The organism is Treponema bryantii (assembly GCF_036492245.1).
Taxonomy (GTDB): domain Bacteria; phylum Spirochaetota; class Spirochaetia; order Treponematales; family Treponemataceae; genus Treponema_D; species Treponema_D bryantii_C.
Window position 1 is genome coordinate 512295 of the sequence record NZ_AP025286.1, and the last position, 57671, is coordinate 569965.

Below are 57671 nucleotides of genomic sequence, written 5' to 3' on the forward strand. Positions count from 1 at the left end.
ATGTGTGCTCGTGATTTCATACGTTTATCCCCCTAATTATATTTAAATTGTTTTTTTAGTTTTCAAGAATGTTTTTTTCAAAGAAGTCTTTAAGATTTTTAGCTGAAGAAATTATACAAGTATTAAACTGGTTGCTATAATCTTTATAAGACTTTGCAGCTTTATCCTGACCATCCAGACTGAAAATTGCTATGATTTCTGGTGATACTGGCAAAAGCGCTGTACTTTGAACTTTATACCGGGCAGATTTTACTTTTACGGCTTGTTCAATCAAACGGGAATTCATTCCAGGCTTTTTGGAATGAAGCTGTGATGAAATTCCTTGTTTTTCATTTTTAGGAATTTTGTCGTTTAACAGGTGTGGCTTTGGATTTTTTACCATAGCAAATCTCCTTTAAAAATAAATTATTAGATTTTTTCAAATCTATTTAAAGTTTATAATAGATTTTGTAAGTTTTTCAAGAAACGAATCTTTGATTTTTAAAAAAAACAGACTTTAAAAAAGGGATTTTTAGAGGTGGCGGAAAACTCTGCAGGTGGTATAAGAGCTGCGCTCCAAGATTAGATTTCTGATATCGAAGCGCAGTACGGGAAATCTCATGCCCATCTACTTTTTTTCTTGCCCCTGACAAATAATAGACTTATACTTTAAAAGTATCATATTTTTATGGTAATAAAAAAGTTAGGAGACACCTCTATGACACCTTTATTTATTCTTTGCATGATTCTTATTGTTTTAGTTCTTTTGTTCTTTTTTGTTTCTTATAAGAAAGTTCCTAAGAACAGGATTGGAATTAGGGTTGGACCTTTTGGTTCAAGAACTGTAACAGGTAAAGCAATTTTTGTAGTTCCTTTTTTACAAAGAATTGATTATATGACACTTGAAAATATTCAGGTGGATTTTGTTTCTAAGGATTCGATTCCAACACAGGATGCAATCAATATTAAAGTTGATGCTGTTGCAAACATTGCAGTTTCGCAAGATCCTGAAACAATGAAAAAGGCTGCGGCTAAGTTTATCGGTTATACAACAGCAGATATTGCTACGGTTGTTACTCCTGTTCTTGAAGGAAATATCCGTGAAATTATTTCTCAGATAAAATTAAAAGATTTGATTCAGGGTGATAAGAAGGTTCTTTCTGAAAAGGTTGTTGAAAATGTTAAGCCAAATCTTTTTGATTTAGGACTTGAGCTTACAACCTTTAATATTCAGAACTTTAAGGATGATAATGGTGTAATCAATAATCTTGGTATTGAAAACACTGTTGCAATTTCAAAGGATGCAGCAAAAGCAAAGGCTGCAGCTGAAGCAGAAGTAAAAATTGCACAGGCACAGGCTGATAAAGAAGCTAATGAAGCTCGTGTTGCAGCAGAACTTGAGATTGCTCAGAAGCAGACAGACCTTGCCATTAAAAAGGCTTCTTTGCAGTTACAGGCTGATACAGAGGCAGCAAAGGCAGAAGCAGCTAAAGGAATTGAAACAGAAAATCAGCGTAAGGTTCTCGAAATTAAAGCAGCTGATGCTAATATTGCAAAGCAGGAAAAACAGATTGAAATTCAGGAGAAGGCTGTTTCAATTAAGGAAAAGGCTCTTGATGCTGAAGTAAAGAAAACTGCCGAGGCAGAAAAATTTGCAGCTCAGCAGAAGGCTGATGCAGAACTTTATTCACGTCAGAAAAAGGCCGAGGCCGAGGCTTTTGAAATTCAGCGTCAGGCAGAAGCAGAAGCCTTTACTCGACAGAAAAAAGCAGAAGCTGAGAAAATTGCTATGGAAAATGAGGCTGCCGGTAAAAAGGCTCTTGCAGAGGCAATTCAGGCACAGGGTGAAGCAGAAGCTGCTGCAGTAAAGGCAAAGCTTGTTGCAGAAGCAGACGGTATGCGTGAAAAGGCAGAAGCTCTTAAGGAATATGGTGATGCCGCTAAACAGCAGATGCAGCTGGATGCTCTTAAAGTTTATTTTGAACAGCTTCCAAAAATCGCTGAGGCTGCTGGTATGGCATATCAGAATGTTGATAAGATTTACATGTACGGCGGTGATTCATCAAAGTTGACTAAAGATATAATGACAAATGTAACACAGGTTTCTGAAAGTCTGGGTGAAACACTTGGAATTGATCTCAAATCTGTACTTGGAAAATTTGTAGAAGGAAAGCTGGAGAAATCAAAGAAAACGTCAAAAGACGGTGAATAAGAAAAAAAACGGACTGTTTCGGGGTTTTTAAGGGGCGGAGCCCCTTAGGAGAGGGGGTGGCGGAAAACGCCGGAGGCGGTTGGAGACAGGGGGAGACATCCCCCTTCATAAATCTTGAATTTGCAGAAATTCAAGATTCGGTCATTGACTTTTTTTTTGAATTTGTATATTCTTTCTAAACTATTGTAATTTTGTGTGGGAAAACTGTTTTATATAAGGAAGGATAAAGAAAATGTCTAGAATGTGTGATGTTTGCGGAAAAGGCGTTATGTCTGGTAATAAAGTAAGTAAATCTATGAACCATACTCGCAGAACATGGAGACCAAATCTCCACAGCATTAAGGCTGTTCTTCCTAACGGAACTGTAAGAACAATTAAGGTTTGCTCAAGCTGCCTTAGCAGTGGTTTCGTTCAGAAGAAGGTTCGTGTACCAAAGACAGAAGCTGCTCAGAACTAAGTTTAGTTTTAGTCGCATGAAAGCCCCGTTGGATGTCAGCGGGGTTTATTTTTTTTAAATATGGTTTTGATACAACCGATGCTGTCGCGGCGGTTACTCAGCCACTGTTGATATTGAAAGGCCGTCGTAGGCTGGGAGGATAGAGAGGGCGGTGGCGAGGCCCGGGAACTCGGCACGGTGTTCTTCTATGTATGCGGCGGTCTGGATATGAGACGAGTTGTGTGTAAGATGTGTAAACCAGATGTGGTCGCCGCCGATTTTTTCTGAGACTTCGAGAGCCTGCAGAAAACTGAAATGGGTGGAATGTTCTTTTATTCTAAGGCCATCGATTACAAGATGTACCAGACGGCCACCGTTTTCTAACCCGCATTCTTTGTGAATTAGTTCTATTGATTCATCACTTATATAATTACAGTCTGTGAGATAGGCTATTGAACGTGGCCCTTCCGGTGTGTTTTCTGTGAGCAGCCAGCCTGCGGTTTCAAGAGGGCCGTGCATCATTGGGACTGGTGTTATTTTTATTGTATCGAAAGTAAATGGCTTGGCGATTGGATTAAGGCTGATTTTTGCATGGCCGCCGCCAAAAGCTTTTTCGCTGAATAAATAATTGAAACGGTGCTTAATATCGCTGGCGGTGCCTTCATTTGTGTAAAACGGGATAGGCGGCCTGTCGTATTTTTTATTCTGAGGATTATCCGGTTTATTGGACATTATGCAGGAAAAGTTTCTAAGATCGTCTATTCCATGCAGGTGGTCGGCGTGGCTGTGTGTTAATAAAACTGCATCTATCTGGCGGATGTTTTCGCGCAGGGCCTGAGTACGGAAATCTGGTCCTACATCTATAAGAATATATTTATGTGAATTATCTTTTGAATCTATTTGAATATATGCTGAACTGCGGGTTCTTTTGTCTTTTGAATCTGAGGATTTACATACTGCACAATCGCAGGCTATTACGGGAACTCCGTGGCTAGTTCCTGTTCCTAAAAACGTTAATTTCATAAAATTGATTATATCAAATTGCGGTACTAATTTACAGTTTCTTTGTTTTAGATTAAAATAGGTTTGTGGATTTTAGAACTAACAATATTATAGAAGAATATTTAACACAGCAGCTTGATATTTTTACTGTTGATGATTTTTTCAGGTATTTGAAATCCAAAGGTACTAAAATCACAAAAGCCGATGCCAGAGATATTCTGCAGGTTTCGGAATATGCCTTTTCTCTTGTAAATAATGAATATGTAACTAAAGCTGGAGTTTTTACTGGACGCTGGTTCAGCTTTAAGCCAAGTCGTGAGGAAGTTGAAAAAGGTTATATTCTGATTGGTCATCGCTGTATTCCTTTTGTAAATCCTGAACTTCCACCTGATGCTATAAGTATCATGTCTTGCGGAAAGAATATTGAAAGTGAAGCTCATACTTTTTCTATGAATCTTGCAATGGATACTTTTGCTCTTTATGGAGAAGGGTATATTCTTCCTTATATCTTTAATGATAAAAACAACACTTCTATTCCGCTGAGTTCTGTTCAATACTCTATGCCTCAGGAAATTTGTTTAACCTGCTGGCCGTTAAAAGAGATAAACGGCGGCCAGGATTTTAAGTATGGTGACAGAATCCTTTGCCGTGCTATTAACTGGTGTGATGGCGTTGTTGAAATGAATGTTCAGTCCAGCTGTCTTTCTGAATATGTGATTTCTGATGAGGCTGTTCAGCGGGAAGAATGGTATACTCATTTTGAAAATGGGCTTCTTGAAAGTTTTGATAAGCACGGACCGGCTTCTTCTATTGAAGAACAGCTTTCATATCTGTTCCTGGAAAATCAGGAGGAGCTTTGTATCCGCTGCTGCGGTTCAACTGAAGAGTTTTTAGCTCATACTACTAAAATTGGTTTTGAGCCTTATGGTGTTGAAACGAGAATCTGGCGAAAAGGTGAATCTGTTCCTTATATTGGTAAGTGGAATGGGCTTGGAATTGACCGAGGTACTTTACTTTCGGATATGGCTCTTACGCTTACTCCGCGTGTAATTGATGCTATTCTGGAAGACAGGATTTACGACAGCAGAAATAAAAAGTCTAAAAGTGACCAGGATGAATCGGAAAGTTTTGATGATGTGCTTCAAAAGATTTTCCCTAATATGGCTATGATTTCTTCTGCTGAGCGACGAATTGTATTATTGAATATAGAAAAGCGTAATGATATACTTGAAAAGATGTATAATCAGTTTTCTGATTATCCGATTGCACAGCTGCGAAAACGAATTCTTGCGCTTTTTACAAATGTAAGTAAACTGTTCTGTGAGATTGGTGGTTCAGGTGTTGCTGCAGATAATTTTCCTCAGCAGGAACTGGTTATTCTTTCTCAGCTTTACAGTCATGTAGTCAGGCTTCTGGAAGAAGTTGAAAATGTTTATATGAGACCGCATTTTCCAACTGATGATGTTTCTCTTTCTCTGGATGGAATGGAAGAAACTTTTGAAGAAATAAGCGGTATTCTTTTTTCAGCTTTGGAGAGCAACAGGTTTAAGGGCTTTGAAATAGTAAAAACGGAATAAAAAATTAGGGAGAAATATATGGATACTGAAGTTGAAGTTGATTTGGCACAGTTGATTCACAGAGGCGGTGTTTTCAAGAATGTAGAAGGAAGCACTCCTCAGGAGATTTATGCCAAGGTTTGTAAGATGATTGATCTTCCAGCTGGAATGACTTCTGAGACTGTTTACAATGCTCTTTGTGCTCGTGAAGAGGTTTTGAGTACTGCTGTAGGAAATGGAATTGCTCTTCCTCATGCTCGTTCACCAATTATGCGAAATGAGGCAGAACAGCGTATTTGTGTTGTTTATCTTAAAAATCCTATTGATATGAAAGCACCTGATGAGCGTGAAGTATTTGTAATGTTCATCCTGCTTGCTCACAATTCGCAGATTCATCTTAAGGTTCTTTCTTCTTTGGCTGCTCTTTTCAGAGATTCTAAATTTAAGAAGGCTCTTGAACTTCGTTCTGATGAAGCTGTGCTTTCTTCTATAATCAAAGAATTGGATCAATAAAACTAGCCTTTATTTAATTAAAGGCTGATTTTTATATCGTTAAGTAAAACGTTTAATATTTTGAAAAAATATATTAGGAGTATCAAATTATGAACAAAAAAGGTGTTGAGGCAGTTGCACTTTCAATCCGCAGCTTGTCTATGGACGCAATTCAGAAGGCAAATTCAGGTCACCCTGGACTTCCACTTGGAGCAGCAGAAGCAGCTGCTGTTTTGTACGGTGAAGTAATGAAGCACAATCCTGCAAATTCAAAATGGGCAGACAGAGACCGTTTTGTACTTTCTGCAGGTCACGGTTCTATGCTTCTTTACAGTATCCTTCATCTTGCCGGATACAAAGTAAGCCTGGACGATATTAAGAACTTCCGCCAGGTTGGTTCTAAGTGTCCTGGTCACCCGGAATATGGTGATACAGATGGTGTTGAATGTACTGGGGGTCCACTCGGACAGGGCGTTTCAATGGCTGTTGGTATGGCTATTGCAGAACAGATGCTCGCTGCAAAATTCAACACAAAGGGTCACAAGATTGTTGACCACTACACATACTCTCTCGTAGGAGAAGGATGTCTTCAGGAAGGTGTTGCTTCTGAAGCTTGTTCTCTCGCTGGTAATCTTAAACTTGGTAAACTTATCGTATTCTACGATCAGAATAAGATTTCTATTGATGGTAATACAGATATTACTTTCACAGATAATATTGCAGCCCGCTACAAGGCTTATGGCTGGCAGGTTCTTAAAGGAAGCATGTATGATGTTGAAGGCATCGTAGAGCTCGTAAAAGAAGCTAAGAAATGCAAGGATCAGCCAACTTTGATTATGCTCAAGTCTGTAATCGGTAAAGGTGCTCCAAAGCAGGGAACTGCTGATGTACACGGTGCTCCACTTGGTGCAGAAGGTATTGTTGCTGCAAAGAAGAAGCTTGGACTTCCTGTTGATCAGGACTTCTATGTAGTTCCTGAAGCTTACAAATATTTCGAAAGCAAGAAGGCTGCATTTGCTAAGGCAGAAGCAGACTGGAATGCTGATTTCGCTGCATGGGCAAAAGAAAATCCTGAACTCAAGAAGCTTTGGGATGCTTACCATTCAGATGCTGTAACTGATGACACTGTAAAAGATGTTGCTTACAAAGTAGGCGATGCTTGTGCTACACGTGATGCTTCTGGAAAGGCTTTGAACGTAATTGCTGCACGTTATGCTAACCTTGTTGGTGGTTCTGCTGACCTTATGGGACCAAACAAGACTGCATTCAAGGCAACTGATAACGGAACATTCAGCCCAGAAAACCGCGCTGGACGTACAATTGAGTACGGTATCCGTGAGTTTGCAATGTCTGCTGTTTGTGCAGGTATTTCTCTCCACGGTGGTCTCCGCCCATTCTGTGCTACATTCCTTGTATTCGCAGATTACCTCCGTCCATCTCTCCGTGTTGTTTCTTTGATGAAGCAGCCAGTTATCTACGTATTCACACACGATTCTATCTACGTAGGTGAAGATGGTCCAACTCACCAGCCAATTGAAACTATGACTTCTCTCCGTGCTATTCCTGGTGTTCAGGCTATCCGTCCAGGTGACCCTGAAGAATCTATGGAAGCTTGGAAGATTGCTTATGCTTCTAAGGATCATCCAGTTTGTATGGCATTCACACGCCAGGCACTCGCTGTTTACGAAAAGGATGACAAGTCTTGGAAGAAGAACATGGCAGCAAACGGTGCATACATCGTAAAAGAAGGTGCTGCAAAGCCTGATATCACAATTCTTGCAAGCGGTTCAGAAGTTAATATGGCTCTTCAGGCTGCTGAAATGGTACCTGAGAAGAAGATTCGTATTGTTTCTGTTCCAGATCTTAAGAAGTTTGAAAATCTTCCTAAAGCTAAGCAGGATGCAATCATTGGTGAAACAAAGCGTGTTGTATGTACAGAAGCCGGCATTTCTATGGAATGGCTCCAGTTCACTTCAAAAGAGAACTGCTTCTGTATCGACACATTCGGTACATCAGGTCCTGCAAACAAGGTAGCAGAATACCTCGGCTTTACAGCTAAGAATCTTGCTAAGTTGCTTAAGAAATAACGTAATGCTGAACTTGTTTCAGTATCTATAAAAAAACGCCTGTGGTTTTTAATGACTGCGGGCGTTTTTTTATTAGATAAGTTTAAGAAAACTCTTAGGAAATATAAGGATTGTTTTCATTTATTTTTATTTGTTTTGGATTATAATTAGCGTATGAAGTTTTTCTTAAAGAAAAACATTTTCTTTTATTTTCTGATTTTTGGATTTTCTCTTTTATATGCACAGGGGATTCCCTCTGGTGATTCTGGCAGATTTCCTCCTCCGCCACAGTTTCCAAAAGATCCGGACAATATAATCAAGTATAGAGGAAACAGAACATATTCAGAAAGTCTTCCTTTGAAAATCATTCAGACTAAATGTTCGAAAAAAGAAGGGAATCTGGTTTTCATTGAGATAATTTTTAATCAGAGTATAAATCCCCGTTCTATAAAACCTGATTCAATTCTTATTAATAATACACCGCTTCCACCTTTTGTCAGATTTTTATTTAATAAAAAGGGAACTTCAGTAAAAATGCTGGTTCCTTTAACTATCAATTCATTCAAAATGCGAATTTGCAATATACGTTCTTTCAATAATACATTTATTGAGCCGGTAGAACTTTTAATTGAAGTAGAGAGGTAAAGATGAAAATACTTATTGTAGAAGATGATGCTGGTATTTCGGATTTCATAATTCCAGAACTTGAACATGAGGGGTATACAACCTGTCTTGCAGTTACTGGACGTGAGGCTTTGTCTAAATTTGAAGAAGAAAAACCGGATTTAATTCTGCTGGACATTATGCTTCCTGAATTAAATGGACTTGAAGTGCTGCGACGGATTCGTGCGGTTTCTACTGTACCTGTAATTCTTGAAACTGCCCGCGGAGAAACTATTGATAAAATTAACGGTTTGAATCTTGGAGCTGATGATTATATTCCAAAGCCTTTTGAGATTGAAGAACTTCTTGCCCGTATAAATGCGTTGTTCCGTCGTGTAAATTATTCAAAGCCACAGGAAGTACTGTCATCAATCAAAAATCTTACTTTGAATGTTGACCGAATGAGTTTTTCAATTGATTCAAATGAAGTTCAGCTTTCTAAAACTGAATTTTTATTTCTTAAATTGCTTATTGAAAACCAGGGAAAAGTTTTTTCGCGACAGCAGATTATTGATGAAATCTGGGGTGTTGGACACTTTATTGATGAGAACACGGTTGATGTTTATGTTGGATATCTGCGTTCGAAGATTTCTCAATATACAAAGGATGAATATATAAGAACTGTGCGTGGTGCCGGTTATATGATGGGTTAAGAAAAATGAAGAAATCTTTTGCAGTACAGCTTTCTCTCCGCTTTATGTTTATTCTTACCTTTGCTGTTATTCTGCTTTCACTTTCTTTTTTGTATATTCTCCGCTCGTTTGTTCAGGCATCTCAGACTGCAGAAATGAAAAAAGCCTGCCTGGACTTGTATGAAAATGAATTCAATATGGACGCATTTCCGTATTATCTTTCCTTTATTGCATATGACATTGAATCAGAAGAAATTATAGCAACTAATGATCCTTTTTTGCCTTTGCTTAAAGATACTGAAGGAAAAGCTGTACATCATTTTGAAAAAGATTTTTTTTATGATGGAGACCTTGATGTTCTTTATTATGGAGAAACATACAGACTTGCAGGAAGAGATATTGTAATTGCGGTTTCTGAAAATATTGAAAATGATTCGTTTTCAAAGATTTTTCCGCAGCTTCCGTCTTCCCTTCTGCTGATGTCTCTGCCTGTTTTATTGCTTTCGTTTCTTTTTTCCCTTTTTCTGACTAAGCATACTATAAAACCTGTTGTAAAAATTACCCGTACTGCCCGTTCAATGACGATTGATAATCTTGACGGGCAGCTTCCTCTTACCGGGCAGGGGGATGAAATAGATGAGCTTTCTGTTGCTTTTAATGATTTATTCTTGAGGATAAAAGCTGATTTTGACAGAGAGCGTCAGTTTTCAAGTGATGTTTCCCACGAACTAAATACTCCTCTTACTGTTATTTCCGGGCAGGCAAATCTTCTGCTTCGCTGGGGAAAAGAAAATCCTGAACAGCTGGAAAAATCTTTGAATGCAATCAAAGATGAAGCAAAATCAATGCATGTAATTATTGAAAATCTGCTGCAGATTTCGCGGATTGAAAGCAGACGGATTAAGCCGCAGCTTTGTGAAGTTGATATTTGTGAATTGTTCCAGCGTGTAAAAGGAGAATTTGCTTCTGTATATCCTGAGGCAAGTTTTGAGATATTCTCTGATTCGGAAGGGGATGTGCTTTTTGAAACAGATCCGGAAATGCTGCATCAGATTCTTACAGTATTTGTTTCGAACAGTATGAAATTTGCGGGGGATAAATGTAATGTCCGCCTCGGCTTTGAAAGGACCGCAGACGGACAGATTATCATCACGGAAAGTGATGATGGTCCTGGAATTTCAGAAGAAGCACTTCCTCATGTTTTTGAACGCTTTTATCGTGCCGATGAGGCTCATACAAGAAGTGCCGGTGGTTCTGGTTTAGGCCTTGCAATTGCGAAAACGCTCGCAGAAGCTCTGGGGGCCGGTATTTCGGCTGGAACCGCAGAGCCTCATGGAGCGCTTTTCACATTGACCCTGAAACAGGTTCAGGGTGATAGTGATTAATTATACTTTCCTGCCTGTGCATTCCACATTTCGGCGTATTTGCCGTTTTTAGAAAGGAGCTCTGTGTGTGTGCCCTCTTCTATAATGCGGCCGCGTTCAAGCATGATGATGCGGTCTGCGTCGCGGGTTGTAGAAAGACGATGCGAAATATAGAACACGGTTTTTCCTTTTGCCGCGGTTTCCATTGCCTTATTCAGTTCGTACTCGGCGATAGGGTCGAGGGCACTGGATGGCTCGTCCATAATTAAGATGTCGGCGTTCTTGTAGAAGGCGCGGGAAATAGCCACCTTCTGACTTTCACCACCAGAAAAATCAACACCCTTTTTATCAAATTCTGTTGTTACCTGAGTAAAGAGACGGTCTGGCAGATGATTGAGTTTGTGTTCAAAACCTGCAGATGTTAAGGCTTGAGTAATAACAGGAGATTTTTCTTCAATCTCTTCTTTTGTCATATTATCCATAACAACGTTTTCTGCAAGGTTTGCACCGAACATCTGATAATCCTGGAAAACAACACCAATTCGTTTGTGATATTCGCGCGGACAAAGAGTTGCGACATTTTTGTCGTGATAAGTGATTGTACCGCTTGTCGGATCATAAAGACGCATCAGCAGTTTGATGAGTGTTGTTTTTCCAGCTCCGTTATAACCTACGATGGCAATATGCTCGCCTGGTTTTACGGTGAGGGAAATATCATCAAGAACAGTACGGCCTGTTTCTGAGTACTTGAAGGTAACATGGCTCAAAGAAAGTTCTCCGGCTCCTTCCGGAACAGCGTTACCAACATCATCCTTAAGGCGAGGTTCGTAAGCCAGGAATGAACGAATTTTATCTATGAACATACTGTTTTCGTGTGCTTTAGGACCGAGATCCGCAAATTTTCCCATACTACCACGCAAACTTCCGGTGCGGTTGAAAAGGATTACAGCATCACTGTAATTTACAGTATGAAGAACAGCTGCCTTATAAACAAGGTAGGTAATGTAGAGACCATCAATCAAAAAGTCTCCAACTCCATAATCCTTTAAGAACTGGAACCAGATTCGTTTGCCGGCAACCTTTTTGTGCTCTTTAATTATTTCATCATCTGCTTCGGCAAATTCCTGTTCGAGCTGTTTTCCTGCATTCGGATGAAGACGGAGTTCTTTTGCAAAATCCTTAAGATAGAAAACACGGCTTACATAATCGCGTTTACGAATATGAGGATTTACGGCAACACGGTTTTCGTAGTTTACCTTATTCAAACTCTTTGAAACAAAGAAGCGCAGAATAAATGAAGCAAAAACAAAAACTACACCAATAGGATCGAGTACAAGGAAGAAGATTCCTGTTGTAAATAGTGTTGTAAGTGCCTGAACTGTCATATTCAAAAGATCAAGGAAGCGATCTATTGCATTTTCTGATTCCGAAACGCTTAGAACAAAGTCGTTGTAGTAGGCCGGATCATCGTAACAGTAGAGGTCAATCTCAGAAGCCTTCTTGAACATCTGCTCTTTAAGGGCGCGGTAGAGGCGCGGCCTGCACTTAAACTTCCAGCTGTAGCAGTAAAAGCCGTCCGGAATAATCTGAATCATATTGATGAGAAGGATAATTCCAATGTACAAAAGTGCCTTTGTAAACGGCTCATGGAATTCTGCACAGCGCAGAACGTAACGGATGCCAAGCACATGTTCAAGGAAAATCATTCCCTGATAGCGGAAAGCGTCGTAAAGGTGATAAATCATAAAGCCCGGACAGGTCTTAAAACAGAGCTTCCATAGGAAGACCTGGTTTTTCCAGACAGAACTTCGGGACTTATTTTTTTGAACGTTTTCTGACTCTTTAAACTCTGGTCCGTATATATGTGGTCTTAATTTCTTACTCATGCCCAGATACCCTCCGTTTGTTTAGTTTTGTCGGCAAGATAGTTTTCGGCCTGTTTCTGATACATATCTGCATAAAGGCCCTGCTTGTCCATAAGTTCGCGGTGAGTTCCTTCTTCAAGAACCTGACCGTTTTCCAGAAGGAATACATGGTCTGCATTCTGAACCGAAGAAAGCCGGTGAGAAATAAACAGAAGCATGTTTTCCTTGCAGGCTTTTAAGATATTGTCGAAAAGCTTATATTCTGCAATCGGGTCAAGCGCGCTTGAAGGTTCATCAAAAACCTTAATAGGACAGCGTCTTGCAAAGGCACGTGAAACAACGATTTTCTGGAATTCACCACCAGAAAGAACTGCACCTTCATCATCAAACTCACGGGTGAGGGTAGTATTGATTCCCTTAGGAAGACTCATAACTTTTTCATAAACACCTGAAAGCTGAAGTGACTCGTTTACGATTTTTCCACGTTCTTCTGCGGCAATGTCTTCACCGAGTGTTACATTGTCTGCAACACTCATAGAGAACATTCTGTTGTCCTGGAAGGCTGTCGCAAAAAGAGCGCGGTATTTTTGAAGATTGAATTCCTTTATGTTACGGCCGTTCAAAAGGATTTCGCCTTCTGTTGGATCATAAAAACGGAGAAGTAATTTTATGATTGTAGATTTACCGGCTCCGTTATGGCCTACAAGTGCATAGGTTTTTGTTCCTTCAAACTTCATGTTGAGATTTTTAAGAACCGGAATATCCTTATATCCAAAACCAACATTTCTGAATTCAATTGATTCTATTTTAGTTCCAGGATCTGCTCCATCATAATCTTCCGGGATCTTTTCTTCGTATTCCAGAAATGATTTGAGGTAATCAACAAAAAGTCCGTTTTTAAGACTGGCTGTTACTGAATCTGTAAAGCCAATCAGAATCCAGGTTGTTGAAACCATCATGCTTGTAATTACGGCGAGCTGTGCAAGAGACATTGTTTCCTTTACCAGAGTTTTGTAGGCTCCATAAATCAAAAGACCTTCAAAAATAAAAGAGAAGGTAAACATAACCCAGAACCAGTGAAAGCATACAGATTTGTTGATGTATTTTTTACAAACATCTGCAACTCCTGTAATGGCTTCTGTATACTGACGCTTAAGAAGATTGAAGATTTTTGTAAGGCGGATTTCCTTTGCATAATCTTTAAGATACATAACACGGTTGATGTAATCTATGCGGCGGTTATGAGGAGCCATGTCTGTCTGTCTCTTATATTCAAGGTGGTTTATCAGGCGGCGGAAGTAGAAGTTACCGATTATTGGAAAGAGGATAAAAGCAACTGAAAGCTTATCTACCTGGAACATAAAAATAAAGGCAAAAATACTGGCAAAGAAACCGAACAGAACTCCGAACAGCTGATCTACAGTGTCGTAAAGCCGGGTGTCTGCGTTTTTCATTGCAAGCGTATATTTGTCATAGAACTCTGAGTTCTCAAAACATTCAAGTTCAACATTACGTGATTTCTTAAACAGTTTCTGATAAAGCTGCTTATTCAATGAAGTGTTTGCTAATGGTGCAACATATCCCTGGATAAAACTGTTGTAGAGAGCCATCGTTGCAAAAACAGCAACTGTGATTCCAATGAAAATCATAATTGATTTAAAGGTCTCACCAGACTGGAGTGCATTGATAACGTATCTCATAAAGAATGCACTGTAAAACAGCCAGCCGAAATAAGACAGAAGTCTTGCAATCGCCATGTGAATTACAGGCCCGGGACACATTTGCCAGACGAGGCGCAGTGCATAAAAATTATTCCGCACTGCGTTGATTCTTGATTTAGACTTTTTTTCTTTCATAGTTTTCTCCCAAAAAGAATGTTGTAATTGTACAGTATGTTTATGGTGTTTTCTATAAAGACGTTCTTGAATTGTATGAATTCGTTCACGAAATGTAATTGAAAATACGTAAAAGAACCGTTGAAATATCCTCGTTTCTGATTTATATTATTTATTATGCCCCTGAAACATAGGGAGCGGCACTGCGTAGCAGGGCAAAAATAGTCCACTGGACTATTTTTAGCGAGTCTCCGAGCAGCTGTGCTGCGAAGGTTCAGGGTGACTGTGGGGATAATATGCCAGAGAACAGAAAAATCAAAATTAAAGACGAAACCGACAAGACTCTTTATGAGGTAAAACTTGATGCCTCAACTGAAAACAAAAAAATGAATCCAGTTCTAAAAGGCTTCCTGCTTCTTCTCGCTATTCCTGCCGGCTTCGCTATTGGATATCTGTTATTTAAGTATCTCTAAATCTTCTTTTGAATTAGTCCACACAAAAGTTTATAAAGCATTCCCAAAAGAATTGTTCCAGCAAATACGGCTGCAAAGTAGATTGCAAGATTATAGTGGCCGGTTTTGTAAACTGGAACTCCTCCATACTTATAGAGCAGGAATCTGAAGGCTGTTAAAGGAATCAGATTCATCATATAAGTTTCAAGCGAATACTTTCCAAAGAATCGGCTTATTGGATTTGATACCTTGTATTTAAGCATGATTGTATAAAGCATAACAGGGAACACCATGCTGTAAGGGATTACAAAGAAATAAGTGATTATTTTGTTTCCGATATCGGGACCATTTCCACTGTATTCAGACCACCAGCCGAACTTCATCTGGCCGAAACCGGAAAGAACAAATGTTGCAAAAGTAATTACGAGTACAAGTGCTAATTTGCCCCAGTAGAACTTTTTGAACCATGCGCGGATATTTTCTTCATAGCGGGCAAAAAGCATACCTATTAAAAGAGCAGGGCAGGAATTGATCCACCATTCGCCGGAAATCCACCAGACCTGCTGCTGTGCCCACCATTTTTTATACAATGGACTTGATGGTGAAAGCCACCAGTTTTTAGGACCTGCCCACCAGGCGAAATGTCCGCTGATACAGAATATCATTCCCAAAAGCAGAATTACTGCTGCCATAAGAATATAACAAACTTTACGGTTTTTAATATGCTTAAAGAACAGATAGAAGACTGTATAAAGTATTGCTGCAATGATAGGGTACCATGCGTATGGATTCATCATTGAAACACCAATGATATTTGTAATCCACTGTACTGGAGCAAAACGTTCACCGCTGGCTGCACGAAGAATTCCGTAGATCAAAATGCTGACGTAATATGGTATTACGAGTGCTTTTAAGACTCGTTTCTTCATAAAGCCGTTCAGATAATCAGGTTTTGTTTCAAGACTTTTGATAAGACCATAACCTGAACAGAAAAAGAAGATTGCAACAAAGAGGAACCCGGCATTTACGAATATGCTGAGTTCTCCAGCTTTTCCATAGCCTCCAGCCTGCTGGAATCCATTTTCCTGTGAAATGTGATGGAGAATTACTCCAATGGCAGCAAAGCCGCGCAAGGATTTCATGGAATCCAGAGAAGATGAATCTTCATGAAATTGTTCTTTTTTGAAACCGGCGAATTTTCCGCCCCAGATAAACAGCGCAACTATCAGCGCGTATACAGTGTAAGTCAGGTACATTTTTAGCCTCACAATTTTTAATATATGTAAAAATTATAAGGCATAAAATGCTGTTACGAAAGTTTTATTTTTCGAAAATGATTACATTCCAGGAAAGAGGTTTTACTTTGAGAGATGCAATACCATTTTCAGTTTTTACGCTGCATGATTCTGGAGCCTTCCAGTCGTTACCAAAGCTGCTCTTGGCTTCAAAGTCTTTGCTGAACATTTCGTAACTTGTACAGCTCTTAAAGCCTTCGAATCCACGGACATCAAGGTCAAGCGGATATTCTTCGGTTTCGTTGCGGTTGATAACAAAGACTGCGAGGCGGCCCTGTTTTTCATCCCATGCACAGGCGCTGTCTATATAGTTTACATTGTTCTTGCCTGTGTACTGAGATGTGTCATCAATTGCGTAGCCTGGCATATCAAAGGTTTCTGAATCAACTATGGTCTGAAGGGAAGTTCCTCGTGCGTAATCAATCAACTGGCGGAAAGCATGGTGTGTTGCTGCCTTCCAAACATGGTCATGATTTGCTGTTGCAAGAGCATTAAGACCGCCGGTCATACAGCCGATTTTTACACGGTCTGCGTGGCGAAGGAGTGCAAGCTGAATTGAAGTCATGCTGAGGAGTTTCATCATATCTCCGCCAGGGAATTCGCGTTCCGGCATATTGTCCGGGTCGTGACGAATATATTTTCGTTCCGGATCAAACTTGTAATGAACGCGTGCCATGTTGTATGGACCATAACCCGGATTCAGTTCGCTGAAAGGACGAGGGAATGCGCCGTATTCATCAAAAGAAATATTTACTTTGCGTGGTGAACGGTGCTTTGCCTGAATGTAGTCAAGCATTGCTGCTTCTGTATTGATGAAGTCTTCGTAATAGAGAGAGCCGCCGAGCAGTGAAAGTGTGTCGCCCGGCTTTGCAATGTGATAGTGATGAAGGGCAAGATAGTCTACTGTGTCGTAGCACTGGTCCATTACTTTTGCTTCCCATTCAGGATAGTGGTCCATAAATGAAGCAGAAGAGCCGCATACTACAGTTTCGATGGTTTCATCAATCCACTTCATAGCCTTTGAGGTTTCGTGGCAGAGAGTTCCGTAACCGGTAGGATTCTTTTCCCATGAGCCGAGCTGCCAGTGTCCGTCCATTTCGTTTCCAAGACACCAGGTTTTGACACCGTAAGGTTTTTCGTGTCCGTATTTACGGCGGAGGTCTGACCAGTAAGTTCCGCCTTCGTGATTTGTATATTCAATGCAGTCCATTGCATCCTGCAATGTTCCGGTTCCAAGGTTTACGGTGTAAATTGGAGCTGTTCCAACTTTTTCTGCCCACTGAAGATATTCGTCATGACCGACATCATTTGGAATATACTGATGCCATGCCGGGTCAAGATGCGCCTTGCGGCCTTCCATTGGACCAATTGAGTCTTTCCACTGCCATGCAGAAACAAAGTTACCGCCCGGCATGCGTACAGCAGGAAGTCCTGTTTCCTTAAGGGCATTTATAAAGTCTGTACGGAAGCCCTGTGAGTCTGCAGTTGGATGTTTTGGATTATACATTGTACCATTTACCATGTTTCCGATTGGTTCCAGGAATGCAGAAAAAAGGCGGGGAGAAATCTCACCGATAGTGAATTTTGGATGAATTGTGATTCTAGCTTTTTTTGACATTTTATAATCTCCTGATTTAATAGTAAAACGTTTAACGGAAAATAATATAACATTACTCTATTTTAATTGAAAAATATGAGGAGGAATAAGCGGGGGATTTTAAGGGGGTGTCCCCCTTAGGAGAGAGGGTAGGCCGCAACGAAGTGCGGCCGAGGGGGAGGCTTCCCCCTTCATATTTATTTTACAGAATTATTTCCTGTGCTTATTTTCTTAATCCATTTTTCGCTGCGAAGGCGGATGACGCACCAGAAGGTTTTTACGATATCATCGGCTTTGAGGGCGACGTAAATCCAGAAGGCTGGCCAGTGGAAGACAAAGCCGGCGAGGCAGCCAAGAGGAATTGAAAGGACCCACAAAAAGACGTTGTCGGCGAGCATGAGCATTTTTGTGTCGCCACCACCGCGCAGAACTCCTTTTGTCATGATGCTGTTTGTGGCGCGGAAGATTATGATTAAGCTGATTGCTGCCATGAGCTGGCCTGCAATGTTTACTGTTTCTTCACTGACATTGTAGGTGGAAATTATCGGCTTGCTTACTGCCATGATAAAGATTGCTGAAAGGGCTCCGAGTGCAAAACCGAGGCCGAGGAACATCCAGCCCTGCTGCATTGTTTTCTTTTTGTCGCCGAGACCGAGTGTCTGGCCTGTAACGATGGCACCGGCCTGAGATACTCCCTGAATTACAACTGTGCTGAGCTGCTGGGTAACGCTTGTTATTGCGTTGGCTGCTACAAAGGCGGCTCCAAGGTGACCGATAACCATTGCAACGGAGTTATTTCCAATTGCAAGAATTGCGTCGCTTACAAGAACCGGAATACTGATTCTGATATATTCACCGAGAAGAGAGCCTGTTTTCATAAAGAGATCGCGCAGGCGGAACTGGATGTTTTTATCTTTAAAGAAAAGATAGCCCAGGATCATTGCGGCTTCAAAAAGGCGGGCTATCAGTGTTCCAAGTGCAGCACCGGCTACTTCCATACGGGGTGCGCCGAACTTTCCGAAAATAAATGCATAATTGGCGCCAAGGTTTACAAAAAACGCACCTATGGAAACGTATAGTGGCAGGCGTACTTGTCCTACGCTTCGAAGTACGATCGTAGAAACCAGGGAAGTTCCAAGGAAGAAATAGGTGATTACAGACCAGCGGAAATAGATATCTCCAAGGCGGATAATCTCTTCGTCGCTGGTGTACATCTTCATAAGAAGGCTTGGCATTGCTAAGGTTGCAATTGCAAAAAGGGCTGCGAGACCAACGGTAATACGGAGCATAAGGCAGACTGTCTGTTTTAGTGCGCGGCCTGCTTCTTCTTCGTGCCCATCGGCTGCTTTTTTCATTCCCCAGTAGCGGGAAACGAGAACCGAAGCTCCCATTCCAAGTCCCATACAGAAGATATGATAGATGCTGATAAATGAGTTTGCTAAAGAGGTGGCCGAAAGCGCATTTTCTCCAAGGCTTCCGACCATGATTGTATCGAGCATATTTACGCCGATACTGATAAGACTCTGTAGTGCAATAGGTAAAGCGAGTGCAAAAACACTTTTGTAGAATTTTGGTTCGTTTTGGAAGAGTTTCATAGAGGCTTCATCATAAAACGTTTTACATTATTCTACAAGACGGTGTTTTTCCCAGCGGCGGCTCTTCCATCTCCAGAGCATTACGAGACCTCGGGTTGTTTCATCTGTACCAATTCCAAGCCAGAAGCCTACGAGTCCAAGGCCGCATTTAATTCCAAGAATATAGCTTAAGAGAACCTGAACTGTCCAGTTCGAGAAGATTCCGTATAATACCGGGAATCGTACGTCTCCAGAACCTTTGAGTCCGCCGATATAAATCAGATTCAGCGAGCGGCCAAATTCAATATAAGCTGAGTAAAGAAGAAGTGTGCTTACAAGTGCGTGAACTTCCGGAATTTTGGTAAAAATACCGATTACAGGATTCTTTATCAGATTGACTATTACAATCATTATCATTGAACAGGCTGTGGCTACAAGCTGATAGCGGAAAACCTTTTTGTATACAACATCATTCTGATGAGCACCAACAAAGTATCCTGACTTAATCTGGGTAGCCTGTCCAATCGCAATTGCTGCAACGAATACAAAGCGCAGAATTGTCATTGTGTAAACCTGGGCAGACATGGCATAAGTTCCAAGTGTAGAAATCATTGCCATAACTGTAATCTGGCTTACGTTGTAAGAAAGGCTTTCTCCTGCTGTTGGAACACCTACTTTCAAAACAAGTTTAAATGCTTCGCGTGGAACTTTTGTAATTCCGTGTATGTGGAAAATTACATCGCGGCGACGGCGGATAAAGAAGAAGAAAAGGATGCAGGAAACAAGCATTGCAAGACCTGAAGCACCTGCAACACCAGGAACACCGAGAACAGGAAGTCCGAACCAGCCGTAAAGTGAAAGTGCATTACCAAGGACATTTGTAAGGTTTGCAGCTATAGAAACAATCATTGCTTCTGTTGTGTAGCCGTAGCTGCGGAGAATTGCTCCCTGAAGAAGACTGAATGCATTAAAGAAACAGCAGCAGCCGCCATAAATTACAAAGTACTGCCATGCATAATGGCGTACTGATTCTTCAAGCTGATAGCGTCCAAGGAGCCATCCTGTCCCAAAAATAACAAGGGCTGTAAGCAGGAGTGAGATAAAGAAAACCATGATTGCACCAGCCTGGGCAATGTGATTTAATTCATCATTTGATTTTTCTGCACCAAGGTACTGTGCAAGAACAATTGAACAACCTGTTCCAATTACTGAAAAAATAATTGTAAGGAAGAATACATACTGAGAAACAAGACCTACAGCGGCAACTGCTTCATTGCTGTAAGAACTGAGCATCATTGTATCAACAGAAGAAACTAAAATTCTGAAAAACTGCTCCATTGCGATAGGCAGTGTTAGTTTGAGCATCGGCAAGGCGCCGCGATTCTTATTCTGTGCCATAATTGCATTGTATATTGTTGAAAAATTCGTAAATTGTCAAATTCTATAAAAAATTAGTATGATTTCGCCCTTTGTATTGATGAATAGAAACAAAAAATCCGATATAATATAGTAGGAAACTTTCGGTGGCTGCAAAGTCTGTTATGTCATTCAGCCAGTGCACCCGGATGTTTTCAAAGGTATAACATTATTTTCTAAAAGGTGGAAAAATGACTTTCAGTTCAGTTCTTGATTCCATTGATGGAATCGTGTGGGGAATCCCTACAATCGTCCTTATTCTTGCCACAGGTCTTATCCTGACAATCCGTGCACGTGGCATTCAGTTCACAAAGTTTGGTCGTGCCTTCAGATCAATCTTTAAGGAAAATGAAGGTAAAGGTGAGCTTTCAGGCTTTGCAGCCCTCTGTACAGCACTTTCAGCAACAATCGGTACCGGTAATATTGTTGGTGTAGCAACAGCGCTTGTAGCTGGTGGTCCAGGTGCTCTCTTCTGGATGTGGATTGCCGCTATTCTCGGTACTGCTACAAAATATGCAGAATGTATGCTTGCTATTAAATATCGTGAAGTAAGCCCAGATGGACACGTTCTTGGTGGACCTTTCTATACAATCGAAAAAGGTATGGGCCCTAAGTGGAAGTGGCTTGCAGTTCTCTTTGCCGTATTCGGAGCACTTGCCGGTATCATGGGTATTGGTACAATGACTCAGATTAACGGTATCACTTCTGCAGTAAACAACGCATTTGACCCTAACAGCACAAATATCGCTTTCTCAATTGGTGAGCACAGTTACACATGGGCAACTGTAATTGCCGGTGCAGTTGTAACAATCTGTACAGCACTCGTTGTAATTGGTGGTATTAAGCGTATTTCAAAAGTTGCAGAAAAAGTTGTTCCTGCAATGGCTGTTATTTATGTATTCCTCGGACTCTCAATCCTCATTATGAACGCAATGAAGATTCCTGGAGCTTTTGCTTTGATTTTCAAGAGTGCATTCGGATGGAAGGCTGTAGGTGCCGGAGCTATGGGATTTGTATTCAAGCAGATTACAGATTCTATGCAGAAGGGTATTGCACGCGGTATCTTCTCTAACGAGGCTGGTCTTGGTTCTGCACCAATCGCAGCTTCTGCTGTTCAGACAAACGAGCCTGTAGAGCAGGGACTTGTAAACATGACAGGTACAATCATTGATACACTCATCATCTGTACAATGACTGGTCTGGCAATTGTAATTGCTTTCTATGGTGATATCATTGGTGGTGTTGCAGAATGGAATGCTGGTGCTCAGGGTGCTGTTCTTACTGCTGCTGCTTTCTCAAAGGTACTTGGTGGTGACGGACATTCTGTTCAGTTCCTTCTTATGCTCTGTCTTGCATTCTTTGCTTTCACAACAATTCTTGGATGGGACTACTACTCAGAAAAATGTCTTGAATATCTTACAAAGGGAAAGATGGGACCTGTAAAGGCTTACCGCTGGCTCTACATTCTTGCAGTTGCTATCGGACCATACTTCACTGTTAATGCAGTATTTACAATTGCTGATATCTTCAACGGATTGATGGCAATTCCTAACTGTATTGCACTTATCGTTCTTAGCGGAGTAGTTGCTAAAGAGACAAAGGCATACTTCGAAAAGTATCCGACACTTTAATAAACTTCCTCGCCGTTCATATAAATCTTATTTCTACCATCAGTTTTGGCGAGGTATAGATTTTCATCGGCGATTTTAAGAGTCCTGTTGTAATCTTTGCAGAAGGAAGCAATTCCAGCTGAGATTGTAACAGGATTTCCTTTTACAATAAAATGCATCCTTACATCATTCATAACATGTTTGAATAATTCCAGTGTTACGTTATCTGGAAGTCTGGAAAGAATTACGAATTCTTCTCCGCCATAACGGTAAAGTTCAAATTCATTCGAACAGTATTTTAATACGATATTAGAAAGCATTATTAAAGCTTCATCGCCAATCTGATGGCCATAGGTATCGTTTATATTCTTAAAAAAATCAATGTCATAAATAATGGCACAGCTAAAACCCTGCTCAGCACGATTGTCGAGTGAACGGCGGTTATAAAGCCCTGTTAAATCATCTCTTGAGGAAAGCTCTTTATAGCGTTTTTCGGATTCTTCAAGTTCTGCATTCTGCCGTATAAACTGTTTCGAAACAAGATAACAAACATAGAAAAGGAAGATATAAGTTGCAGTAAATGCGGCACTGGTTTGAAGCAGGCTGAGATTTGGCATGATTGCTCTGCCGGGGAAATAAGGAGCTTTAAAGGTTAGAACAAAAAGCAGGTTGTAATATATTAAGTTAGAAACAGGCAGGGCGTGGCTTAATTTATTGATAGGAACCGAAAATCCATAATAGATAGGAATAATCATCATGTAATATGGAAAGCCACATATAAAATTTCCGGTTGCAATGTACATTGCGGTGAAAGAAACAAAACCCGAAAAGGTGATGGCAACTGCATTAAATTTCGCATATCGTTTCTTTTTGAAGCATAAATAGTAAAAAATTCCAATAAGAATAAACGTACAAAAGAAACAAACTCCTGCTGAAATAATGAAATTTTCTGCTTTTGATATCTTAGTAAATCCTGTAATCAATGAAACTACAGAACCTCCAAAATTTGCAGATATTCCAAAATATCCCAAAATTAATGCGAGTTGCTTGGAAAAAGTTGAATCTCTCATAGTCTGTTAATAGTATTTATATCTCGCGGACCCCATCTCCGCTTGAACAGGCAAAGAATCCTCCTTCGTAGCCTACCACTTTACTGTAGCCTGTCTGTACATTTTTTATAAAATCTTCTGTACAGTCTTTATGAACGAGTGCTATTGCACACCCACCAAAACCGGCTCCTGTCATACGGGCTCCGATACAACCAGGTTGTTTGCTGGCCACTTCAACGAGAGTGTCCAGCTCAATACCTGTAACCTCGTAGTCATCGCGAAGCGAGTTGTGTGATTCATAGAGCAATTGACCGAGTTCTTCCAGCTTGTCGGCGCGGAGCGCTGCAACGGCGCGGAGTACTCTGTCGTTTTCTGTAACGCAGTGGCGTACGCGGCGGTAAATTACTTCATCTTTAATAGCTGAGCCTGCAGTTGCAAAAACGTCTGGTGTAATACTGCAGAGGTCTGGTACATTAAGACCTGCGGCCTGTAATGTGGCAAGACCTTCTTCGCACTGAGAGCGTCTTTCGTTGTATTTTGAATCAGCAAGTTTACGCTGCTTCTTTGTGTTCATGACAACAAAGCGATAGTCTCCAAGATTAAGAGGTACATATTCATGTTCAATTTTTGCACAATCAAGAAGTTCTGCTGTATCTTTTTTTCCTGTTGCGATGATGTACTGATCCATAATTCCGCAGTTTACGTTCATAAATTCATGTTCACTCTGCTGACCCATGAGTGCAATGTCTTTACGGCTGGTATTGAAGCCGAATGTTTCACTTACAGCCCAGGCAAAGCCGCATTCAAGAGCAGATGAAGATGAAATTCCACCTGCACTAGGAACATTACTTGCAACAAGAACTTCGAAACCGCAAGGGAAGGTAAGTCCGCGTTTTTTCATGCAGCTTAAGATTCCGTTCAAAAAGTTTGCGTAGTCATTTGCCTTATCAAATTTAAAATCATCATTAACATCAAAAGTATAAGTTCCTGGGAAAAATAAATCATTATAGATGATTTTTGTGTCTGTACGTTTGCGGATAGCACAGTAAAGATAACGGTCGATGGCGGCAGGGAATACAAAGCCTCCGTTGTAATCAATGTGTTCACCAATTATATTGATGCGGGCAGGAGAAGCGAACATACGGATTTCTCCATTAGTATCGCGTCCAGCTTCTGCAGCCTGATACACTTCAATAAAATTCTCTTTTAAAAGTTCTGGTGTTACATCAAATTTCTCTTTCATATTAACAGATAACCTTTCCTTCTTTGTTCTTGATTCTTACTATATAGTCTTCCAATGAGTTCAGCGGGGTATCAAACTCCATTCCGCCGACTGCCATTGTGCCTTCAGTTTTTTCTTCCTGTGCAAAAGCAATGTTGTGAATATCTGAACCGCTGGTCATAGGAAAATCGTAGGTTTTTGCATAGGCAAGAGCCAGCACGTTTTGATCCGGAGTATTTCCGCCGTTGTAGACTTCAACTCCGTGAATCTCGCGCGGATGAATGTGAATTGCATTGATATAGCCGCGGAGTCTGAATGGATGTGCCTGAATCATAAGACCGCCTTCGCGGTTTACGGCATCAAAAAGTTCTCGGTGATTCATTGTTTCAATTTCCGGATGATCAAAAAGCCAGTTTTTATCCAGTCCGTAAATCAGATAGTCATCTCCGGAAAAAGTCTGTTCAATTCCAAAGAAAACCTTGAAATTACCGCCGTCGGCAGCATTTTGTTTCTTTGCTTCAGCGAGAGCATTTTCATAGCCGGCACAATACTGTTCGATTCTTGTATGCCAGTCCAGTTCAAAAGAAACTGCTGTATTACCACCGAAAAAGTGGTCGGTAACAAAAATACCATCATAGCCCAGTTTCTTATAAACTGAAATATATTCTGCACCTTTGGAAGAACCACAGGCGCTTGCTTCACTTGTATGGAGATGAGTTTCGTATTTAAATGTTTTCATAATACTGTTAAGTATAAATGTTTTGTTAGGAAATATCAAACACTTAGGTCATAATAAGTCTATAATATGTCTGGATTAAGTTTTCAGAAGGCCTATTTCCCCTCATCATTCTTTTTGATATTATTATCTTATGGACAAAACAGTTTATATTATTGGACATAGAAATCCTGATACCGATGCTGTAGTTTCGGCTGTCGGTTATGCAACTCTGAAAAATCTTCTGGGCTATTCTGAATATAAGGCCGCCCGTGCCGGTCACTTGAATCCTCAGACCGCATATATATTTGAAAAATTCGGCATTCAGCGTCCTGAATATCTTCCTGACCTTGTTCCAAAGGTAAAATATTTTATGCAGGATAAGGTTGAAACTGTTACGGCTGATGTTTCTGTCTGGGAAGCAATTGCACGTATGGAAAAAACTGAAACCCGTGTATTGCCGGTTGTTGATGGAGAAGGCCGTTATCAGTCGCTTCTGCATTATTCAGGTTTTGCAAAAGGTGTACTTACAATTCTTAATCCGGAAAAGAAACATCGTTTTTCTACAAGCATCAGTCTGATTCAGAAAACTTTAAACGCACAGCCGATTTATATTTCAGGTGATGCAGATAAAAACTTCAATGCTTCAATTCACGTTGGATCTTCTTCTACAGAAAGTTTTGAAAAACGTCTTGAAGCGCATGCCAGTGAAGACATTGTTGTTATTTCTTCTGACCGCGAAGACATTCAGCGCATCTGTATTGAGCATAAGGTTAAGCTGCTTATCACAACTTCAAACTGTGTAATTGATAAAAAGCTCCGCGAACTTGCAGAAGCAAACGGTGTTTCTGTAATTGTGAGCCCTTACTCAACATCTCCAACTTCCATGCTCATTGCTTACTCTATGCCTGTTTCTGCAATGGGTGATAAGGAGATTATTACAGTTCATGCAAATGATACAATTTCTAAGATTAAGGAAATTCTGAAAAATGCTCACTGTAAGTATCTTCCTGTTGTTGATGATGAAAATAAAGTTATAGGAATGATTTCTGAACACGATTTGATGAAGGAACCGAATGTAGAAGTTATTCTTGTAGACCATAATGAAATCACGCAGGCGGTTGAAGGCATAGAGCATTATAAGATTCAGGAAGTAATTGACCATCACCGTATCGGTTCAATTCCGACTAAAAATCCGATTACTTTTATTAACCGTCCGGTTGGTTCTACTTCAACACAGATTGCAGGACTTTATAAAGAATACAGAATCCCTATTCCTAAGGATGTGGCTTCTCTGCTGCTGTGCGGTATTTTGTCTGATACTTTGATTTTGCAGTCGGCTACTGTAACAGATACAGACCGTGATATGGCAGAATATCTTTCAAGCATTACAGACCTCGACATTAAGGATCTTGGAAACGAGATTCTTATGGCAGGAAGTAAGGTTGGCGGAAGACCTGCCGGAGAAATTATCCATCAGGATATGAAAGAATATTCAGAGGGTAAACTTACATATACTGCAAGTCAGATTGAAGTCGGAAATCCTCAGGAAATTCTGGACCGCAAGGCTGAGTTTATGGAAGAGCTCGCGGTTGAACGTCGTGCAAACAAAGGCCTTTTTGCGTGTCTGCTTGTTACTGATATTACGAAATTGTCGAGTGTACTTTTGATTGACTGTGACCCGAAGTTCGTTCAGTTTATTACATTCCCGAAACTGGATGACGGTGTATATTACCTGCAGGATGTTGTAAGCCGTAAAAAGCAGCTTATTCCTTTAATCACCGAGCAGGTTTTGAACTACAGCGCATAGTCTTTTATATACTGTTCTATCGGAAGTTCGGCGCCGTTATGATGGACGTAAAGTTCTTTTTGAATAATGGAGCCGTTCTTTCCGATGTATAATTCAAGCACCGGTTCGAGTTCATTAAAATCATTGTTATTCATGGAATCTACAATCAGAGCATATTCTTCCTGCAGATAGTATGCATCTGCTGTTTTCTGTATATTCGCAAGTTTAAAGCCGGTTTTGTTTTCTGCATCCTTAATATCATCATCATTCAGATTAAGCTGTACGTAGCGGCCTTTGAGCGGATGGAACGGATCGTACGCAGTACAGCGGACTCTTACAATTGTATCATTCTTTTTTGCATAGCTTCTGACCGCAGCGGCTTTTATAAACATAACGGCAATTACCGAAAGCTGAAAAACAATCAGAATTGAAAGTGCGATAATCTTTTTTCTATTCATTTTTTTCTCTCCTTTTTGTCATCAGGATATTCATAATCAGAAGAATTGCTCCCATAGAAATTAAAGTGATTCCCTGTACACTAAGTCCATATCCTGATGAGAAGAATCTTATCATCAGCATGAGGCCGAAATATACTGTACTGAGGTTTGCTGTCTTGAGCGAATTATTTTTATAGGCAAGATAAAAGTAATAAACACAGAAAAGCAGAACCAGTGGAAAAGAGAGCAGTACGGAAAATTTATCATCCATAAAGGTGAGGCTTATTACAAGTGCTGGAGTGAGAAAAACAGCCGAGTTAAACAGATGCCGATTTCTGATTAACTGAATCAGATAGTAAATGGCAGTGGCTCCCATAATAATCATACAGCTGATGATAAAGAAATTTTTTGCAATATGATTATGATTTCCTTCGCAGGCATTTCGCAGTGATGTTTCGTAAAAGAGTACGATGCCTGTTGTGATTGTATAAATTCCTTTTGCAGGAGAACTGTTTTTTGTCTGTGCAAAATAGTGAATGACTGCGGCTGTTATAGAGATTAAGAAAAAGACTCCAGCTGCAATATTTGTTCCGTCTGTGTTTAGATAAGAGACAAAGAAGTATATTAGAGAAATTGCAGGATAGTACAGGTATTCATTTTTCCTGAACAACAGAATAAAAATACAGGCTGCAATAAGATTCAAAATTATCAGGATTTCAGAAATCAACTGTATTGGTTCAGCTTTGCACATGAATGCGATGGCAAAAATTACAGTTGCGAAAATAAGGTTTATGATGATATCCAGATTTTGCAGGAACAGTTTGAGATTTTTCTTTGCCAGAATAATGTAAAGTGTGAGACCGAAAATGGCAGCTGGTGTGAAACAGATTAAAATGTATGTTTCAATTCCGGTACTGTCGAAGAGAATCGATTCTGGATATCTTGCAAGAATTGTTGTTCCAAGAAGGAAGACGGCGGATACAATTCGTGTAATCGATAAAATCTGTTTACTGGTATCGTTCAGCTTGAAGTCTTCTCTCCATAGGAAAACTCCGGAAGTGAAGAGAATTATTGAACTTATCAGATATAGGATGGTTGTTGAGAACTCATGTGATATAAATGAAATCACAAAATAAAGAACTGCAGAAAGTGCATAGAAGGCGTATTCGTAACGACCGGATCTGATTATGTAAACGCATGAAGTTATGAGATTTATGGCAATCATAAATTCCAGAATCAGCAGTATGATTTTTTCATCACAAAGATAAGCTACAGAAAGTATAACTGCGGTCACCAGAGTATTTACGATGATGTCGATGTTCAACAGGAATTCTTTGAAATTCTTTTTTGCAAAGAGACCGCACATAAGAAGTCCGAAAACTGCAACAGGTGCAAATCCAAAGAGAATGAAATGATCAAGACCTTCGTTCTTATACAGAATTGACCCGGTGTTACGGGCAAGAAGAATTGTGGAAAACAGAATTATTACAGCAGCAACTCTTACAAGAATAAGGCAGTTTTTTGTCTCTGCTGTTGTGTTGAAATTGTTTTTCCACAGGAAACTTCCGGTTGCAAAAATCAGGATTAAACACAGAAGATACAGAATCGAAGTTCCGTGTTCTGGATTCATAAGTGACAAAACAAAGAATGCTATGGAAAGTCCGGTATTTAGCAGCAATTTATAATCTTGTTTTTTGATTGCGATGGTCGAATAATACATGAAGTTCAGGACCGCAAAAATTCTGATTATTAAATCAATGGCGGTTTTATCTGCCTCGTTTGCGGCTGCAATGGAAACTACACCAAAAATCAGATTGATGATTATATCAAGATTTTTGAGGAAGCTTCTCAGATTTTTCTTTGCATATAAAACGAAAAGTGTAGTTCCTGCAATTGCGGCCGGAGTGTAAGCGAAGAAACCGATAAGCGGTGCTTTTGAAAGTTTATAGAAATTTGAATCCGGAACAAGGCTCATGAATGCGGGAATAAAAAACAGTATTGCTGAGAGAACCCGCGTTGTAATCAGAGTAACTGAAGTTTCGTCTGTATCTGAAAAATCATTTTTCCAAAGAATAACTGCGATTGTGAAAATTGTAATAATTGTAAACGAATAATACAGAGAAACTGAAAGTTCATTTATTTTTAATAACTGGAGGATAAGGAATGCCAGAAAAAGCCAGCTGAGTTTATGTTTCTTTTTTGAATACAGTACGAACATTGCCATTGTATACAGAACCATCAGGGTGAAAGGAGAGATAAGGATTCTGTACCACTCGGAAAGCGGGGCTGTTAATAAAATCTCTGTTTGTTTTGGGAACAGAGCGTTCAGACCGAGAATAAATGGAATCAGATAGACCAGATTTTCAAAATTTAGTTTTTCGTTATTTCTGATTTTCTTTATAAACGGAATGACAACTCCCTGCACATAAAAGCCCGCAGAAATTAATCCGATTATTCCAAGTTCAATGCTTTTTATAGCGATTACATATTTTTTGTCCGTAAGGCGATAACCCGTGATGTGAATGGTTGAGACGTAAATTGATATAATGGAAGCTAAAGCAATGATTATTATTCTCATGTAAGAATACGGAACTTCTGAGTCTTTTTTTTGAAGGAAAATGTAGCCGATTGAAGCGTATGAGAAAACTAAAATCATGTTCCTTATATTTCCGTTGATGAACATATGGTTGACGCGGATAACATAAAATACAAAGCCTAGAATTAAAAGCGGAATGACTTTTTTCTTTGATTTTCTTGCGGCAAAGTATAAGGTAACTAAAAGAGGATACAGTAGTATTGCAGAAGAGCTGTCCATACTAATAAAACCAAAAATCAGGATAAACAACATAGAAAGATAGAAGGTTGTATATGCGGAAAAAAGTAATGTTATGATTATGGTAGAAAGAGTCCACACAAACATAAAGGATGAACTGTCCCCCGGAAACTTAAATATCTGGGAAACAAAGGCAACCATTGAACCGAATAAAAGCGCCCAGAACAGAGAGTAACTTTCACGGACTTTTAAGACTGAGGCTTTTCCGGTTTTCAAAAGAATTATTCCTGCAATTTGTGCTCCGGCTAAAAGAAGAATTGCCGTTACAGCTTTTGCCATACGTGGAATTGCAGCCCAGTTGTAGGCAATAAGTGAGATGATTCCAAAGGAAATTAAAACACTTGCAATTATTGTAAGGATTATAGAAACAGACAGTTTTGATGTTTTCTTTGCACGTACTGGGGCTGGGGAATGAACTGGCGCAGTAACTTGCTCTGATTTATTTGATGGTTTTTGAATGGTGGTAAGTTCTGAAAATGCAGGATCAAGATTTTGTGGAGGTGTGGCCTCTGTTTTAGGGGCAGGTGGTTTTTCGAGTTCTGCCAGTTTATTGATATAATATTCATTCAGACTGTGCGCAATCTGAGCCGAAATGATTCCTTTCTCAGTAAGAATGGGAATCTCTTTGATGAACCATTTTATAAACTTTTCTTCCATATAAAAAATTATAGCACATAGAATTGCTGTCGTATACATATTCCAATTCACGTGCAAACTCGATATAATCTGTCTATGTCACGTGAAAAGATTGTTGTATTAGATTTTGGTTCGCAGTATGCGCATTTGATTGCTAAGCGTTTCCGTATGCTTGGCTACTATTCTGAAATTGCCCTTCCTTCTGCTGGTCTTGAGGCCTTCGAGAATGCGAAGGGTATTGTTTTTTCCGGAGGTCCTTCTTCAGTTTATGATGAAAAAATCCCGGAATTCAATTCTGAAATCTTAAATCTTGATATTCCTGTTCTTGGACTCTGCTACGGTCACTACATCGTTCAGCTTGGTTACAACGGTAAGGTTGGAAAAGGTGAAGTTGGCGAGTTCGGTTTTGCTACTCTTCGTTTTGCAGACGGTGTTGGTGGAGCTGACAGCAAGTGTCCGCTTTTCAAAGGCATTGAAGGTGAACAGCAGGTTTGGATGAGCCATCAGGATACAGTTTTCCAGATGGGTGATGGTTTTGAAATGGTCGGTAACACAAAAGACTGTCCTTTTGCCGCAACTCAGAATCTTGCTAAAAAACGTTTTTCACTTCAGTTCCACTGTGAAGTAAAAGACACTCCTTGTGGAAATCAGATTTTCCAGAACTTTGCAGATTTCTGTGGCATGCAGAAAAACTGGGATCAGGACACAGTATTAAATATCATTCTTGAAAATATTAAAAAGGATGCAGACGGACGTAACGTTCTTCTCTTCCTCAGCGGTGGCGTAGACTCAACAATTACCTTTGCTCTTTTGAATAAAGCACTCGGCCAGGACCGCGTTCTTGGACTTCATATTGATAACGGCTTTATGCGTAAAAACGAAAGCCACAACGTTGCAGAAGCTTACCGCAAGTTCGGCTTTACAAACTTCATCGTAGAAGATGCAAGCGAGAGCTTCCTCAAAGCAATTGCAGGACTTACAGATCCTCAGAAAAAACGAATGGCTGTTGGTGAAAACTTTATTACAGTTCGTAACGAAGTAACAGCCCGCCAGAATCTTGATGACAGCTGGCTTCTCGCTCAGGGAACACTCTATCCGGATATTATTGAATCGGGTGGAACAAAGAACTCTCATACAATCAAAACCCATCATAACCGTGTTGCTGGTATTCAGGAACTTATTGCTAAAGGACTGATTATTGAGCCTATCCGCGACCTTTATAAAGATGAAGTTCGCGCAATCGGTAAGAAGCTTGGACTTTCTGATGAACTTGTTATGCGTCATCCATTCCCGGGTCCTGGACTTTCTATCAACGTGCTTTGTAATGATGGCAAGCCGGATGCAAAGAATGAAGAAGAACTTCCTCTCGCACAGAAAGAACTTGATGAAATTAAGTTAGATATGTTCTGTGAAAAATGTCAGGCAGGTTTGAAGCGCAGTGTACTTCCTGTTCGCTCTGTAGGTGTTCAGGGAGATTTCAGAACTTATCGTTTCCCAGCACTTTTGACATTTGCTGACGAAGGAAACGGTTTCTACCACTTCCCTGATAAGCGCGAAAAAATCGAAGCATGTTCTTCAACAATCACAAATGCTGCAAAATATATTAACCGCACTTGTATTAAGTTGTATCAGAAGCCAGGTATTGCAGACAGCGACCTGAAGATTCAGGAAGGCTACTGTGACCGCCGCCGTCTCGACCAGCTCCGTGAAGTAGACAACATTGTTCTTACAGAACTCCACAAGAGCGGCTGGTATGACAAAATCTTCCAGCATCTTACAATCGACCTGCCATACGCAAGTAGCGCAGACCATGCAACTTTTGTACTGCGCCCTGTAATTTCAGAAGATGTTATGACAGCCCGCTTTGCAATGCTGCCAAAAGATTTGCTTGAAACAATCGTTCACAAAATTTCAGAACTGCCATTTGTAGACGCCCTTTACTTTGACGCTACAAATAAGCCGCCTGCAACTTTTGGATGGGAATAAACTAAAGAAGAGTTTTTATACACTCTTCAACCTTAGACATATCGGCTGTAGGCTCGAATCTTGCGACTACTTCACCTTCGCGGTTGATAATGAACTTTGTAAAGTTCCATTTAATGTCCGGTTTTTTAGCCCAGTCTGGATCAGCAGCAGAGAACATCTTTTCAAGGAGTTCTTTGTACTCATGCTGTTCAAAACCTTCAAAGCCTTTCTGAGATTTGAGGTATGTGAACAGTGGAAGTTCATTTGCTCCATTTACATCGGCTTTCTTCATTTGAGGGAAAGTTGTGTTGTAGTGGAGTGTACAGAACTCATGGATCTCGCTGTCTGTTCCAGGTGCCTGATTTCCAAACTGATTGCATGGAATATCAACAATCTCAAGACCTTTTTCATGATAGTCTTTGTAGAGTTTTTCAATTGGAGCATACTGAGGAGTAAAACCGCAGCCTGTTGCTGTGTTTACAACGAGAATTACCTTTCCTTTATAATCAGAAAGTTTTAATGTATCACCTGTTCCTGTAGTTAATTCGTAATCGTAAATCATTTTATTCCTTCCTTATTTATAGTTTCTTGCAAACTCTGCTGCTGCACGTAAATCATTTTCATCTGGCTTACCTTTATGAAGTCCTTTGAATTCTCCCTTACAGTGGAATTCATTTTCGTCCATTGGAATGCCAACCTTATCTGCTTCGGCCTTTACCTTTTTGTAAGTAGAATTAAGTAAAGCGGCTGAACCAAAATTAACAATCTTTCCAACCTTGTCTTTTGAAAGAGAGGCTACAAAACTGCGTACTTCCGGATCAATTGAAAAAGCATAATAAGAGTTTCCAAGGAAAAGAATATCAACTGGTTCAGAGATAGGCTCAGTTATTGGTAAAGCTTCAACACCAAGTTCTTTTGCAACAGCATCTGCAAGACGCTTTGTATTTCCTGTCTTTGTATAGAATCGGACAGCGTATTTCATATCATATGACTCCTTTAATGATCGATTTAATACAATAGTATTGTGTAAAATATAAATTGTCAAGTTTGAGGAGATGAAAAATTAAATTCTAACAAAAAACTATATTTTAAACTCTTGCACAGATTTTCAAAAAAATATAATATCATGGCCACGGGAGCTGAATATAGATTCGGCTGAGAGGGAACTTCCTGGTTCCGACCGCACCTGATCCAGATAATGCTGGCGTAGGAACGATAATATCATTTTATTTTCGCTTTCAGATTACGTCCGCATTTTCGGGACGTATTTTTTTTCTCTAAGGAGTTTTCTATGAAAGCGAGTGTAGCTATTCAGGTTTTACCAAAGGCAGATTCAGATGAAGAAGTTTGCAGAATTGTTGATGAAGTAATTGCCTACATCAAAAGCACTGGTCTTAACTATTTTGTTGGACCTTGTGAAACTGCAATAGAAGGTGATGACTATAATCAGCTTATGGAAATTGTAAAGAATTGTCAGCTTGTGGCTATAAAGGCCGGAGCCCCTTCTGTAAGCGCTTATGTAAAAATCGGATATCGTCCAAACGGTGAAGTTCTTTCAATCGAAAAAAAGACAAAGAAATTCCATGAAAACTAATCAGTTTAAGTACAAGGCAGCGCCTTTTGTATTTATTTCTCTGATTCTCATAGTCTGGCAGCTTTTGAGTGTATCCGGATTTATCCCAGGCTTTATGCTTCCGTCTCCTGTAAAGGTTGTTAAGGCATTCTGTAAGGATTTTCAACTTCTGATTTATCATCTTGAAGTAACACTCTTAGAAGCTTTTGCCGGAATATTTGTAAGCATAATTTTTTCTTTTGTTTTTGCAATTGTGATGGACAGGTTTACTTTTATTCACAGGGCAGTGTACCCGGTGCTGATTGTGAGCCAGACTATCCCGACAATTGCAATTGCTCCACTTCTGATTTTATGGTTCGGCTATGGAATGTCATCAAAAGTAATTCTGATTGTGCTTACCTGTTTCTTTCCGATTACTGTTAGTTTACTGACAGGTTTTGCTTCTGTAGATAAAGATATGATTAGACTCATGGAATCTATGGGTGCAACTAAAAATCAGATTATGAAATATGCGAAGCTTCCTTCGAGTGTGAAAAGTCTTTTTTCAGGACTCAGGATTTCAATTTCCTATTCCATAATCGGTGCTGTAATTTCTGAATGGCTCGGCGGAATGCGCGGACTTGGTGTGTATATGACACGCGTTAAAAAATCGTATTCCTACGACAAGCTTTTTGCAGTTATCTTTTTGATTTCGGCATTGAGTCTTGGTCTGATAAAACTTATTTCTTTGTTAGAAAAGAGGATTTGTAAATATGAAAAATAATTTTAAAAGTATTTTGATGATGACAATTTTTGCAGCCGGTATGTTCGCTGGCTGTAAAAAAGCTAATGCAAAAAAGATTACCTTTGTTCTGGACTGGACTCCAAATACAAATCATACTGGTCTTTATGTTGCTCAGGAAAAAGGATATTTTGCAGAAGAAGGTCTTTATGTAGATATCGTACAGCCTTCAGAAGATGGTGCAACAATGATGGTTGCTTCCGGCCGTGCACAGTTTGGAGTTGGCTTTCAGGATTCAATTGCTCCTTCTATGCTTAATGATGAAAAACTTCCGGTAACAGCAGTTGCCGCTTTACTTCAGCATAATACTTCTGGTCTTATTTCTCTTAAGAAAACAGGAATTGACAGACCAAAAAATCTGGAAGGAAAGAAATATGCAACCTGGGATTCTCCAATTGAACATGCTACAATCCGAAAAATTGTTGAGCAGGATGGCGGAGATTTTTCAAAAATTAAACTGATTCCTTCTACAGTTTACGATGTTGTAACTGCACTTAATACAGAAATTGATTGTGTATGGATTTATTATGCATGGGATGGTGTAAAACTTGAACTTGAGGGTATAGATGCAAATTATCTGGATTTCAGAAAGATAGATGATACTTTTGATTATTACACACCTATGTTCATTTCAAATACAGACTTCCTTGAAAAAGACAGCGTTACTGCAAAAAAGTTCCTTAAGGCTTTGAGACGTGGTTATGAATTTGCTGTAGATAATCCAGATGAAGCTGCAGAGATTCTCTGTAAGGCTGCGCCTGAACTCGACCGCGACCTTGTATATGCAAGCCAGAGATGGATTTCTAAAGAGTACAAAGCTGAAGTTGAGCCATGGGGTTATATCAATCCTGAAAGATGGAACCGTTTCTTCCGCTGGCTTAATGAGACAGGACTTCTCGATGGCACTCTGCCGGAAAATACCGGTTTTACAAATGATTATCTGAACTAAGGGAGTTCCAGGTGGAAGATTCGTTATTAAAAATTGAGGCTATAAATAAAAGCTTTGGTGAGCGACAGGTTTTAAAAAATATAAACTTTTCTCTTAAGAAAGGAGAATTTGTTTCACTTGTTGGAGTCAGCGGAAGCGGCAAATCAACCTTGCTTAACATAATAGCAGGACTCGAAAAACCTGATAACGGCAGTATGTATCTTGAAGGATGCAGCATTACAAATCAGAAGGGAAAGGTAAGCTATATGTTTCAGAAAGATCTGCTTTTTCCGTATTATACAATTTTAGATAACGTAATTCTTCCACTCATAATTCAGGGAACTGAAAAAGGTGAAGCAAAAAAACTTGCAGAGCCTTTGTTCAAGCAATTTGGATTAGAAGGTACACAGACTCAGTATCCGTCCGAGCTTTCCGGTGGAATGAGACAGCGTGCCGCCTTTTTACGAACTTATCTTAATTCAAAAAAAGTGATGCTTTTAGACGAACCGTTCAGCGCCCTTGATATGATTACAAAAAATCATATGCATGAATGGTATCTGCAGACTGTACGAAAACTTGGCCTTACAACACTTTTAATTACTCATGATATAGAAGAAGCAATTTTACTTTCTGACAGGATTTTGATAATGAATAATGTTAATGATTCTGAAGAGACAAATATTATTGCGGAACTGATGGTAGAAAGTGAGCGCCCGCGTACAATGGAATTCTGCTTCACCGAGCAGTTTGCCCGAATGAAGCAGAAAATCTACAATATGCTTTAATTTATATTATTTGCATTTATGACCGGATGCGATTTCGAAATTGTATTTTACAATTCCCAAATCAATCTGAGTCATTGGACCGCCTTTTGTTGTGATTACAGGTTCTCCATCAGAAAGTGTGATTCTGAACTTCTGCTGATTAAGTGCAGTAGGAGCGAGGAGTGCAGCTTCCAGACCTTCCTTAAACCAGTCTGGCTGTGCTGATTCAGGAACCTTACAAAGTTTTTCTACAGGCTTAGATTTATGAACGGAACCGTTGTTTTCTCCGTAGCCAAGGGAAATAACACAAATGATTTTTTCACCAGCAGCAATGTCTGCCTTACATTTTCCCTTACCATAAGTTCCGGCAACCCAGCAGGTATTCAAGCCGAGCATCTGTGCTTCAAGAACAAGCTTCTGTCCGTAATAGCCTATAAGTTCATCACGGTTTGCCATGTCTTTTTTAGCAACCATTGCAAAGTAATTATTTGCTTTGCTGAACTTACCATAATGTGCAAGGAAGGTGTTGAAACAGTCTGGATCATTACAGATTAACTGAATGTTCAAACCACTGGCTTCATTGCATTCTTTTACCAGAGCTTCAAGACGTTCTTTGTCTTCTGCTTTTAATGGTAAATCCTTGTACTGTCTTACAGAATGTCTCTCTCTGATTGCCTGCTTAATGTCCATATGACTACTCCTTATTTTTTTAATATTTCATAAAAATTGTATTTTGTGAAATATATGATGTCAACAAATTATTTAATATATAATTTAATTTTATTAACAAATGCACATAAAGAATATCAGCATTTATAGTAAAGAATAACCAACATTTTCCCCAAAACAACAAATTTGTGACAGAAGTTATGGAAAACTCCGAAAATTTGTGACAAATGTAACAGTAAAATTTGCTTATACCCCCTATAATTTAATTATAAGACAAGATAAAATCATGATTTGGTTTGTATAAAACATATATAAAAATAATTTTTTAAAGGAGTTTTTATGAAAAAAATGCAAAAATTTTCGGTATTGATTTCTGTATTATTTCTACTTACAAGCGTTGGACTTTTTACAAGCTGCGATTTACTTTTAGGCAAAGCTAAAGATTCTGTTGAAAAAATCGAAACAGAAATCATTGATGAAGCTTTGGCAAAGATGGGAGATAATTTTATTTCATCTTATGTTGATGCGGATACAGATTCCATTACTCTTCCAAAGACTATTCCGGGTTATGAATCAGTTCGACTTTCATGGACATCTTCGAATGAAGCTATCATCAATCCAGCAACTGGTGCTGTTACTCATAATGAGGGTACTGATGTTGATGAGGTAAATCTAACTGCAACTTTGTCTTATGATAAAAAAACAAGAACTAAAGTCTATACTGTAGAAGTTGAGCAGAAGTCACCAGACATTCTTGGTAAAGCTTATGCTGCAATGGCAGATGATCTTATTCCAACACTGGTAACTGGTGAATCTATTACTCTTCCAAAAACTGTTCCAGGATATTCGGATGTAACAATTACATGGACTTCTTCTGATGATTCAATTATTAAGGCATCTACAGGCGCCGTTACACATCAGGCAGGAACTGGGGACGATGAAGTAACACTTACTGCAACTTTGACCTATGAAGGAAAAACAAAAACTAAAGAGTATACAGTAAAGGTTCCTCAGGCAGATAAAGAACTTACTGATGAAGAGATTCTTGAAGCTGCAAAGAGTGAAGTGGTTATTAATTATACTGGTGAAAACTTTAGAGAAGAAGTTGCTATTCCAGAGACAATTACAGTTCATGGTAAAACTGTTGCTGTATCAGTTGCATTTGCAGCTGGCTCAGCTGGAGCATCATTTACTACTAACGGTAATAATGTTCTTATAGAAAAAGATCTCATAGAACAGACTGCAAAGCTTAATATATCTCTTTCTTATAATGGAGACTTCGTAACAAAAGAAGTTTCAATTGAAGTTCCTGCTGTAACAGAAATTATTTATTATCACTATGATAATTCAACTGGTGAGATATTTGGAACCGAAATTTTTACAAATAATCCAAGTACTAAAACTTTTATAAAGGAAAAAAGTTGGACTGGATATGATGACTCTGGTGCAGAATATTCCTATGAATTACTTGAAAATTATAAGATAAGGGTAACTACAACAAAAATTAAATCCAGAGGTAAATGGTCTACATTGGAAGCAATGGCAGAAGAGTATACTTCTTTGTACAGCGAAATGATAAATCTAATGAATAATCCTCCGTCTACATATTCAGAATTATATGAAACCGCCAAGGCTATTTATTTGAGTAATGCAGGAGAAGGTGCTTCATATATGTCAGAAGAAGAATTCCTGGAAATGCTGGGAGCATCAAAAGATGATGATGCGGCAACACAGGCAGCGGTAATTCAGACATATATGGCAGCATACTATGCAGCAATGGGATTATCTGAGGATTATACAATTGATGATCTTATTGCTGATGAAATTGAAGATCTTTTAAGTAGATATCCAAAGAATGCAGTTTATACATATAGGTTCTGGGATAAAAGAAATTATACAAAAGCTTATCCTAACGGAGTAGAAATAAATTTCGAATATCAATTTGATAATACAAAACCTTGGTATAATCAGCTTGGAAGTTTCTATTATTATGACTATGACAAAAATTCTTCTTTTAGAATTTATCCAAGAACATCATATATCTATATCAATAGTACAGAATATAAAGGTAAATGGGATAAAAAACATACAGTATTTACAGCTACTTATGATGCAAACGAAAAACCTTTGTCTAGTCCATTTAGTATTACTGTTACCGATAACAAAGACGGAACAGTAACAATTTCTGGAGGTATCCTCACAGCATCTGTAAATTTGGCTTTCCAAGGATATGAACTTGACTAAATAAGTAGATAACTTCAGGTGGTTGCGTAATTCGCAGCCACCTTTTTTTATATTATTTTCTTTTCAAGTGCCCTATAATCAATTTTTCCGATTTTTGTCAGAGGGAATTTATCAATTACATAAAGGCTGTCCGGACTATAAAAATCTCCAAGTGATTCCTTACAGAAAGACTTTACCCTGTCAATCAGTATTGACTGGCTTATGGTTTTATCTGAGGGAATAATAAATGCACAAATTTTTTGTTCTGTTTCACCCTGCTGTTGAACAAATACACATTGTTCAATATCCTTGCATTGCAACAGATGATTTTCTGCATCAGGACAGAAAATTTTTTTTACCATACCATCACACTGACGGACGAAAAATCTTTTCATGCGACCATTTATATGAATAAAGCCATCACTGTCGACATAACCTAAATCACCAGTATGTACCCAGTATAAACCATCTTTATGACGTCTGATGACTTTATTTGTTTCAGCTTCATTATTGATATAGCCTTTCATCATTGATGGAGTATTTATACAAAGTTCTCCTTCTTCATCGTATTTAAGTTCTTCACCGGTTTCTAAATCAAATGCAGCTATTGTATTTTTAACAAATGGAACTCCCACAGTTCCCGGCTTTTGATTTACAGGATGCCCGCAGGTTGCCTGAGCACATACTTCACTAAGCCCATAGCCGTTATAAAGAGGAAGCTTTGAATGATTTTTTTTCAGGAATTCATTGATTTTATTTTCAATGGTAATTGGAATTATATCACCGCCACTTATTGGCACTAAGAAAAATGAAAGATCTATTTTCTTATTTGACTGAGCAAGTTCCTTCCACGAATTTGGGATACTGCAGATATAATTCGGTTTCATCTTTATTAACTTTTCCAGTGTATCTGTCATTGGAAGCCTTAAAAGAATTGTCATACCTATCACAAGCGGTGTTTGTATACTACAGGCTAAACCATAGGCAATAAAAAGTGGCAGGCCTCCCACCCATACGTGTTCTCGTTTTATAGTCTGCACACCGTATAAATTCTGCCAGGCAACGGCATTAACATTGTAGTTAGTCAACTCAACAGCTTTTGAACCACCGGTAGTTCCGCCTGTATAAAGAATAACGGCAGTGCTGTTTGCATCATTGCTTATCTGATAATCCAATTGCTTTTTAAGAAAATCTTTCCAACTGAAAAAGCGGGCATCTTTTACGAGAGGAACAGTCCTAACTTTTTTAAACAGGGCAGCGCCAAGTCGTGAAGCCAGTGACATAGATGTTGTAAGGTTTGCAACGATTACCTTTTGAATATCACTTTTGTTGATGAAGGAAAGAATTGTGTTTTGGAAAATGTCCAGAGTAAACAAAAATCTGGAATTACAAAGTTTAATATTGTGAAGTAATTCTTCTGGTGGACTCATTGGGCAAAGCATATTTGCAGATGCCCCCAACAGGTTCAGCGCATAAATCAGATAAATTGTTTCGGGTGTATTCAGCATACAGACAGCAATTGTTTCACCCTTTTTTACACCGAGTGCACTAAGAGAAGCTGCTGTATTTTTAATGTTCTCAAATAATAAGCGGTAAGAAATTTGATTTCCATAAAAATCAAGAGCAGTTTTATCCAGATTATCTTTATTACGCTGACAGATAGATTCATATAAATTGCATTCAGGAATTTTAGAATCTATTGCTTCTTTAGAAAAATATTGAAGCCATGGTTTATCAATTGAGGCATAGCCTGTCTGTAACTTTTTAAGCATAGGTAATTTTACCACTTATCATTAAATAATGCCACTTATCTTTTAAAAACATACAGAATACCAGATGCAGTATATACTCCGAATCATAAAAAACTTGCAAAGTCTTCTCCATGTTTTACAATGGAGGCTAGAGTTTGTAAGCATTAAAATCATAAGGAGGCTTTAGTGCAGACACAAATCAGAATTGAAAAATGTGAAAGACCTTACTGCGTGATTCATACGTCTGAAGAAACTGAAGGAATCAAAACTATTGTCGAAAAAATCAGCATGATGGATGAAAGCGGGCAGAAGGCGGTGATTACCGGCTGGGACGGGGATTACTGTATTCAGGTTAAGCAGCAGAACATTCTTCGAGTCTATAGTCTGGATAAAAAGGTTTATCTGGAATGTGAAGGAGAAGAGAAACCGCTGCTTTTGAAACTGAGATTGTATGAATTTGAAGAGCTTGCAAGACGCTGTGGCTGGACAGATTTTATACGAATTTCGAACACGGATATTGTGAATCTTTCAAAAGTGGAGAAGTTTGATATGTCTCTTTCCGGAGTTGTAAAAGTTAATTACGGCAACGGAAGATTTGCAATAGTTTCAAGAAGATATATGAACAAAATTAAGAGTCAGATTCTGATGACTCGTAAATAGGAGATTTATTATGACAAAGAATGAAATAAAGAAGGCTGTGGCCAAAAGAACTGCTTTGGGATTTATGATTGGTGTGTTTATCGGACAGACAATTCTGATACTCGAATCACTTGGAATGCGTGATGGAAATTTTTATCCGTTTACAACAGGCCTGTATGAGCTAGCTGGTACAAAAATTGGCGCCGTAATAATCCAGTATTTTATTACAGGACTTATGGGCTCTATGTTTGCCGGTACATCGGTAATTTTTGAACTTGATGACTGGAGCCTGCTCCGTCAGACAGCAACACATTTTATTTTTACTTCAATACTAATGTACATTGCAGGTTTTATTTCCGGCTGGTTTCCACATACTGTAACAAGCACAATTATCTGGTTTGTTGTGTTTATCGTAATCTACATAATATTCTGGACAAGCTTTACACTGTACTACAAAAATAAGGTAAAAAAGATAAACGAGGCTTTGTAATTAGCTTATAAAAACGAAAAATAAAGGACTGCTAAAAGGCAGTCCTTTATGCTATAATGCCGGTATGGAAGTTAAGATCAGAATTGCAAAAAAGGATGATGCGGAATATTTGCAGGAGATTTATTCATATTATGTTGCGAATACTGCTGTTTCTTTTGAATATGAAGTTCCTTCTGTTCAGGAGTTTGAAAGACGTATTTGTACAACACTCGAGAATTATCCGTATCTGGTTGCAGAAGTTGATGGAAAGATTGCAGGTTATGCTTATGCCAGTCGTTTTGGGGCACGGGCTGCATTTGACTGGTCAATAGAAACTTCTATTTATATTGGTTTGAATTATCACAGACTTGGGCTTGGAAAACTTCTTTATGAAGAACTGGAAAGGATTCTGGCATCACAAAATATCACAAATCTATATGCAAGAATTGCTGATCCGGCAGAAGACAATGATGAACATCTGAGTCGCGATAGTCAGCATTTTCATGAAGCACAAGGTTATAAACTGGTTGGAAAAATGAATCGCTGCGGCTACAAATTTGACCGCTGGTATAATTTAATTTATATGGAAAAAACAATTACTGAGCATAAACAGACACAGGCTCCGTTTATACCATTTAAACAGTTGCAGTATATTCCGAAATCTTAGAAATTGCCTTGCGTGCCGCATGATGGCTTTTGTTAATAATCTGCATAAACTCTTCTGATGTAAAACTGATGAATTCACATTCTGCAAGAGCTGTAACAGTTGAGCCGTAGTTTTCATTCAAAATACACTGAACATCACCAAGGAAAGTTCCCTGTGTGCGCAATGTAAAACCTCTGTCAGAGGCTTCTGAAACTGCGCCAGTTTTAAGATAATAAACATAATCAACCTTCTGGTCTGCAGAAAATAAAGTCTGGCCTACATCAAGAAGTACTGTATTGTTTTTTGTCTGGATTTCAGATGGATTTATGAAGAGGAAGCGGCGCAGGTAGGCTCCAATTCCTTTAGTTCCATAGGCTGGAAGCTGATAGATTTCTGAGCGGAGTAGTGTAACAAAGAATTGTGAAACATAAATCATCTGAGCACAGAAAAGAAATATGATAAAGAAAAAATAAACCTTCATCATCAAAACTACAAGCGAACTGATGGTTCCGTAAATAGTGTTATATTTTGTTACATTCAAAAACATATTGATGAAAAAAGAAACGATAAAGAAACTGAGCGTACATAAACCTGCATAGAAAATACAGCGTCGGAGTAAAGGTTTTGTTCCTGGAATTAAGCGGTAGGCAATAGTTGTACTGATAAAAAGTACAAAATACAAAACCAGAGTACCTAGATTTTTTGAACTTTGTGACATAAGAATTGGTGTGTACTGAAGCAGATTCTGAAAAACAGGAAGAGCCATCAGCTGGCTGAAAGCAAATGCAACAAGAATTACAACCGCAATAATCAGTGTCATTGAAAATTCGCTGATAAAAGTAAGAATCTGATTAAACCAGGATTTTCGTTTTGAAACCGGTCTGAAAATCTTATTCATCGAACCGATTATAGAATTAAAGAGCTTACGGGCCATCCAGACTACCCATACACCAAGAAAGATGTTGAATCCGTTTATGGATTTTGTCTGCATCATTTTATCAAGAACTGGCTGAAGGTTTACAAGAGAGGTCAGCTCCTGTGAAAAAGAAATAATGAAATTATAGATGTTAGGATTAACTCTAAGAATTCCGATTAAAACTGCAAAGATAATCAGTGTGATAGGAATGAAAGAAAAAATAAATCCGAAGGCACAGGAAGAAGCACTTTCCCATAATGCGTTTTTTGTAAAATTTGAAAGTGTCAGATAAAGAATCTGTCCAAAGCGGGAGAACTTTTTTTTCAAATATGCCTTAATCGGGGTCATATTTATATAATAGTCCTATAAGGACATTTTGGGAATAGGAAAAGTAAAAGCCGGACTTCTTTGAGAAATCCGGCTTTTGATTATTGTTCTAAAACTGTATTAGAAATCAGCAAGTTTTGGTGCGCGTGGATAAGGAATAACATCCCTTATATTGTCCATACCTGTTACGTAGCGCAGAAGGCGTTCAAAACCAAGACCGAAGCCTGAGTGTGGAACTGTACCAAACTTGCGGAGGTCGAGGTACCAGTCGTAGATAGACTCGTCCATTCCGCGGCGTTCGATTTCTGCCTTAAGTTTGCCGTAATCTTCCTCGCGTTCAGAACCACCGATAAGTTCGCCGATTCCAGGAACAAGAACGTCTACAGCTTTTACAGTTTTGCCGTCATCATTCTGTTTCATATAGAAAGACTTGATTTCCTTTGGATAGTTGAAAACCATAACAGGGCCGTTATAAATCTTTTCTGTAAGATAGCGCTCGTGCTCTGTTGCAATGTCGCAGCCCCAGTAAGGCTTGAACTCGAACTTAGCACCATTTGCAGCTGCCTTTTCAAGATCTTCAATTGCCTGTGTATAGCTGATTCTTGTGAACTTAGCCTTAGCAACCTTTTCGAGACTTTCGATAAGGCCCGGCTGAATTCTCTTGTCAAAGAATGCGAGGTCTTCGCGGCACTTTGTGAGAGCCCAGTTCAAAAGATATTTTACAAAGTCTTCCTGAATGTCCATGTCGTCGTTGAGATCAAAGAAAGCCATTTCAGGTTCAATCATCCAGAACTCAGCGAGGTGGCGTGGAGTGTTAGAGTTTTCTGCACGGAAAGTAGGTCCGAAAGTGTAAACGCGGCTCAATGCAGTTGCAAGAGTTTCTGCTTCAAGCTGACCTGATACAGTGAGGGAAGCTTTCTTTCCAAAGAAATCCTTGCTGTAGTCGATAATCTTGTGAGCGTCTTCAATCTTCATTCCGCCCTGTCCGGCCTTAACACCCATCTCAGCAATCTTTTCGAGGCTGAGTGTTGTTACCTGGAACATTTCTCCAGCACCTTCGCAGTCAGAACAAGTGATTTCCGGAGCGTTGATGTACTGGAAACCTCTTTCCTGGAAGAATGAGTGAACAGCAAAAGCCATCTGGTTACGCATACGGTAAACAGCACCAAAAGTGTTTGTACGTGCACGAAGGTGAGCATTGTCGCGGAGATATTCCATAGACATCTTGTTCTTCTGCAATGGATATTCATCCGGATTAGCCTGACCAAGACACTTGAGGCTTTCGAGAGCTACTTCTACAGCCTGTCCGCTTGCAGGGCTTTCAATCAAAAGGCCTTCTGCACGTACACTTGCTCCAGTGTTGAGCTTTTTGAGTTCTTCTTCAATTTCATTTACATTTGCATTATTAGAAGGATTATTGCGGTCAAATGTGAGCTGGATATTAGCGAAACAACTTCCATCGTTCACCTGAATAAAAACAAGACCCTTTGAGTCGCGAACTGTGCGAACCCAACCACATACTGTAACTTTACGGCCATCTGGAGCCGAAGCCAGTAAATCTTTAATTAATACTGGTACCATAATGTACCCTCCTTCGTAACGGCCGTCACGAACGGCCTCTAATAATGAAAATGTTGTTCTATATTATCATTTTTTAATGGTTGATACAATTATGCTGGTTTTTCTTATTTTTCTTCTTTTTGTCATTAAAAAAAATATGATGAAGGTCATACAACACGAAATTTGCTGTGACATCTATCACAAATTTTATGAAAAAGCGGTGACATTAGTCATAAATTTATATACCGGGAATTGCGGTGGTAATAATTCGGGCTTATATTTTTAATTGTTCGTATGAACAATTAATTTATTAAAAGGAGATGAGTCTATGAAAAGAAAAATTTCAAAATCTTTTTTTATCGTAGCGATTGCTTCAACATTCATTCTTGGGTCATGTAAAAATGACTCACAAAATTCGGTTCCTCGATTATTTGAGGAAAATCCAGCAACAGTAACATGGGATACGTCAAAAACAGATTGTATTGATACCTTTGCAGCAACCGTTTCTGTATATGATGATAGTAACCGTAGAGCTGGTGGCGCAAAACTTCGAGAACAGTATAAAATGGCTGTTAAGACAGTAGCTGATAAACAGTATGTACGTTTTGATTTTCCAGCAAAAGAGAAGGTCGCTGCAAAAACAGTTCTGTCAAATGGTACAGATACCATTATAGTTGATACTAAAACAAATCAAATTGAAAAGAAAATTTCTGCATCAGAAGCTGATTTTAAATTGATTAATGATCTGGGCTATATTATTACACAACAGAATCTTTCAAAAATAGACCTTTCCAGAATAAAAAATGAAGCAACAAAACTTGCCTTGGATATGTCAGAAGATAAATCTGAAAAAGTTCTTTCTGTTAGTTTACCATCGAAATATTTTTCAACTGATAAAGAAAAAAGACTATCAACAAAGGTTTCTTATGATACAACCAATGAATTAATGGAAACTGTTGAAACTGTTACAGAAATGGAAGATGGTTCAATTGTTACTGTAACAACTTCTCCTGTTTATGAGGAAATTGAAGATGGTCTTATAATTAAGATTGGACAATACAGTATTATTGATAAGAAGTCGGACATCCGTTATGAAGGTCTTGAAGATATAGAATATTTTGAAAGTTTGGATGATATCCCGGAACTTTCTCAGGATGAATATGAACAGCTTGTAGATGCTGGCAATGCCGTGACAATCGAAGATATGCCACTGGGAGATCCAGCAGATCCTGGCTCCATAGAAACTATTATAGAATTATATGACAACATAGAAATTAATGTTATTGATGATTCTGTATTTAAGTTGATTATGGAGTTATAACAATATGAAGAAAAAATATTGTTTGATTATTTTATTTTTGACATTTTTTCTCTTTGGGTGTGATGATATAAATTTTGGAATTCAGGAAGTTTATAATACTTATCTGCTTCTAGAGGGAGTTACAGATTCTGATATCACAGTTATGTGTAAATGTGAAAAATTAAATGTTCCAGATTTTACACAATGTGAAGAAAAAGATTCAGATACAATGAGTAATTTTACAAAAACTTACAATCTTTCTGGCAGCAATTCTTATAGATTTTTTTATGTTCCACATAACTGGCAGATTAAAGATCATAAGAATTTAAAGATTTTCTTTACAGTTACTGTAAATGGAGTTTTATATGAGACTTCGTTGGATATTCCTACTTTAAGCACACAAACAGAAGATGGAAAAGATAAGGTAAATTTCATGTTATATGCAGAGAACGGAAATCCTATTCCAGCTGTGTTTACATGGGATTTACATGAGACAATTTAGGAGAAAATATATGAATAAAAGATTTTTTATAACTGTTTTATTATTTTTAATAATTGGAATTAAGGCTTTTTCAAATGCCGGGCTTGAAGATGTAGCTGGTCGTGGTTTCTGGAGTAAAACTGCAAGAGTATACATAAATGATACTTTGCCAGAATTGAATACAGGAAGTGTAAATCGCGGTGAAAGAATAAAAGGTGTGGTTTACTTTGAAGGGTTTGATTTTTCGCATTATGATGCCGAGTCAAAAGGTATTGAACCAATGCTTGAAGAAACTTATGTTCTGCTTAAAGAATTTTATGCAGCAGAAAATCAGTCTGATAAAAAACCTGTTCCATTTGTTTTCCTTGGACATAGTCAGGGTGGATTAAGATCTGTGGCTATGAGTACTTATTTAAAAAATAAGGACCCGGTTTTGTATAAGCAGCTCAAAGGTGTAGTTACTTTTTCTGGCATAGATAAAGGCTTGAAACTTCTTGAGAATAAGGGAGCAAATTTCAGATCGGGTCTTTATACGGATGTAAACATTCTTACTGATGGTATATATGGAACTGTAAAAGTATTAGATTTTACACCAACTGATTTTATATCTGATTTTATATTTAATAGTATTTTTGAGAAAGCTTTTGCTGATGGTGTATATGCTTTAGGTAATCTATTTTTGTGTAATTGGCTTGGTTTAACAAAAGGATTTGCATATCCAATTATGAATAATACCGGCTGGAATAGTTATGCACAGATTAGAGATATGTGTCCACAAAGTGATTTTGTAAAGAAATATGTTCTTGAAGAAAAACCATATTATTATAAAGTTGCTTCTGGCACTACACTTGAAGTTGTATGGAAGAAGGGCTGGTTAGGAATTCGTTATCCTACATTGGAAAGACGAACTGTTTATTCAACAGTGCAAACCACAGATGTAAATATGAAGGTTGATAAAAATTTGCCTTTAAATTTTCTTATTGGTGGATATAATGATTCATTAAGTATGGCTGATGAAACTACTCGCAATAACATTGATAAAGGAATGCGTATTGCGGGAGACGTATTCAATGCTGCTTATATAGCTCATATAGCTAAAAGTTGTTTAATTATCGGCTTATTTACAAATAGTCCTGCTTATGCTTCTGATTGTAATAAGGCTGCAGACTGGTGTTATAATTACAAGCGTGAGATTAACGAATTAATTGGGGAATCTGCTAATGATGGACTTGTTGCTGTAAGCAGTCAGCAATTACCAGTTTACAGTAAAGTTGGTTCTTCTGCAGAGACAAAAATACTTAATAAAACAAACCGAATCATCTACAATAATCGCAATCATGCAAATATTACTGACATTGGAAGTGCTTCAAGAAATAAAATTAATGATTATGCAGATGAGATCCTTGGAATAAAAAATAGAACTAACAAAAAACGTTAATAAAAATACGAGCTATGAAAAAATATTTCTTGATAATTTTGCTTACAATATGTTTTCTACTAGACTTTATTTCATGTAGAAATTCTTCGAGTATTTCGTTATCTGGAGATATACGTATTTCTTTGGCTTCGCCATACAATGATAAGGTTGAAGCCAAAGTTTATATTGAAGGTCCAGATGGGAATATAGTTAATGGCGCAATTGTGTCTATAAAGGATTCTGCAAACACAGTTTCGCTTTTGGATTACAATTTTCAGCAGGGGTGTTATTATAAGCTGATAGATAAACCTTCGGATGGCTTTTATACCGTCGTTGTAAAGTCTCGGCTTTTTGATTCTCCTGTTGTTTATAGTATACCTCATACCTATCTGGAAGATTCTATCGATTATAAGTTAATAGAAATGACCAATCAAATTGGGCAAAGTTATCAGAAATATGATTCATTTGATACGGCTTATCCAATTAGAGTTACCTGGCTTTCTGCAATGGATGAGTGTACATATAAAGTAATTATAAGGACTCCCTTAAAAATTTTATATGAAGTATCTACAAATAATAAAACAATTGAAATTCCTGCAAATACAATTCCTGCAGGAACTTCATACGTTTACCTCCAGATTCAACAACAAAAATCCTATGGAGATATTCTTTTTGAAGATGCAGATTATTATTCAGTTTCAGTTTTTTCAACTGGGAATATAAGTTTTAATGTTCAGTAAAAAATTAAAAATACAAATTTCTTCTTTAGGTTTTATATTTGTGTTCTTCTTTTCTGCCTGCACAAATATTCAAAATCAAGAAATTAATTACAACATTATTACTCCAAAATCAGAATGGATTTATTATTCAGATTCTCTTATCACTCTATCAACAAATTTGAATAGTGATGAAATATTATGGTATTCAGATAAAGCGGGATTTTTAGGGAATGGAAACGGATTTACGGTAAAACTAAAGCCGGGAGTACATAATATAAAAGCTGTATTTAGGGATAATCAAAAGTCTGTTTTGATTTATGTTGAAGAGCGTAGTATTAGTCATGGGCAGACTTTCATGTATTTAGTTAATTCCAATCAACAGGCTTTATCAATTCCAAATGGTGTTTATAAGCCAGGCCTTGTAGCTCTGGATGGATCTGTCAGTAAGTTTTCTATTAATGAAAAAAGTATAGAGAGGGAATTAAAAAGAGATTTCCATATTGATTGCAATGCCAAAGGGAAAAAAATACTATCGAATAGTTCGCGAACTGCTAATAAAAATGTTTATTCCTTAAATGATGAAAAAAAGTTTTATGTTATAAATACAAAGTATCAGTCTTTAGAACCTCATGAAATTCTCGCAAAAGTAATTCATGTTTCAGAATCTTATGTTGTATGGTATCCAAAAAATCCAGAAGAATACTCTGATATTCGTGTAAACGAGAATTCTCTGGATTTGTGTATTAATGAAATTGAAAATAGAATAATTCCCCGCTTAAAAACTTTGTGGGGTGAACTTCCGGATATTGATAATGATGGAAAAATCTCTCTTTTGTTTACACCTACAATAAATGAGGAAGAAACGGCAATAGGATTCTTTAATCCCGAAGATTTTTATGCAAGAGATATTGAATCTCCCTTCAGTAATGAAATGGATGTCCTTTATATTGCAGTTCCGGAGGCAGAAAAATTTTCGTATTCCGTAAATTGCATTTCAGCAACTATTGCCCACGAGTTAACTCATGCAATTAATTATAACATCAAGACATATTCGCGAGTATTAAAAAAAATAACTAATCCTCCTGTTGAAGAAACTTTTCTGGATGAAGCGATGAGCCATTTAAGTGAAAGCCTGTGTGGTTATGGTATTTCTGGAGGAAATATTAGTAATCTAAGTTATTATCTGAATAATTTGGAAAAGTATTCTGTGTGTAAAGCAGATTTTATGGGCAATGAAGATACTAATGGCCGCCGTGCTGCTGCAACAATGTTTTTAAGCTGGTTATTCTGGAAAAAGGGAGGAATAACCTGGAATTCTGAAGATCCTCTGGAAATTATTGACAGAGGTGGAATCGATTTTCTTCAGAGACTTGTAGCAAGTGAAGGAACTGGATGGGAACATATTGGAAATATTTTTGGATTAAAAACGGATATCCTTTATGTGAATATGGTAGAAGAATTAAATGATAAGCGTTCTGATATAGAATCCATGCTTCTTGATCCTTATTCTGGAGAACCTGTTCAATTATTTCCTGATAATCGGGAGTACTGTTTTATCGAAACTGGAAAAAAATGGAATTTGAAACTTCCGGAATTAAAGAAAGATACAGATGTTTCTTTGATTCCGTATTCTTTTGTAATTTTTGAGAAGTGTAATAATCAGAATGAACTGATAATTACTAATACTGATATAAAAGGACAGGTCATAGGTTTAATTTGTATGGAGTAAAAACGTTTATTTATACGTAAGAAAATTCCCCTAGAAAAAAATTGACTTATGGAAATTCCGTGGTATAATTAACAATTAGTTAAACGTTTTACTAAAAACGTTTAACTAATTGTTATAACAAAAAAAGTATTGAGGTGATTATGAAATTCTTAAAGACTGCCCGACAGAAGAATTCAATGAAAGACTTTCTGATGATACTGCCTTTCCTTCTTCTTATCGCTGTTTTTTCTTATTATCCGTTATATGGCTGGGTTTATGCATTCTTCGATTATAAACCTCCGTTTCCACTTTCCTGGGAAAAGTTCGTTGGTTTTAAATGGTTTATTTCGATGGTAGAAAATCCTGTTAAGGTAAAAAAACTTGTACAGGTTCTCACTAATACTTTTGCAATGAGCGGGCTCAGTCTTTTGTTCTCATGGTTCCCGATGATCTTTGCAGTCTTCCTGAATGAAATCAAATCAGTTCCTTTTAAGAAGTTTGTTCAGACAGTTACAACCCTTCCAAACTTTATCAGCTGGGTTCTTGTTTATTCCATTGCATTCAGCGTTTTCAACAGTACAGGTGCAGTAAACAGTGTTCTTATGAACATGGGTATTATTGATGAACCGGTTATGTTCCTGCAGTCTTCGAGCCATGTATGGTTTAAGCAGTGGTTATGGCTTACCTGGAAAAATGCCGGTTGGGCTGCAATTATGTATATTGCTGCAATTACAGGAATTGATGAGTCTCTTATGGAGGCAGCAAAGATAGACGGTGCATCGCGTATGCAGTGCATCTGGCATATTACAATTCCAAGTATCCTTCCAACATATTTCGTACTTGTAATGCTGAGTCTTGCAAACTTCCTCTCAAACGGAATGGAACAGTACTTTGTATTTGCAAACTCTTTCAATAAAGCAAAAATAGAAGTTCTTGATCTTTATGTTTATAACCTTGCAATGGGTAGCGGTGGATATTCACTTTCAACAGCTATCAGTATTCTGAAAACTTTTGTAAGTATTATCCTGCTATGTGTTACTAACTGGGTTTCAAAGAAAATCCGCGGCGACAGCCTGCTGTAGTCTGTTATTGTGAGGTAAAGAAAATGAGTTTAAAAAGACTTACACTTGAAGATCATATAATCAATATTTCAACTTATATCGTTTATACATTTTTTGCTTTTGTTTGTGTATATCCTTTCTATTACATATTCATCAACTCAATGAGTGCAAATGATTTGAGTGAGCGTGGAAAGGTTCTTCTGTATCCGATTGGTTTTCATCTTACAAACTATGCACAGGTAATGAAGATAAACGGTTTGATTTCGGCATTTAAGATTTCAATTTTAAGAACTGTTATCGGAACAATGCTTACTGTAATTGTTGCAGCCTTTCTGGGATATATGTTTACCCGTGAGAGTCTGTGGAAAAGAAAGTTCTGGTATCGATATGCAGTAGCCACAATGTACTTTAATGCGGGGATCATTCCATGGTTCATTACAATGAAAAACCTGCATCTTACAAACAGTTTCTGGGGATATATCTTCCCGGTTGCCGTTCAACCGTTCTACATTGTTTTGTGTAAGACATTTGTTGAAAGTGTTCCAAAGGAACTTGAAGAAGCTGCTGTAATTGATGGTGCAGGTACCCTTAAGATTTTCTTTAGTATTATTGTGCCTGTTATTAAGCCGATTGTTGCAACAGTTGCGATTTTTGCTTCGGTTGCACAGTGGAACTCATTCCAGGATACACTGCTTCTTGTAACAGATCCAAAATTGTACACACTTCAGTTTACTTTGTATCAATATATAAATCAGGCAAGTTCTCTTAAAGCTCTGGTAAATAACAGTACATCAGCTGCGGCTATGGCTGCGAGTCTTGCCCATGCATCAACGGCAACTTCAATAAGAATGACTGTTTCTGTAATTGTTGTATTGCCGATTATCTGTGTTTACCCGGTTTTCCAGCGTTACTTTACAAAGGGAATTATGATTGGTGCTGTAAAAGGTTAATACGAATCTGCGATTCGATTATATAAAAAAAATTAGGAGGAAACACTAATGAAAAAAGGAAAGATTTTTTCTGCTCTTACCGTAATGGCTGTTTCTGCTGCGTTGCTTTGTAGCTGCGGTAATGAAAAGAAAGTTTCAAAAGCTGGTGATGATAATGCACCTATGACTTTTGAAATTTATGATGTTGCTGCTAACTATCAGGGTATGCAGTCTGGTTGGTTTGCTAAAGTTGTAAAGGACAAATTTAACATTGAATTGAACATTATTGCTCCACAGGTTGCAGGCGACAGCATCTATCAGCTTCGCGCAAGCTCTGGAAATCTTGGAGATATCGTTCTTCTTGAAGCAACTCAGTTCAACGATTGTCTTGAAGCTGGACTTATTAAGGACATTACTGCTGAACTCAAGGCAAGTCCAAATCTCATGAAGTTCGAAGATCAGATTTCTACTTTCAATAAAGGACTTCCAGGAAACTCTGCAGGAAAGTTCTATGGTATTCCTACAGAAATGACAGATACATCTCCAACAACTGTAAGCCAGGAAAGAATTTATTCTCTTCCACAGCTCAAGTGGGATTTGTATAACAAGATTGGCGCTCCAGAAATTAATAATCTTGATGACCTTCTTAAGGCTTTTGTAGAAATCAGAAAAATTCACCCGACAAATGCTAATGGTGATCCAGCATATCCACTTTCACTCTGGCCAGACTGGGATGGTGGTGACGGTATGATTGGTATTGCTAACGTTGTTCAGCTTAATACCTGGTATGGTGAAAAGATTAAAGGATCTGCAATTCTTAAGGAAGATGGAAAGACTTTCTATCCACTTACAGAAAAGAGTGGAACATACTACAAGATGCTTAAGTTCCTTAACGATGCTTACAAACTCAAAGTAGTAGACCCTGATTCTGGTACACAGGACTGGAACTCAGTTTGTGCTAAGATCTCTAACGGTCAGGTAGACTTCATCTGGTACACATGGGAAATTGGTTTCTGGAATACAAATGAACGCTATAAGGATGGATCTGCATTCTGTTTCATTCCTGTAAAGGATCAGAAATACTATGCTGATTCAGACTCTTACTACGGAAGCGGACGTGTATTTGGTGTTGGTTCAAAAGTTGATCCTGCAAAGTATAAGAGAATTATGGAATTCCTTGACTGGTACGCTAGTCCAGAATCTTTGATTATTCAGCATGCAGGTCTTGAAGGTTTCAACTATAAAGTTGGCTCAGACGGAAAGTATATCCAGATGAACGACAATGCTTTGATGGATAACCTTCCTGTTCCAGCAGAATTCGGTGGCGGTGGATACAGCGACGGATTCAATGCAATTAACCAGTGGATTGCTTCTTCTATGTGTACTAACCCTAAGACTGGTGAACTCTACAACAACCAGTACTGGAAGTCATACAAAGAAATGAATATGACTCAGATGAGAAAAGACTGGGAAAAGAAATACAATGCAGCAAATGCTACAGACTACATGGTTAAGAACAATGCACTTGTTGTAAGCCCAAGCGTAAGTGTAAGTTTGCCATCTGACTCAGCAGATATTTCTGTAATCCGCAACAGTGTAAATCACTCTGTTTGTGACGCTTCATGGCGTATGATTTTCGCTGCTGATGATAAGGCATTCGATAAGATGTGGGATGATATGGTATCAGAAGTAAAGGGCTTCGGATTTGATGAGCTCTATAAGTTTGATGTTGATAAACACACAATCGAAGTAAATGCTAAATTAGCTGCTATGCGCTAATTGTTATAGGCAATAAAAAAGGCCGTCGGTAACGACGGTCTTTTTTTTTGATTTCATTTATTTTTAAGCAACGTAAGCTTCAAGGCGACGTGCTCTTGTAGGATGCTGCAGTCTTACAATTGCATGCTTTTCAATCTGGCGGATGCGCTCTTTTGTGAGAGAGCATTCTTCTCCAACTTCCTTAAGCGACATAGGTTTTGCTCCGTTGAGGCCGTAACGCATACGGATAACACGAGCTTCGTTTGGACGAAGTGTATTGATTACACCGTCAATTTCTTCATGCATAGACTTTTCAATAGCCTTTTCTTCTGGACGATCGTAAGCGTTATCTTCGAAGAAGTCTCCAACCTTAGAATGTCCGTTATCTGAATCATTAACTTCTGCATCAAGGCTGATCATTTCGCGGCTGATGTTAATCATATCGCGAACGTGTGAAGCATCCATGTTGAGCATAGCTCCAATCTCTTCATATTCCTGCTGTTCTGTTTTCTTTGTTCCAACAACTTTGCGTGCATGTTCAATCTGAACGAGCTCATTAGCACGGTTGAGTGGAAGGCGGATAGCCCGGCTCTTTTCGCAGATTGCTTTAAGAATGCTCTGACGAATCCACCATACAGCATATGAAATGAAGTGATAGCCCTTTGAAGCATCGAATTTATCTACAGCAGTAAGGAGACCAAGGTTTCCTTCGCTGATTAAGTCTGAAAGATCGAGCCCATGATTCTGGTATTTCTTTGCAACATTAACTACAAAGCGGAGATTCGAATTTACAAGTTTGTTTTTAGCAGCTTTATCGCCAGCCTGAGCTTTCTGAGCAAGCTCAACTTCTTCTTCGTGTGAAATCATAGGAATCTTGTTGATTTCTTTAAGGTACATAGCAAGAATGTTTTCATCGCGTGTCATGGCATAATCTCCTTTTATACTTATGATATAGCAAGTAATGTGCCAAGTAAAAACGACAAGTAAAAAATATCAAAAAACTAAAAAAATAATAAAAAAAAAGCGGAATTTTGTCATTTTTACACCTGTTTAAGGGGTTAAAAAGACACAGTGAACAGGTTGTACCGGAATTTAGTGTCATTTTGATACAGTGATGTTAGAGAGGGGCGTTTACGGGTTATTTTGACACATAAAGGCAAAAAACAGATTATTTGCTTTCAGAATTGTGAGCTTCCTGCTTCCTGATATACATCAGGTTATCTGCCTGGTTAATATAATCAATAATAGTATTGGAAGATTCTGGATCTGTAATGATATAACCACAGCTTGCAGTAAGTGGATATGAAAGCTGCATGGAAGAAACCTGTTTTGTAAGATTATCAGTCAGTTTCTTTATGTATTTCTGGACCACCTTTTCATCATTGCAAACACCAAGGGCAATGAACTCATCTCCACCATAACGGATACCAATCCAGTTTTTAGGCATTTCTGTCAGCAATGCAGAGGAAACTGTTCTTATGGCAAGATCTCCCTGAAGATGGCCAAAGTTATCATTGATATATTTCATTCTATTGATATCAACAAATACAACTGCACACTTCTGTTTACGCGCATTTGCTTTTTCCAGAAGAGGAATACCATTCTGTTCCATACCAAATCGGTTATTAAGTCCTGTAAGCTGGTCTGTGTTTGAAATATTGAGTAAAGTTTTGTTCATTTCATCCAGTTTACAGTTCTTTCGATACTGCTCAAGGTTTCCATTTATCTGGATCATATAATGATTCAGAGTTGTATCAATCAGAAAATCAACAGCGTCTTTAACAACAATATATCCGAAAATGTAATCATCATAATGAAGTGGAGTAAAGGTATAAACAGAAGGCTTAGCCTTGTCATCAAAGTCTGGAATCAGGTCTTGCCGCGGAAAATGTTCTTTACTAAAAATCTTTTTTCCTTTTATGCCGACAAGACAATCCATATAATCAGAAAATTGTTTAGTACCTTTAAAAGAAGCATCTATAAAGCTGTTTTTTGCTTCGGAATCAAGAATGAAGTAAAAATCCTTATCTGCAAAAGTTCTATTGTATTTATAGTAATTCATAAGGGATTTTTTGAAGTCTGGATAGTTTGAACAATTGAAAATGGAATTTATCATATCAGTTTCCTGACTCTGGAATATGATGTTTTCCATTTCTTTCATATATGCATTTATACAGAAATCTTTACGGTATGAATCACCCTCACTTTCAGACATACAACCACAGCTTTCATTTTTTACAAAGGAAGATGAAACCACAACTTTCTCAGGTTTTGCGGTTCCCTCAATTTTTTCTATAAGCTGCCAGGCTGCAATGTATCCGATTTTTTCGAAATCCTGATAAACTGTAGTGATGGAAGGA

The 57671-nt window shown here is 38.4% G+C and carries 50 protein-coding genes and 1 riboswitch (2 of these 51 cut by a window edge); of the genes, 28 read left to right on the forward strand and 22 right to left on the reverse strand.

Going from position 1 to position 57671, the window contains the following annotated elements; genetic code table 11:
* Window positions 1-20: the beginning of a zinc dependent phospholipase C family protein gene (locus tag AABJ44_RS02725; RefSeq protein WP_338370337.1), read on the reverse strand. The gene continues 1684 nt to the left of window position 1, outside the view; 20 of the gene's 1704 nt are visible here — the first part of the coding sequence; its start codon is at window positions 18-20; the stop codon falls past the left edge of the window.
* Window positions 21-55: 35 nt separating this feature from the next.
* Window positions 56-382 carry a hypothetical protein gene (locus AABJ44_RS02730; protein WP_338370338.1) on the reverse strand — a complete coding sequence of 109 codons (327 nt, stop codon included), beginning with the start codon at window positions 380-382 and terminating at the stop codon, window positions 56-58.
* A gap of 315 nt (window positions 383-697) precedes the next feature.
* On the opposite strand from AABJ44_RS02730, the gene AABJ44_RS02735 reads away from it, so the two are divergent.
* Entirely contained in the window at window positions 698-2191 is a 1494-nt protein-coding gene (locus tag AABJ44_RS02735) for a flotillin family protein (protein WP_074641190.1), read from the forward strand.
* Between the two features lie 232 nt (window positions 2192-2423).
* Window positions 2424-2648 (forward strand): 50S ribosomal protein L28, encoded by a 225-nt coding sequence (gene rpmB, locus AABJ44_RS02740; RefSeq protein ID WP_074641188.1) that lies wholly within the window; start codon window positions 2424-2426, stop codon window positions 2646-2648.
* A 93-nt stretch (window positions 2649-2741) separates the two neighbouring features.
* Here the strand turns inward: rpmB and AABJ44_RS02745 are convergent, their stop codons facing one another.
* Window positions 2742-3650 carry an MBL fold metallo-hydrolase gene (locus tag AABJ44_RS02745; protein ID WP_338370339.1) on the reverse strand — a complete coding sequence of 303 codons (909 nt, stop codon included), beginning with the start codon at window positions 3648-3650 and terminating at the stop codon, window positions 2742-2744.
* A gap of 65 nt (window positions 3651-3715) precedes the next feature.
* Here AABJ44_RS02745 and AABJ44_RS02750 point away from each other — a divergent pair, with 65 nt between their 5' ends.
* From AABJ44_RS02750 to AABJ44_RS02775, 6 genes are all read left to right on the forward strand, one after another.
* Complete coding sequence (locus AABJ44_RS02750) at window positions 3716-5206, forward strand: hypothetical protein (RefSeq protein ID WP_338370340.1); 1491 nt, start codon at window positions 3716-3718, stop codon at window positions 5204-5206.
* An 18-nt stretch (window positions 5207-5224) separates the two neighbouring features.
* The gene (locus tag AABJ44_RS02755; protein WP_074641181.1) at window positions 5225-5698 is read left to right on the forward strand and encodes a PTS sugar transporter subunit IIA; all 474 of its coding nucleotides are present in this window, start codon (window positions 5225-5227) and stop codon (window positions 5696-5698) included.
* Window positions 5699-5787: 89 nt separating this feature from the next.
* A complete protein-coding gene (gene tkt, locus AABJ44_RS02760) occupies window positions 5788-7764 on the forward strand; it encodes a transketolase (RefSeq protein ID WP_338370341.1) in 1977 nt (658 codons plus the stop codon).
* 153 nt (window positions 7765-7917) lie between these two features.
* On the forward strand, window positions 7918-8388 hold the full coding sequence (locus AABJ44_RS02765; protein WP_338370342.1) for a hypothetical protein: 471 nt from the start codon (window positions 7918-7920) through the stop codon (window positions 8386-8388).
* A 2-nt stretch (window positions 8389-8390) separates the two neighbouring features.
* Window positions 8391-9059, forward strand: a complete 669-nt coding sequence (locus AABJ44_RS02770) for a response regulator transcription factor (protein WP_338370343.1) — start codon at window positions 8391-8393, stop codon at window positions 9057-9059.
* 5 nt (window positions 9060-9064) lie between these two features.
* Window positions 9065-10423 carry a HAMP domain-containing sensor histidine kinase gene (locus tag AABJ44_RS02775; protein ID WP_338370344.1) on the forward strand — a complete coding sequence of 453 codons (1359 nt, stop codon included), beginning with the start codon at window positions 9065-9067 and terminating at the stop codon, window positions 10421-10423.
* Here AABJ44_RS02775 and AABJ44_RS02780 read toward each other — a convergent pair.
* Both AABJ44_RS02780 and AABJ44_RS02785 read right to left on the reverse strand, forming a co-directional pair.
* On the reverse strand, window positions 10420-12288 hold the full coding sequence (locus AABJ44_RS02780; protein WP_338370345.1) for an ABC transporter ATP-binding protein: 1869 nt from the start codon (window positions 12286-12288) through the stop codon (window positions 10420-10422). The genes AABJ44_RS02775 and AABJ44_RS02780 overlap by 4 nt on opposite strands.
* Window positions 12285-14123, reverse strand: a complete 1839-nt coding sequence (locus tag AABJ44_RS02785; RefSeq protein WP_338370346.1) for an ABC transporter ATP-binding protein — start codon at window positions 14121-14123, stop codon at window positions 12285-12287. The genes AABJ44_RS02780 and AABJ44_RS02785 overlap by 4 nt, the downstream gene beginning before the upstream one ends.
* Window positions 14124-14398: 275 nt before the next feature.
* Between AABJ44_RS02785 and AABJ44_RS02790 the strand changes: the two genes are divergently transcribed.
* Window positions 14399-14575, forward strand: coding sequence for a hypothetical protein (locus AABJ44_RS02790; RefSeq protein WP_177177711.1), 177 nt, complete (start codon window positions 14399-14401; stop codon window positions 14573-14575).
* Here the strand turns inward: AABJ44_RS02790 and AABJ44_RS02795 are convergent.
* The 4 genes from AABJ44_RS02795 to AABJ44_RS02810 all read right to left on the reverse strand — a co-directional run bounded on the left by AABJ44_RS02795 (window position 14572) and on the right by AABJ44_RS02810 (window position 20418).
* Entirely contained in the window at window positions 14572-15810 is a 1239-nt protein-coding gene (locus AABJ44_RS02795) for an acyltransferase family protein (RefSeq protein WP_338370347.1), read from the reverse strand. The two genes, AABJ44_RS02790 and AABJ44_RS02795, sit on opposite strands and share 4 nt — an antisense overlap.
* A 64-nt stretch (window positions 15811-15874) precedes the next feature.
* The gene (locus AABJ44_RS02800) at window positions 15875-17467 is read right to left on the reverse strand and encodes an alpha-L-arabinofuranosidase C-terminal domain-containing protein (RefSeq protein WP_338370348.1); all 1593 of its coding nucleotides are present in this window, start codon (window positions 17465-17467) and stop codon (window positions 15875-15877) included.
* A gap of 176 nt (window positions 17468-17643) precedes the next feature.
* Window positions 17644-19041, reverse strand: coding sequence for an MATE family efflux transporter (locus AABJ44_RS02805; protein WP_338370349.1), 1398 nt, complete (start codon window positions 19039-19041; stop codon window positions 17644-17646).
* 27 nt (window positions 19042-19068) lie between these two features.
* Window positions 19069-20418 carry an MATE family efflux transporter gene (locus AABJ44_RS02810; protein ID WP_338370350.1) on the reverse strand — a complete coding sequence of 450 codons (1350 nt, stop codon included), beginning with the start codon at window positions 20416-20418 and terminating at the stop codon, window positions 19069-19071.
* Between the two features lie 209 nt (window positions 20419-20627).
* Between AABJ44_RS02810 and AABJ44_RS02815 the strand changes: the two genes are divergently transcribed.
* Window positions 20628-22067: an alanine/glycine:cation symporter family protein gene (locus AABJ44_RS02815; RefSeq protein WP_074641162.1), complete on the forward strand. Its 1440-nt coding sequence runs from the start codon at window positions 20628-20630 to the stop codon at window positions 22065-22067.
* On the opposite strand, the gene AABJ44_RS02820 is transcribed toward AABJ44_RS02815, so the two are convergent.
* From AABJ44_RS02820 to AABJ44_RS02830, 3 genes are read right to left on the reverse strand one after another with little or no spacing between them, the layout of a single operon-like run.
* Window positions 22064-23116, reverse strand: a complete 1053-nt coding sequence (locus AABJ44_RS02820; RefSeq protein WP_338370351.1) for a GGDEF domain-containing protein — start codon at window positions 23114-23116, stop codon at window positions 22064-22066. The two genes, AABJ44_RS02815 and AABJ44_RS02820, sit on opposite strands and share 4 nt — an antisense overlap.
* A gap of 16 nt (window positions 23117-23132) precedes the next feature.
* A complete protein-coding gene (locus tag AABJ44_RS02825) occupies window positions 23133-24338 on the reverse strand; it encodes a galactokinase (protein WP_338370352.1) in 1206 nt (401 codons plus the stop codon).
* Between the two features lies 1 nt (window position 24339).
* Window positions 24340-25056: a histidinol-phosphatase gene (locus AABJ44_RS02830; protein ID WP_338370353.1), complete on the reverse strand. Its 717-nt coding sequence runs from the start codon at window positions 25054-25056 to the stop codon at window positions 24340-24342.
* 130 nt (window positions 25057-25186) lie between these two features.
* Here AABJ44_RS02830 and AABJ44_RS02835 point away from each other — a divergent pair, with 130 nt between their 5' ends.
* Complete coding sequence (locus AABJ44_RS02835) at window positions 25187-26842, forward strand: putative manganese-dependent inorganic diphosphatase (RefSeq protein WP_338370354.1); 1656 nt, start codon at window positions 25187-25189, stop codon at window positions 26840-26842.
* On the opposite strand, the gene AABJ44_RS02840 is transcribed toward AABJ44_RS02835, so the two are convergent.
* Window positions 26830-27279 (reverse strand): hypothetical protein, encoded by a 450-nt coding sequence (locus AABJ44_RS02840; protein WP_338370355.1) that lies wholly within the window; start codon window positions 27277-27279, stop codon window positions 26830-26832. The two genes, AABJ44_RS02835 and AABJ44_RS02840, sit on opposite strands and share 13 nt — an antisense overlap.
* A complete protein-coding gene (locus AABJ44_RS02845; protein WP_338370356.1) occupies window positions 27272-30748 on the reverse strand; it encodes a DUF2157 domain-containing protein in 3477 nt (1158 codons plus the stop codon). The genes AABJ44_RS02840 and AABJ44_RS02845 overlap by 8 nt, the downstream gene beginning before the upstream one ends.
* 75 nt (window positions 30749-30823) lie before the next feature.
* Between AABJ44_RS02845 and guaA the strand changes: the two genes are divergently transcribed.
* Window positions 30824-32713: a glutamine-hydrolyzing GMP synthase gene (guaA, locus tag AABJ44_RS02850; protein WP_338370357.1), complete on the forward strand. Its 1890-nt coding sequence runs from the start codon at window positions 30824-30826 to the stop codon at window positions 32711-32713.
* Between the two features lies 1 nt (window position 32714).
* Here the strand turns inward: guaA and AABJ44_RS02855 are convergent, their stop codons facing one another.
* A complete protein-coding gene (locus tag AABJ44_RS02855; RefSeq protein WP_338370358.1) occupies window positions 32715-33254 on the reverse strand; it encodes a glutathione peroxidase in 540 nt (179 codons plus the stop codon).
* Window positions 33255-33266: 12 nt separating this feature from the next.
* The gene (locus tag AABJ44_RS02860; protein WP_074641146.1) at window positions 33267-33674 is read right to left on the reverse strand and encodes a flavodoxin family protein; all 408 of its coding nucleotides are present in this window, start codon (window positions 33672-33674) and stop codon (window positions 33267-33269) included.
* A 140-nt stretch (window positions 33675-33814) separates the two neighbouring features.
* Window positions 33815-33922, forward strand: a riboswitch (TPP riboswitch).
* 61 nt (window positions 33923-33983) lie between these two features.
* Between AABJ44_RS02860 and AABJ44_RS02865 the strand changes: the two genes are divergently transcribed.
* Genes AABJ44_RS02865 through AABJ44_RS02880 form a run of 4 tightly spaced genes read left to right on the forward strand, consistent with a single transcriptional unit; the run spans window position 33984 to window position 36759 of the window.
* The gene (locus tag AABJ44_RS02865) at window positions 33984-34286 is read left to right on the forward strand and encodes a thiamine-binding protein (RefSeq protein WP_074641145.1); all 303 of its coding nucleotides are present in this window, start codon (window positions 33984-33986) and stop codon (window positions 34284-34286) included.
* Window positions 34276-35028 (forward strand): ABC transporter permease, encoded by a 753-nt coding sequence (locus tag AABJ44_RS02870; RefSeq protein WP_338370359.1) that lies wholly within the window; start codon window positions 34276-34278, stop codon window positions 35026-35028. The genes AABJ44_RS02865 and AABJ44_RS02870 overlap by 11 nt, the downstream gene beginning before the upstream one ends.
* Window positions 35018-35995 carry an ABC transporter substrate-binding protein gene (locus AABJ44_RS02875; protein WP_338370360.1) on the forward strand — a complete coding sequence of 326 codons (978 nt, stop codon included), beginning with the start codon at window positions 35018-35020 and terminating at the stop codon, window positions 35993-35995. Before AABJ44_RS02870 ends, AABJ44_RS02875 begins: the two co-directional genes overlap by 11 nt.
* 11 nt (window positions 35996-36006) lie before the next feature.
* Window positions 36007-36759, forward strand: coding sequence for an ABC transporter ATP-binding protein (locus AABJ44_RS02880; protein ID WP_338370361.1), 753 nt, complete (start codon window positions 36007-36009; stop codon window positions 36757-36759).
* 6 nt (window positions 36760-36765) lie between these two features.
* Here AABJ44_RS02880 and AABJ44_RS02885 read toward each other — a convergent pair whose 3' ends face one another.
* Window positions 36766-37428 (reverse strand): nitroreductase family protein, encoded by a 663-nt coding sequence (locus AABJ44_RS02885; protein WP_074641138.1) that lies wholly within the window; start codon window positions 37426-37428, stop codon window positions 36766-36768.
* Window positions 37429-37746: 318 nt separating this feature from the next.
* Between AABJ44_RS02885 and AABJ44_RS02890 the strand changes: the two genes are divergently transcribed.
* Window positions 37747-39651, forward strand: coding sequence for an immunoglobulin-like domain-containing protein (locus AABJ44_RS02890; protein ID WP_338370362.1), 1905 nt, complete (start codon window positions 37747-37749; stop codon window positions 39649-39651).
* A gap of 47 nt (window positions 39652-39698) precedes the next feature.
* Here AABJ44_RS02890 and AABJ44_RS02895 read toward each other — a convergent pair whose 3' ends face one another.
* Complete coding sequence (locus AABJ44_RS02895) at window positions 39699-41402, reverse strand: class I adenylate-forming enzyme family protein (RefSeq protein ID WP_338370363.1); 1704 nt, start codon at window positions 41400-41402, stop codon at window positions 39699-39701.
* Window positions 41403-41567: 165 nt separating this feature from the next.
* Here AABJ44_RS02895 and AABJ44_RS02900 point away from each other — a divergent pair, with 165 nt between their 5' ends.
* The 3 genes from AABJ44_RS02900 to AABJ44_RS02910 all read left to right on the forward strand — a co-directional run bounded on the left by AABJ44_RS02900 (window position 41568) and on the right by AABJ44_RS02910 (window position 43156).
* Window positions 41568-42041: a LytTR family DNA-binding domain-containing protein gene (locus tag AABJ44_RS02900; RefSeq protein WP_338370364.1), complete on the forward strand. Its 474-nt coding sequence runs from the start codon at window positions 41568-41570 to the stop codon at window positions 42039-42041.
* Window positions 42042-42051: 10 nt separating this feature from the next.
* Window positions 42052-42510, forward strand: coding sequence for a DUF3021 domain-containing protein (locus AABJ44_RS02905; RefSeq protein ID WP_338370365.1), 459 nt, complete (start codon window positions 42052-42054; stop codon window positions 42508-42510).
* A gap of 64 nt (window positions 42511-42574) precedes the next feature.
* A complete protein-coding gene (locus AABJ44_RS02910) occupies window positions 42575-43156 on the forward strand; it encodes a GNAT family N-acetyltransferase (RefSeq protein WP_338370366.1) in 582 nt (193 codons plus the stop codon).
* Here AABJ44_RS02910 and AABJ44_RS02915 read toward each other — a convergent pair.
* Together AABJ44_RS02915 and asnS are read right to left on the reverse strand one after the other, a co-directional pair.
* On the reverse strand, window positions 43125-44399 hold the full coding sequence (locus AABJ44_RS02915; protein ID WP_338370367.1) for a YhjD/YihY/BrkB family envelope integrity protein: 1275 nt from the start codon (window positions 44397-44399) through the stop codon (window positions 43125-43127). The genes AABJ44_RS02910 and AABJ44_RS02915 overlap by 32 nt on opposite strands.
* A 99-nt stretch (window positions 44400-44498) precedes the next feature.
* Entirely contained in the window at window positions 44499-45959 is a 1461-nt protein-coding gene (gene asnS / locus AABJ44_RS02920; protein WP_338370368.1) for an asparagine--tRNA ligase, read from the reverse strand.
* Between the two features lie 307 nt (window positions 45960-46266).
* On the opposite strand from asnS, the gene AABJ44_RS02925 reads away from it, so the two are divergent.
* The 8 genes from AABJ44_RS02925 to AABJ44_RS02960 all read left to right on the forward strand — a co-directional run bounded on the left by AABJ44_RS02925 (window position 46267) and on the right by AABJ44_RS02960 (window position 55332).
* Window positions 46267-47259, forward strand: a complete 993-nt coding sequence (locus AABJ44_RS02925; RefSeq protein WP_338370369.1) for a hypothetical protein — start codon at window positions 46267-46269, stop codon at window positions 47257-47259.
* Between the two features lie 4 nt (window positions 47260-47263).
* A complete protein-coding gene (locus tag AABJ44_RS02930) occupies window positions 47264-47740 on the forward strand; it encodes a hypothetical protein (RefSeq protein WP_074641120.1) in 477 nt (158 codons plus the stop codon).
* 10 nt (window positions 47741-47750) lie between these two features.
* Entirely contained in the window at window positions 47751-49157 is a 1407-nt protein-coding gene (locus tag AABJ44_RS02935; RefSeq protein ID WP_074641118.1) for a hypothetical protein, read from the forward strand.
* Between the two features lie 122 nt (window positions 49158-49279).
* Window positions 49280-49876: a hypothetical protein gene (locus tag AABJ44_RS02940; RefSeq protein ID WP_074641116.1), complete on the forward strand. Its 597-nt coding sequence runs from the start codon at window positions 49280-49282 to the stop codon at window positions 49874-49876.
* Window positions 49866-51584, forward strand: coding sequence for a hypothetical protein (locus tag AABJ44_RS02945; RefSeq protein WP_338370370.1), 1719 nt, complete (start codon window positions 49866-49868; stop codon window positions 51582-51584). The genes AABJ44_RS02940 and AABJ44_RS02945 overlap by 11 nt, the downstream gene beginning before the upstream one ends.
* 140 nt (window positions 51585-51724) lie before the next feature.
* Window positions 51725-52645 (forward strand): ABC transporter permease subunit, encoded by a 921-nt coding sequence (locus AABJ44_RS02950; RefSeq protein ID WP_074641112.1) that lies wholly within the window; start codon window positions 51725-51727, stop codon window positions 52643-52645.
* A 23-nt stretch (window positions 52646-52668) separates the two neighbouring features.
* A complete protein-coding gene (locus tag AABJ44_RS02955) occupies window positions 52669-53574 on the forward strand; it encodes a carbohydrate ABC transporter permease (protein WP_074641110.1) in 906 nt (301 codons plus the stop codon).
* A gap of 48 nt (window positions 53575-53622) precedes the next feature.
* The gene (locus AABJ44_RS02960) at window positions 53623-55332 is read left to right on the forward strand and encodes a type 2 periplasmic-binding domain-containing protein (RefSeq protein ID WP_338370372.1); all 1710 of its coding nucleotides are present in this window, start codon (window positions 53623-53625) and stop codon (window positions 55330-55332) included.
* Window positions 55333-55395: 63 nt separating this feature from the next.
* Here AABJ44_RS02960 and AABJ44_RS02965 read toward each other — a convergent pair whose 3' ends face one another.
* Complete coding sequence (locus AABJ44_RS02965; protein WP_074641106.1) at window positions 55396-56235, reverse strand: sigma-70 family RNA polymerase sigma factor; 840 nt, start codon at window positions 56233-56235, stop codon at window positions 55396-55398.
* 244 nt (window positions 56236-56479) lie between these two features.
* A protein-coding gene (locus AABJ44_RS02970; RefSeq protein WP_338370373.1) for a substrate-binding and GGDEF domain-containing protein crosses the window boundary here: on the reverse strand, window positions 56480-57671 show its 3' portion. 707 nt of this gene lie beyond the right edge of the window; the window shows 1192 of its 1899 coding nt (coding positions 708-1899); its start codon lies beyond the right edge, outside the window — the gene reads right to left on this strand; the stop codon is at window positions 56480-56482.

Coding starts and splice junctions, on each gene's coding strand:
- AABJ44_RS02730 (WP_338370338.1), bottom strand. CDS start 382: ATGGTAAAAAATCCAAAGCCACACCTGTTAAACGACAAAATTCCTAAA.
- AABJ44_RS02780 (WP_338370345.1), bottom strand. CDS start 12,288: ATGAGTAAGAAATTAAGACCACATATATACGGACCAGAGTTTAAAGAG.
- AABJ44_RS02830 (WP_338370353.1), bottom strand. CDS start 25,056: ATGAAAACATTTAAATACGAAACTCATCTCCATACAAGTGAAGCAAGC.
- AABJ44_RS02905 (WP_338370365.1), top strand. CDS start 42,052: ATGACAAAGAATGAAATAAAGAAGGCTGTGGCCAAAAGAACTGCTTTG.
- AABJ44_RS02915 (WP_338370367.1), bottom strand. CDS start 44,399: ATGACCCCGATTAAGGCATATTTGAAAAAAAAGTTCTCCCGCTTTGGA.
- AABJ44_RS02925 (WP_338370369.1), top strand. CDS start 46,267: ATGAAAAGAAAAATTTCAAAATCTTTTTTTATCGTAGCGATTGCTTCA.
- AABJ44_RS02820 (WP_338370351.1), bottom strand. CDS start 23,116: ATGAGAGATTCAACTTTTTCCAAGCAACTCGCATTAATTTTGGGATAT.
- AABJ44_RS02945 (WP_338370370.1), top strand. CDS start 49,866: ATGTTCAGTAAAAAATTAAAAATACAAATTTCTTCTTTAGGTTTTATA.
- AABJ44_RS02835 (WP_338370354.1), top strand. CDS start 25,187: ATGGACAAAACAGTTTATATTATTGGACATAGAAATCCTGATACCGAT.
- rpmB (WP_074641188.1), top strand. CDS start 2,424: ATGTCTAGAATGTGTGATGTTTGCGGAAAAGGCGTTATGTCTGGTAAT.
- AABJ44_RS02860 (WP_074641146.1), bottom strand. CDS start 33,674: ATGAAATACGCTGTCCGATTCTATACAAAGACAGGAAATACAAAGCGT.
- AABJ44_RS02805 (WP_338370349.1), bottom strand. CDS start 19,041: ATGAAACTCTTCCAAAACGAACCAAAATTCTACAAAAGTGTTTTTGCA.
- AABJ44_RS02815 (WP_074641162.1), top strand. CDS start 20,628: ATGACTTTCAGTTCAGTTCTTGATTCCATTGATGGAATCGTGTGGGGA.
- AABJ44_RS02890 (WP_338370362.1), top strand. CDS start 37,747: ATGAAAAAAATGCAAAAATTTTCGGTATTGATTTCTGTATTATTTCTA.
- AABJ44_RS02755 (WP_074641181.1), top strand. CDS start 5,225: ATGGATACTGAAGTTGAAGTTGATTTGGCACAGTTGATTCACAGAGGC.
- AABJ44_RS02765 (WP_338370342.1), top strand. CDS start 7,918: ATGAAGTTTTTCTTAAAGAAAAACATTTTCTTTTATTTTCTGATTTTT.
- guaA (WP_338370357.1), top strand. CDS start 30,824: ATGTCACGTGAAAAGATTGTTGTATTAGATTTTGGTTCGCAGTATGCG.
- AABJ44_RS02775 (WP_338370344.1), top strand. CDS start 9,065: ATGAAGAAATCTTTTGCAGTACAGCTTTCTCTCCGCTTTATGTTTATT.
- AABJ44_RS02770 (WP_338370343.1), top strand. CDS start 8,391: ATGAAAATACTTATTGTAGAAGATGATGCTGGTATTTCGGATTTCATA.
- AABJ44_RS02825 (WP_338370352.1), bottom strand. CDS start 24,338: ATGAAAGAGAAATTTGATGTAACACCAGAACTTTTAAAAGAGAATTTT.
- AABJ44_RS02845 (WP_338370356.1), bottom strand. CDS start 30,748: ATGGAAGAAAAGTTTATAAAATGGTTCATCAAAGAGATTCCCATTCTT.
- AABJ44_RS02960 (WP_338370372.1), top strand. CDS start 53,623: ATGAAAAAAGGAAAGATTTTTTCTGCTCTTACCGTAATGGCTGTTTCT.
- AABJ44_RS02855 (WP_338370358.1), bottom strand. CDS start 33,254: ATGATTTACGATTACGAATTAACTACAGGAACAGGTGATACATTAAAA.
- AABJ44_RS02800 (WP_338370348.1), bottom strand. CDS start 17,467: ATGTCAAAAAAAGCTAGAATCACAATTCATCCAAAATTCACTATCGGT.
- AABJ44_RS02955 (WP_074641110.1), top strand. CDS start 52,669: ATGAGTTTAAAAAGACTTACACTTGAAGATCATATAATCAATATTTCA.
- AABJ44_RS02735 (WP_074641190.1), top strand. CDS start 698: ATGACACCTTTATTTATTCTTTGCATGATTCTTATTGTTTTAGTTCTT.
- AABJ44_RS02810 (WP_338370350.1), bottom strand. CDS start 20,418: ATGGCACAGAATAAGAATCGCGGCGCCTTGCCGATGCTCAAACTAACA.
- AABJ44_RS02875 (WP_338370360.1), top strand. CDS start 35,018: ATGAAAAATAATTTTAAAAGTATTTTGATGATGACAATTTTTGCAGCC.
- AABJ44_RS02870 (WP_338370359.1), top strand. CDS start 34,276: ATGAAAACTAATCAGTTTAAGTACAAGGCAGCGCCTTTTGTATTTATT.
- AABJ44_RS02795 (WP_338370347.1), bottom strand. CDS start 15,810: ATGTACCTGACTTACACTGTATACGCGCTGATAGTTGCGCTGTTTATC.
- AABJ44_RS02745 (WP_338370339.1), bottom strand. CDS start 3,650: ATGAAATTAACGTTTTTAGGAACAGGAACTAGCCACGGAGTTCCCGTA.
- AABJ44_RS02910 (WP_338370366.1), top strand. CDS start 42,575: ATGGAAGTTAAGATCAGAATTGCAAAAAAGGATGATGCGGAATATTTG.
- AABJ44_RS02865 (WP_074641145.1), top strand. CDS start 33,984: ATGAAAGCGAGTGTAGCTATTCAGGTTTTACCAAAGGCAGATTCAGAT.
- AABJ44_RS02895 (WP_338370363.1), bottom strand. CDS start 41,402: ATGCTTAAAAAGTTACAGACAGGCTATGCCTCAATTGATAAACCATGG.
- AABJ44_RS02935 (WP_074641118.1), top strand. CDS start 47,751: ATGAATAAAAGATTTTTTATAACTGTTTTATTATTTTTAATAATTGGA.
- AABJ44_RS02950 (WP_074641112.1), top strand. CDS start 51,725: ATGAAATTCTTAAAGACTGCCCGACAGAAGAATTCAATGAAAGACTTT.
- AABJ44_RS02840 (WP_338370355.1), bottom strand. CDS start 27,279: ATGAATAGAAAAAAGATTATCGCACTTTCAATTCTGATTGTTTTTCAG.
- AABJ44_RS02885 (WP_074641138.1), bottom strand. CDS start 37,428: ATGGACATTAAGCAGGCAATCAGAGAGAGACATTCTGTAAGACAGTAC.
- AABJ44_RS02965 (WP_074641106.1), bottom strand. CDS start 56,235: ATGACACGCGATGAAAACATTCTTGCTATGTACCTTAAAGAAATCAAC.
- AABJ44_RS02930 (WP_074641120.1), top strand. CDS start 47,264: ATGAAGAAAAAATATTGTTTGATTATTTTATTTTTGACATTTTTTCTC.
- AABJ44_RS02785 (WP_338370346.1), bottom strand. CDS start 14,123: ATGAAAGAAAAAAAGTCTAAATCAAGAATCAACGCAGTGCGGAATAAT.
- tkt (WP_338370341.1), top strand. CDS start 5,788: ATGAACAAAAAAGGTGTTGAGGCAGTTGCACTTTCAATCCGCAGCTTG.
- AABJ44_RS02790 (WP_177177711.1), top strand. CDS start 14,399: ATGCCAGAGAACAGAAAAATCAAAATTAAAGACGAAACCGACAAGACT.
- asnS (WP_338370368.1), bottom strand. CDS start 45,959: ATGGTACCAGTATTAATTAAAGATTTACTGGCTTCGGCTCCAGATGGC.